Genomic DNA, 56,010 nt, shown 5'->3' with positions numbered 1-56,010 from the left:
CCCTGGTTGTCGGCACGCATGACGAAGGTGATGTACTTGAGGGTCACCACCCAGATCAGCGACCAGAAGATCAACGACAGGATGCCCAGCACGCTGTCGTGGTTCAGCGGCAGGCCATAGTGGGGCGAAAAGACTTCCTTGAGCGTATAGAGCGGGCTGGTACCGATGTCACCGTACACCACGCCGGTGGCGAGAACGATCATTCCCAAGGCCGAAGGGGCTTTACCACCGTGCTCGTGTTCCGGACGGCTCATGCAGGGCTCCTAGAGTCGAAAATCGGCGCATCCTGCGCCGAAGCGGCGCCGGGATCAAGTCGAAAGACCGGCACGGCAGGGAGGACAACCCCTCAGCGCAGCGCCTTCCGCAACATAGACTCTTCTGTCGGCAAAAAGCTCTGCGCTATCGATGCGCCGTCCTTTCCTCTTCCAAGCACGGGCAGAGATGGCTAGAATCGCGCGTTTTTTGATCAAGGCGCCTCCTGAGCGCCCGCCGAGGTTAGCCCATGTCCATCCAAACGTCCGCCCCCAAGGTCGGTTTCGTCAGCCTCGGCTGTCCCAAGGCCACCGTCGACTCCGAACGCATCCTCACCCAGCTGCGCATGGAAGGCTACGAGATCGTGCCGACCTATGAAGATGCCGACGTGGTGGTGGTCAACACCTGCGGCTTCATCGACAGTGCCAAGGCCGAGTCCCTGGACGCCATCGGCGAGGCCATCGCCGAGAACGGCAAGGTGATCGTCACCGGTTGCATGGGCGTCGACGAGGGCAACATCCGCGGCGTGCATCCCAGCGTCCTGGCGGTGACCGGCCCGCAGCAATACGAGCAGGTGGTCAGTGCCGTCCATGAGGTGGTCCCGCCGCAGCTCGAGCACAATCCGCTGATCGACCTGGTGCCGCCCCAGGGCATCAAGCTGACCCCGCGCCACTATGCCTATCTGAAGATTTCCGAGGGCTGCAACCACAGCTGCAGCTTCTGCATCATCCCCTCCATGCGCGGCAAGCTGGTCAGCCGGCCCGTGGGCGACGTGCTGTCCGAGGCCGAGCGCCTGGTCAAGGCGGGCGTCAAGGAGCTGCTGGTGATCTCCCAGGACACCAGTGCCTATGGCGTGGACCTCAAGTACAAGCTGGACTTCTGGAACGGCCAGCCGGTCAAGACGCGCATGCTGGAACTGTGCGAGGCGCTGTCGGGCATGGGCGTCTGGGTGCGGCTGCACTACGTCTACCCCTACCCCAACGTCGATGACGTCATTCCGCTGATGGCCGCCGGCAAGCTGCTGCCCTATCTGGACATCCCCTTCCAGCACGCCAGCCCCAAGGTGCTCAAGTCCATGAAGCGCCCGGCGTTCGAGGACAAGACCCTGGCGCGCATCAAGCGCTGGCGCGAGATCTGCCCGGAACTGACCATCCGCTCCACCTTCATCGTCGGCTTCCCCGGCGAGACCGAGGAAGACTTCCAGTACCTGCTGGACTGGCTCACCGAGGCCCAGCTGGATCGTGTCGGCTGCTTCCAGTATTCACCGGTTGACGGCGCCCCGGCCAACGACCTGGGGCTGGAGCCGGTCGCGGATGACGTCAAGCAAGACCGCTGGGAACGCTTCATGGCCCACCAGCAGGCCATCTCCGCCGCGCGCCTGCAGCTCAAGATCGGGCGGGAGATCGAGGTACTGATCGACGAGGTGGACGACCAGGGCGCCATCGGCCGCTCCTTCGCCGATGCCCCGGAAATCGACGGCAACGTCTATGTTGACAGCGCCACTCCGCTCAAGGCCGGAGACAAGGTCTGGGTACGGGTGACCGACGCCGACGAATACGATCTCTGGGCCGAAGCGCGCTAATCGTGGAGGCGGTGCGTGCCGGGCACATGGGCGTGTCCGGCCGCGCTGCAGTGCGCCTGGGTCGGTGACGGCGCGGCCGGCTGGCCGAGTTCCCGCAGGATGCCGCAACGGGCGCCGTCGCCCTCTCCCTGGCATTGGTGACGCAAGCTCACTAGTTGTTCCCGTAGTTGGCTGAGTTCGCGGATGCGCACTTCCACGTGGTGCAGATGGGCACCGATCAGGGCATCCACCTGAGCGCAACCGGGTTCGCTGGTATCGCGCAGCGCCAGTAGCGCGCGGATTTCCTCCAGCGTCATGTCGAGGGAGCGGCAGTGCCGGACGAACACCAGCCGTTCGACGTGGCTCTCTTCATAGCTGCGGTAGTTGCTGCTGCTGCGGGCCGCCGGACTGAGCAACCCTTCTCGCTCGTAGTAGCGGATGGTCTCCACCGCGCAGTCGGTACGCCTGGCCAGTTCGCCGATCTTCATTGCCCACCTCGGACTCTGCTATCCGCCCAGCGTGCAACGTCGAACGCTCTGGGGCAAGGGTTATCGGCGCCCAGGGGCCCATACCCAGAGGTCAAGCCGGCACGCCCACGGCGCGCTTGAGGATAGCCAGACAAGACGACGCCCCGGCGATGAGTGGGTCGCCGGGGCGTCGGGACAGCACCAACCTCAGTTGGCGTTGTTCTGGTACAGCGCGGAAGTCCGGGCCGGATGCTCCGACTGGAACTGCGCTTGGGCGTTGGCCCGGATGGACTTGTTGGATACATCGCGGCTGGCGGCGGAGGCGGTACCGGACAACAGGCCCACGAACAGGACGGCGACCAGCGCTTGCATACCCAGGACTTTCATAGCGAATACCTCTTGGTTGTGCTGCTTCGATAGACACAGCGTACTCCCAGTACTAATTCGCCAAAAAGTCGCATTTTGTAGAGTGATATTTACCTAAAGGGCAAATATCCTAAGGGAACTCCTGGCACCTTCCTGCCAAGGTAAATTCCCTGGGACCGCTCTGGCGCGGGCTATCGCAACTCGCTCAGGTGCTTGTCCAGACCCATGGCTTGCCCGGCGCCCACGCGGGTCATGTGGAAGAAGCCGTAGTCCTCCAGGTAGGTCCAGCGGCTGGTCGGGCCACTACCGGACTCACCATGCCGGCATTCCAGCGTCTTGGCGCGGCCCTTCAGGGAAGCCAGCACCTGACGTGCCTCCGCCTCGCCCACCACCTTGCAGGACACCCGGATCTCGCGCTGCTCGGCACCCTTGAGATTGCCGGTGAGGGTCTGCTGCGCCTGGTAGCCGACCTGGCTGCCGATGGCCAGGGTACGCCAGTCGCCACTGAAGCTCAGCTGGCTCAGGCTGGCCAGCTCTTCCATGGGCGGGTTGGCGCTGTCGATGCGAGTGCTGCGCACCAGGTCGATCAGGCCACGCCAGTTGAGCGTCTCCACCCGCGCGGCCTTGCCCAGCGCACTGAACCTCAACAGGCCCGGCAGGGCTCCGGCACTGACCTGGACCTCCTCGCGGTAGGGACGGACCTGGCCGTCGTAGCGGCTCTCACCCTCTTCGACGAAGCGCTGCACGGCCAGGCGCGGCGCCGGCAGTGCCAAGGCCTGGAGCGCCTGCAACGGCTGCGCCTGGGCCGCCGGCAAGTCATTGGTCGTCGGCGCGGCGGCAGGTGCCTTGGCAACGGGCGTTAGCCTACCCAGGCGCGGCGCCGCCAGCAGGGCATCGCGACGGTCACAGGCGGCTTCGAGCAGGGTACGCCGCTCGACCGGGGCGGCCGCGAAGGCTTCCTGGCTCAGGTTGCCCGGCTGACCGTCGGTGATCCGCCCGCTGTCATCGAGCCCGTAGCGCGCCAACAGCACGTAACGGCGCGCCGTGCAGTCGGCGGCCAGGGATTCGCGCCACTGCCGCACCGGGGCGCCATAACGCGGCGTCAGCAGCTGGGCGGCCAGCTGCTGACCGCCCCAGAAGCGGCGCACGCCAGCACTGTCCACCAGGCTGTTGCGATCGATCGCCAGGCTGTCGCCCCCCGGGGCACTGGCCAGCACGCGCCAATCCGCCGCGGCCGGTTGCGCGCAGAGCGCGGCCAGCTCGGGTCGCTGCTTCAACACGGCGACCTTGGGCGCGCTCAAGGAGAGCGGTGCGGCGTAGCCATTCACCCGGCCGGGGTAGACCCGCTGGGCGCCGTCCAGGTAGAGCAGTTCCGCCTGGTCCCGGGCGCAGTCCAGGGCCACCAGGGCAGAGCCGCCATCCGCCAGGGCCAAGGCCAGCTGCAGGCGGGAATCGTCGCGCAGCACGCTGCCGGGGACGAGGGGGCGAGCGAAGAGATCTTCGGCGTCGGTGGCCGGCGCGGGGGACTGCTGCTGGGAGGCACAGCCCGCCAGCAGCGACAACAGGCAGAAGGCGGAAAGACGGCTGGAAATCATGGATCCTCTCGGCAGGGAATCGCGATAGATGTCGCGAGAAACGAATTGCACCTGAACGAAATACGTCTGGCGCGGATCAATACAGGAAGCATGCCGCTTGGCATGACCTCCCCCGTTTCCACAACACGAGGTGCATTTATGAATACCGATCAGATCATAGGCAATGCCAAGGACGCCACCGGCAAGGTCCAGGATAGCTTCGGCGCGGCGACCGGCAATGCCGACTGGCAAGCCGAGGGCAAGGCCCGTCAGCTCGAAGGCAAGCTGCAGGAGCAGTATGGCCAGGCCATCGATTGCGCTCGTAACGTGACCGCCGACAAGCCCTTCACCGCCCTGGCCGTCGCCGGTGGTATCGGCTTCGTCCTTGGCGTACTGCTTTCGCGCTCCTGATAGGGAGGCGCGGGGCTGGCGCAGACGCCAGCCCCAAAACAAAAAGGCCTGCTCAGACAGGCCTTTTTGTTTTGGGGCCGATCACTGTTCCAGGGCGACGAGGTGCTTGCGCACCGTGTCCACGATATCGCCGATGTTGAAGGGCTTCTGGAACACGGCGTCGAACAGCTCGGCGCTTTCCTGGGCCAGATGGGCCTGGGCCCCGCTCATCAGGATGATGGGCAGATGTTGCAGGCCCTGGCGTTCGCGCAGGGCTTCGGCCAGCTCGCGGCCATTCATGATAGGCATCATGAAATCGGTGATGACCAGCGACGGTAGTTCTCTATCGAAGACGTCAAGCGCACGGCGGCCATTGCTCGCCTTGACCACCATGTAGCCTTCGTCCTCAAGGGCGAAGGCCAGGATGTCCGCTATCAGGAATTCGTCATCGACTACCAGTATCGTCGTCATGTGGAAACTCTCCCAGCCGACGCGATCATGGTTGTGTGGAGGGCATGGCTGAACCTGACAGTACCTTCACCATGTCTTTGAATGCCTTTTTCAGTTCGATTCCCGAGTGGCCTATGATCAGTTCGCACAACGAGGGGTCATAAACGCTGTCTCGTACCTTGAGGATGGACAGCACCCGCTTGATTTCCGCCTCGGCCTCGACGAATCGCAGCAAAACCAGATTGTCCACCATGCTGGAAAGTTCCGGGGCTGGCGCCGCGATATCGGCACCGAACACGTCACGCAATTCCCAGGTGGCTATCACTGTGACGCCGCGGGCACGTAGCTCGTTCAGTAGGGCGCTGAAGTATTCGATGAGCCGTCCTTGTGGCTGGACGAAGCGCGCGATGGCGCCCAGGCTGTCGATCACCAGCCGCTTGATGCCGTGCTGTTCGATCAGCGCCAGCAGGTGCAACCCGACCTCGTCGATGCGCAATTCGGTGGTGGGCTGCCAGTGCAGATGCAGGGCGCCCTTGTCCACCTGCCCGGCCAGATCGATACCCAGGGAGGCCGCCTTCAGGTACAGCCGCTCGGGCGGCTCGTAGAAGCTGAACATCAGCCCCGGTGCCTCCGGGGTGCAGGCTGACAGGAAGTTCAGGCTGATGGAGGTCTTGCCGGCGCCGGAAGGCCCGACGATCAGGGTCGCCGAACTTTCCGGCAGACCCGATCCGACCATGGCGTCCAGCGAGGGGATGCCGCTGCTCACCCGCTCATGGCCGACCCGGTAGGTCGAGGCGCCGGAGGGATCGCGGTAGAGCGTCTCCAGGCGCGGGAACACGGTGATGCCGGCATCGGAGATGGTGAATTCGTGGAACCCCGGCAGCGCACCGCTGCCCCGGGTCTTGCGCAGGGCCAGGCGGCGGATGCTGCGACTACCGATCTCTTCCTCGTGCAGATCCAGGACGCCGTCGACCATGGTGTGCTCGGGGCTGCCATCTTCCAGGCGCGCGCTGGTGAGGAAGATCACCGTGCAGCCGGCGAAGGCCGCATGCCCCTGCAACTCGGCGATGAACTTCTTGGTATCTATGGGGGTTTCCGCACGCGAACGGGCATTGAGCAGCCCATCGACCACCAGCAGGCTGGCCTTCTGCCGACTGATCTCCCGGCGCAGCAGGCGGACCACCTCATCCAGCCCCTCGCCTTCCATGGTGTCGAAGGCACTGAGGTACTGGACCTGGTCACCGATGCAGGAGCGATCGAAGAAATCCAGGGTGGAGAAGAATTGGAACATCCGCTCGTGGGTTTCCGAGAGCATGGTCGCGAAGAGCACCCGACCACCACCGCGCACGTGGTTGAAGGCGATCTGATTGGCCATGATCGATTTACCGGAGCCCGGCCGTCCCTGGATGACATAGGACGCACCTGCCACCAGGCCTCCCTTCAAGATCTCATCCAGCCCCTGGATACCGGTTACGACGCGCTCGAGTCGATTCAAGAACGATGCCTCAAACTGATGGTGTGTCCGGAACGACCGCTGGGGTACGTCCGCTTCTTCGCAGGCATGAGCCTATAAAACTACTGCGTAAATAGCCAGCTAGAGCGGCCTGGCTTCAGCCGCGCTTGCGGATCAGGCCTTCCTGGGCGACCGACGCCACCAGCTGGCCGGCACGGTTGTAGATGCTGCCACGGCAAAGCCCACGGGCACCACCGGCCCAGGGGCTGTCGATGGCGTACAGCAGCCAGTCGTCCAGGCGGAAATCGCGATGGAACCAGACCGCATGGTCGAGGCTGGCGATCTGCAGCGAGCGATCCCAGAAGCTGGTGCCATGGGGTAGCAGGGAGCTGGGCAACAGATTGAAGTCAGAGGCGTAGGCCAGCAGGTAGCGATGCAGGGCCGGCTGGTCGGGCAGGTCCCCGGTGGCGCGGAACCAGACGTGGCGGACCGCCGCGGTGGGCTCCGGCTGGAAGGGATCGGTGAAGACCACCGGCCGCATCTCGATCGGCCGCGGCCCCAGCAGCTTGTCGCGCAGCGGCGCCGGTATCAGCTCGGCGTAGCGCTGCGCATGGGCGATTTCCGATTGCAGCGTCTCGGGCGCGGGGACCTCGGGCATGGTGGTCTGGTGCTCGAAGCCCGGTTCCTCTATATGGAAGGACGCGCTGCAGAAGAAGATCGGCTGGTCGCCCTGGAAGGCCGTGACGCGGCGGGTCGAGAAACTGCCGCCGTCGCGGATTCGATCCACCTGGTAGGTGACGGCCTCCACGGCGGAGCCGGCGCGCAGGAAATAGCCATGCAGGGAGTGCACGCGGCGTGCCTCGGGAACCGTCTGGCTGGCCGCCGACAGGGCCTGACCGAGCACCTGTCCACCGAAGAGCTGGGGAAAGCCGAGATCCTGGCTGCCACCCCGATACAGATCGGGAGCCAGGGATTCGAGGGTCAGGAGATCGACCAGGTTGTCCAGCACCTTGCTCATGGGGAGGGTTCCTTGACAGAGAGCGGTCATCATACGCAAAACCGGTCAAATTCTGCGCGTTCGCCTCGCAACTGGACAGATTACTCATCCTATAACGATAACTGGTGGAGCTTGTCGGCGCATTAGCGGTCACAATGCAGGTACCGCTGTCCGCTCGCAGGCTTGCTTTCCATGACCGACACCTCAACCGCTTCGTCTCCCGCAGCGTCCGCCGCGCAGCTCGCCGAGCTGGGCAAAGGTCTCGGGCACAACGATATCTTCTTCGCCGCGGTGAAGAAGACGCGGATGCCGATGATCGTCACCGATCCTCACCAGCCGGACAATCCGATCATCTTCGCCAACGGCGCCTTCCTGCGCACCACCGGCTACGAGCTGGACGAGGTGCTGGGCCGCAACTGCCGCTTCCTGCAGGGTCCCGACACCCGGCCGGAGCACATCGCCGAAATCCGCGATGCCGTGCGCGAGCAGCGTGACTGCGACATCGAATTGCTCAACTATCGCAAGGACGGCACGACCTTCTGGAATGCGCTGTTCATTTCCCCGGTCCTCGACGCCGAAGGCGAACTGATCTATTACTTCGCCTCGCAACTGGACGTGTCGCGCCGCCGCGATGCCGAGGACGCCCTACGCCAGGCGCAGAAGATGGAAGCCCTGGGCCAGCTGACCGGTGGTATCGCCCACGACTTCAACAACCTGCTGCAGGTGATGGTCGGCTACCTGGACATTCTCAGGATCAACCTGGATCGCCCCGAGCTGGATCGCGACAAGGCCAAGCGGCATGTCGACAATACCCGCGACGCGGTGAATCGCGCGGCCACGCTCACCCAGCAGTTGCTGGCCTTCGCCCGCAAGCAGCGCCTGACCGGCCGCGCCGTGGATCTCAACCAGCTCATCACGGCTCGCCAGGCGCGCCTGTCCCAGGTGCTGGGAGCCCCCTTCCGCTTCATCTTCCGGCCAGCCCCCGGGCTGTGGCCTTGCCGCCTCGACCCGATCCAGCTGGAGACGGCGCTGGTCAACATCGTCGATAACGCGCGGCTAGCCATGCAGGAGCGCGGTACCGGCACCCTGACCCTGGAAACCCTCAATGTGGAGGTGACCGGGCAAGACCTGGCCCACGGCGGGCTGTCCCAGGGGCACTACGTCTGTATCGCCCTCACCGACACCGGCTGCGGCATGCCCACCGACATCCTCGGCCGGGCGCTTGATCCCTTCTTCACCACCCGCGACGAAGGGCAAGGCAGCGGCCTCGGCCTGTCGATGGTCTATGGCTTCCTCAAGCAGTCGGGCGGGCTGGTCAAGCTCTATTCCGAAGTCGGCATAGGCACCTCGGTGCGACTCTACTTCCCGGTTTCCGAGGAAGAGGCGCGCGAACATCCGGTGCCGCTGCCGACCCCGCACGAAGACGGCGGGGGCTCGGAGACCATCCTGGTGGTGGATGACCGTCCGGACGTGGCGGCCCTGGCCCAGGCCATCCTCGAGGAGACCGGCTACCAGGTACTGGTGGCCTACAATGGCCAGCAGGCCCTTGATGTGCTGGCTCGTGAGCCCGCCATCGACCTGCTGTTCAGCGACCTGATCATGCCCGGAGGGATGAATGGAGTGATGCTCGCCAAGGAGGCCCAACGGCGCCGGCCCGAGCTGCGCATCCTGCTCACCACCGGTTATGCGAACAACGCCCTGGAGCTCGAGGAAGGCAGCAGCGAGCGCTTCCCCATCCTCAACAAACCCTATGGCCGCCAGGATCTGACGCGCTGGATCCGCCGCATGCTGGACGCCGGCCAGCCATGAAGGAGGAGGCCCTGGAGCGTGAACCGACCCACTGCGATACCGGGCAGGAGGGTCCGGTGGATCTCCAGAGCTTCCTCGCCTGCCTGGAACGGGTCGGCAACAGCCCCGAGCTGGTCTCGGTCCGGCACCTGATCGACGCCATCGGCAGCCGCTCCTTCGGCCCCATGATCCTGCTGCCCGGGGTGCTGGCGATCTCGCCCCTGACCGGTATTCCCGGCATCGCCACCGCCATCGCCGTCTTCGTCATGCTGGTGAGTGCCCAACTGCTGATCGGCCGTGACCATTTCTGGCTGCCGCACTGGGTGCTGGAACGCACTGTCTCGCGGCGCAAGCTGCGCAAATCGCTCCGCTTGCTGCAGAAGCCTGCCCGCTGGGTGGACAAGGTGGTCAAGCCGCGCCTACGGGTACTGACCTCGCGCCCTGCGCACTTCGTCACCGCCCTGCTCTGCATCCTGATCGCCGCGACCATGCCGGTGCTGGACCTGGTGCCCTTCGCCAATACCACGGCCGGCCTCGCCCTGACCTCCTTCGCGCTGTCGCTGATTGCCCGCGATGGCCTGCTGTTCCTCCTGGCGCTGGGCTTCTGCACCGGTATCGTCTGGTTCGTGCTGGAGCTGGTGGTGTTTTGAGCGCCCGCCTGCCCCTGGTCTACCACGAGGACTACAGTCCGCCCTTCCCCGCCGGCCATCGCTTCCCCATGGAGAAATTCCGGCTGCTGCACGAGCACCTGACCGCCACCGGTGTGCTGGGCCCGGACAACTGGCAGCGTCCCGCACTCTGCCCGGACGAATTGCTCGCCCTGGCGCATGCCCCTGCCTACATCCAGGCCTTCCAGGCCGGCGACTTGCCGCCGCCGCTGCAACGCCAGCTGGGGCTACCCTGGAGCGAGCCCCTGGTCCGCCGCACCATCCGCGCCGTGGGTGGCTCCCTGCTCACCCTCGACCTAGCCCTGAGGCACGGTCTGGCCTGCCATCTCGCCGGCGGCACCCACCATGCCCACCATGACTACCCGGCTGGCTTCTGCATCTTCAACGACCTGGCCATCCTGGCGCTGTCGCTGCTGGAAAGCGGGCGCGCCGGGCGGGTACTGATCCTGGATTGCGACGTCCACCAGGGTGACGGCACGGCCCGGATCCTCGCCGAAGTACCCGACGCCATCACCGTGTCCTTGCACTGTGCGACCAATTATCCGGCGCGCAAGGCCCAGAGCGACTGGGACATTCCCCTGCCGCGCGGGCTGGACGACGCCGGCTACCTGCAGGTCCTGGAAGAGGCCCTGGACTACCTGCTGCCGCTCTACCAACCCGATGTGGTGCTCTACGACGCCGGGGTGGACGTGCACCGCGACGACGCCCTGGGTTATCTGGCGCTGACCGATGCCGGGCTCGCCGCCCGTGATGGCTTCGTCTTGCGACGCTGCCTGGCGGCGGATATACCGGTGGTAGGGGTGATCGGCGGTGGCTATTCGGCCGACCGCAGTGCCCTGGCCCGCCGGCACGGCATCCTGCACCACACGGCGACCCAGGTCTGGCACGAGCTGGGCCTGAACTGAACAGGAGTTTCCATGAGCAAGACCGCCAAGACACCCGAATCGAGCCAGGCGCGCCTGGCCGTGCTGATCGACGCCGACAACGCCCCGGCCGCCATCGTCGACGGCCTCATGGCCGAGATCGCCCGCTTCGGCGTGGCCAGCGTCAAGCGCATCTATGGCGACTGGACCCAACCCCAGCTGAACAGCTGGAAGAAGGTGCTGCTCGACCACTCCATTCAACCGGTGCAGCAATTCGGCTACACCAAGGGCAAGAACGCCACTGACAGCGCCCTGATCATCGACGCCATGGACCTGCTCTACACCCGTCGCTTCGACGGCTTCTGCCTGGTCTCCAGCGACAGCGACTTCACCCGCCTGGCCGCGCGGCTGCGCGAGGAGGGGCTGACGGTCTACGGCTTCGGCGAGGAAAAGACCCCGGATCCCTTCGTCTCGGCCTGCGACAGATTCATCTATACCGAGATCCTCAGGTCCAAGCCGCGCGAAGAAACGCGCGAGACCGCGAGCACCTCGGACAAGCCGGCTACCACCAACCGTGGCAAGCCCAAGCTGAGCACCATCCTCAAGCTGATCGAGCAGGCCGTGGAAGACGCCTCCGACGAGGGCGGCTGGGCCAACCTGGGCATGGTCGGCGCCAACCTGGGCAAGGTGCGGCCCGACTTCGATGCCCGCCTCTACGGGCATCGCAAGTTCAGCGGCCTGGTGAAGGCCCATGGCGATCGCTTCGAGGTCCAGGAACGGGATCCGGCCGATGGCAGTGCCGGCAAGGCGGTGTATATCCGCAATCGTTGAAGCCGCTGCGCTTGCCCGGCTCTGGCCCGCACGACAGCGCCAAAAAGCCGCGAACAGTAGCCATCAAGGTGCCATACCATCGGTCCGACGTCGCGGAACCGCTCGGCTGGCGACGGCCTCCACCCTAGGTGAACGCTACCTAACGGAGACCGCCATGCGAGCCTTGACCTACCACGGTGCCCACGATGTCCGCGTCGATACCGTACCCGATCCGACTATCCAGGACGCCGACGACATCGTCCTGCGGGTGACCGCCACGGCCATCTGCGGCTCGGACCTGCACCTCTATCGCGGCAAGATTCCCACCGTGGAGCACGGCGACATCTTCGGTCACGAATTCATGGGCATCGTCGAGGAAACCGGACCGGGGGTCACCGCCGTACAAAAGGGTGACAGGGTGGTGATTCCTTTCGTCATCGCCTGCGGCAGCTGCTTCTTCTGCAACCAGGACCTCTACGCCGCCTGCGAGACCACCAATACCGGGCGTGGCGCCATCCTCAACAAGAAGCAGATTCCGCCGGGCGCTGCGCTGTTCGGCTTCAGCCATCTCTATGGCGGCGTGCCGGGCGGCCAGGCCGAATACGTGCGGGTGCCCAAGGCCAACACCGGTCCCTTCAAGGTGCCGGGTACCTTGGCCGACGAGAAGGTGCTGTTCCTCTCCGATATCCTGCCCACTGCCTGGCAGGCCGTGCTCAATGCCGGCATCGGCCAGGGATCGAGCATCGCCATCTACGGCGCCGGACCGGTGGGCCTGCTGTCGGCGGCCTGCGCTAAGATGCTCGGCGCCGAGCGCATCTTCATGGTCGATCACCACCCCTATCGCCTGGCCTACGCGCAGCGGACCTATGGCGTCATCCCGATCAATTTCGACGAGGACGACGACCCGGCCGCCACCATCATCGAGCAGACGCCAGGCAAGCGCGGGGTGGACGGTGTGGTGGATGCCGTGGGCTTCGAGGCCAAGGGCAGCACCACCGAGACCATTCTCGCCAACCTGAAGCTGGAAGGCAGCAGCGGCAAGGCCCTGCGCCAGTGCATCGCCGCGGTCCGCCGCGGGGGTAGCGTCAGCGTGCCAGGCGTCTATGCCGGCTTCATCCACGGCTTCCTGTTCGGCGATGCCTTCGACAAGGGCCTGACCTTCAAGATGGGCCAGACTCACGTGCAGCGCTACCTGCCGGAGCTACTGGAGCACATTGAGCGCGGTGACCTGGCGCCGGAGGCCATCATCACTCACCGGTTGTCCCTGGAGCAGGCGGTCGACGGCTACAAGATCTTCGACAAGAAGCAGGAGGACTGCCGCAAGGTGATCCTCACGCCTGGGCGGACCGAGCCGATCATTCCCGAACGGCTAGAAGAACCGCTGGCAGCGCCTCTGGGTCAGGCCGGCGTGGTCTAAGAGCCTGTTCATGACCTTCTGCGCGTCGGCCAAACGGTGTTGAAAAGACCTTGTTTGTCTCTAGCTCACTAGGTCATGAACAACAGGCTCTGATAGCCTCGCGTACAATGGCGGTTTTCCGTTGTCGCTGGATGCCGCCATGCCTTTCTCTTCCTCCGCCCCTGTCGTCGTCATCGGGGGTGGCCCCGCCGGCCTGATGGCGGCCGAGACCCTGGCGGCCGCAGGCCTGGCAGTGGAGCTCTTCGACGCCATGCCCTCCGTGGGGCGCAAGTTCCTGCTGGCAGGCGTCGGTGGCATGAACATTACCCATGCCGAAGATCAGCCCGCCTTTCGTCAGCGCTATCGCGAGCGCGAAACGGGCGTCGGCCAGTGGCTCGATGGGTTCGACAGCCAGGCCCTGCGCGGCTGGATTCATGAGCTGGGCATCGACACCTTCGTCGGCACCTCAGGACGGGTCTTCCCCACCGACATGAAGGCCGCGCCCCTCCTGCGTGCCTGGCTGCATCGGCTGCGCGATCAGGGTGTGCGCATCCATACCCGCAGTCGCTGGCTCGGCTGGGACGCCGAGGGCCGGCTGCGCCTGGCCACGCCCGACGGCGAGCGTAGCGTCCAGGCCCAGGCCTGCGTGCTGGCGCTCGGCGGCGGCAGTTGGCCGCGCCTGGGGTCGGACGGCGCCTGGCAGGCCCTGCTGGCCGAGCGAGGCATCGCGCTACGAGCCCTGGAACCGGCCAATTGCGGTTTCGAGGTGGCGGGCTGGAGCGACCTGCTCAAGACCCGTCATGCCGGCGCCCCCATCAAGCCCGCCGCCCTGGCCCTGTCCGGCCAGCCGCCGCGTCAGGGGGAATTCGTGCTGACCGAGAGCGGGATCGAAGGCAGCCTCGTCTATGCCCTGTCGGCGGAGATTCGGGCGGCCATCGCCCGGGACGGCCAGGCCACCCTGATGCTGGACCTCGCGCCGCAACGGGATGTCGTCGAACTCAGCCGCGCCCTGGCCAGACCCAGGGGCAGTCAATCCCTGGCCAACCATCTGCGCCGCCAGGCCGGGATCGATGGTGCCAAGGCCGCCCTGCTCCGCGAACTGGCACCGGCGGAGGCCTTCCAGGACATGAACCGGCTGGCCCAGGCCTGCAAGGCCGCGCATCTTACCGTAGTAAAACCGCGTCCCTTGGCCGAGGCCATCAGCAGCGCCGGTGGTGTGCCTTTGGAGGCGCTGGATGAAGGCCTGATGCTCAAGCAACTACCCGGCGTCTTCTGCGCGGGCGAGATGCTCGACTGGGAGGCGCCCACCGGGGGCTATCTGCTCACCGCCTGCTTCGCCAGCGGGCGGGCGGCAGGCCAGGGCGTATTGCGCTGGCTGGCGCAGCGCTAGGAACGCTCGACGAACTCCGTCGCCGGCGAGCCATCGGCATTGTGTTGCCGGATCACCGCCGGCCGCCCTTCCGCGTCCAGCAGCACCTGGCCGATGCCGGCACCGTTCCACAGCCGTTCACCGGCATCGCGTCGATCCGGCAGCCGCGGCTGCAGCTCCCAGCGACGCCGCTTGGTGAAGCCATTGAGCGGCGACCAGGGGGCATAGAGCCAACGGTTGAGCCGGTCCAGCGTCGCCAGCAGGCGCGGCGGGAATTCGTTCTTGATGCCACTGCTGGTGATCTGCCAGAGCCGCGGCTCGCCGCGTCTATCGCGGATGCGGATGTCGTAAACGAAGGAATAGTGGACGTCACCGGACAGCACCACGTAGTTGCCCGGGGTACGGCGGTGGCGAAAGATGTTGAGCATGGTCTTGGCCGCACCGGGATGGGCCATCCAGTTCTCGGCGTCCACCATCAGTGGCTGGCCGAACCAGGTGAAGATGCGCTGCACCGCCTCGATCAGCTTGACGCCGAACATGGGCGCCGCCGATACGATCACTGCCGAGGGATGGTCCAGCAAATCCTGCTGCAGCTCGCAGAGGGCTTCCCAGTCCATCAGCCCCGAGGGATGCTCCAGGCGTCGCTCACTGCGCCAGCGCCGGGTGCGGGTATCCAGCACGATCAAGGGCGGTTCGGTCTTGAGGACGTAGTGCCAACCCTGGAAAGCCAGGAGGTCGTCGATACAGGCGTTCTGCGCCGGGCAATCCAGCTTGCCGTCGTCTCCCGCCGTGGCCAGTAATCGCTCCGTGGCCGCCAGGGGTTCGGTCACCGACTCGGGTGAGTTGCCCCAAGCCTGGCACAGCAGATAGGCCAGTAGCGCATTACCGATGATCCGCCGCGAGAAGGGATGGCCGTAGGCGGTTTCCTCCCAGCGCGCGGACAGGTTCCAGTCGTCGGTGACATCGTGGTCGTCGAAGATCATCAGCGTCGGCACGCTGGCCAGGGCGCGCGCCGCCTGGGGCAGCGTCGCCACGAAGGCCTCGATGCAGCGCGACTCCCGGGCATAGCGTTCGCGGTCCTGGTCGTCCAGCATCGGCGATTCGACCTCGATCAGGGTCCAGGGCGTCGGCGACCAGCAGAGCAGGTACAGGGCCAGGACCTCGCTCAGGGTCACCAGGTGATTGTGCGCATTGGTAGAGGTGAAAATAGGTTTCTCCACCCCGCCGAAAAAGCGCTCGCGCAGCGCCCGGTTGGACTTGAAGGCCGGCAGCAGGTCTTCGCGATGGTAGAGGTTGGCCGCATGGGCCATCAGCGCCTCGCTGTCCGCCACCACGGCGCCTTCTAGCAACTCGCCATACAGGCCGAGACGACGGATCAGCGCCTGCACGGCCAGCAGCATGGGCCCGGCCACGTCGTCGGCATAGACCTGGTCACCGGTAAGCAGCAGCGCCGCCGGCCGATCCCGGGCGGTGTCGCTGCCCTGCAGCAGGCGATCGACCGCGACCAGGCCATCGGCCGAGGCATGGTGGGGCTTGCGGCAGGAGCCGTGCAGCAGATGATCGAAGCGGGCGCGCAGGACGAAACGTGGCAGTTCGCCCTGGATGTCGAGCAGCTGCGGCGCCCAGTCGCGGATCCCGCCCACCGGCAGCTGCAGGTCATAGGCGATGAAGGCATCCGTCGGCAACGCCGCCTGCGGCCAGACCTCGATCAGCTGCAGATAGGCCTGTTCGCCCAGGCGCAGGCAACGCACCTTGCTATGCAGCGCCAGCTCGACGCCGTCCTGCCACAGCTGCGGACCTGGCGGCTCGGCACCAGTGGTCACCAGCCAGAGCAACAGCCGCGACGACTCGACCCGCCGCAGCAGCGGACCAGCCAATACCGGGGGTAAGGCACTCGCGTCGATCATGGGGTCTCCTGTGGCCGCAGAACTGACCACTATGCCGCGCCGGGATTCAGCGTGCAGCCGCCGCCTGGCTACAAAGTTTGAGCGCGCATCACAGTCGGCCTAGAATTCGCTCCCTTTTCGTCGCCATCCAGGCCTGTCATGACCTTTGCCGACCTCGGCCTCATCGAGCCGCTGCTGAGCGCCCTTACCGCACTGGAGCACAGCTCCCCTACTCCCATTCAGCGCCAGGCGATCCCGGCGGTACTGGCCGGTCGCGACCTGCTGGCCGCGGCCCAGACCGGTACCGGCAAGACCGGCGCCTTCGGCCTGCCGCTGCTGCAGCGGCTGGTGCAGGAAGGTCCCGCAGTGGCGCCCAACCACATCCGCGCCCTGATCCTCACCCCCACCCGCGAACTGGCCGAACAGGTCCACGCCAGCCTGCGTGACTATGCCCAGCACCTGCCGCTGCGTACCGCCGTGGCCTATGGTGGCGTCAGCATCAATCCGCAGATGATGAAGCTACGCAAGGGTGTGGACGTGCTGGTGGCGACCCCGGGCCGGCTGCTCGACCTGTTCAACCAGAACGCCGTGCGCTTCGACCAGGTGCAGCTGCTGGTGCTGGACGAAGCCGATCGCATGCTCGACCTGGGCTTTTCCCGGCAGTTGGGCGAGTTGTTCGTCATGCTGCCGCGCAAGCGCCAGACCCTGCTGTTCTCGGCGACCTTCTCCGATGCCGTACGCCAGCTGGCCGCCCCGGTGCTGCGCGATCCACAGACCATCGACGTCAGTCCACGCAACACCGCTGCCGTCACCGTCAAGCAGTGGGTGATACCGGTCGACAAGAAGCGCAAGACCGAGCTGTTCCTGCACCTCTACCGCAGCGGACGCCGCCAGCAGGTGCTGGTATTCGCCAAGACCCGCAAAGGCGTGGAGCAACTAGTGGAAGCCCTGCAGGCCGAAGGCCTGGCGGCGGAGTCCATCCATGGCGACAAGCCCCAGCCCGCGCGGCTGCGTTCCCTCGCCCGCTTCAAGGCCGGCGAGGCCGACATCCTGGTGGCCACCGACGTGGCCGCTCGTGGCCTGGATATCCAGGACCTGCCGCTGGTGGTCAACCTGGACCTGCCCATCGTGGCGGAAGACTATGTCCACCGCATCGGCCGGACCGGCCGCGCGGGCAACCAGGGCCAGGCGGTGTCGCTGGTCTGCGCCGATGAAGTCGAACAGTTGGCGGCCATCGAGACCCTGATTGGCCAGATCCTCATGCGCCGCGACGAGCCGGATTTTATCCCCGACCACCGCGTCCCCCAGACCGGCCCGGGCGGACTGGTCATGAAGAAACCCAAGAAGCCGAAGAAACCCAAGGTCGGCGCACCGGTGTCCGACAAGCCGCTGGGCCGCTGGGTGGAAGACGGCAAGCCGAAGGTCAAGTCGGTGCGCAAGGCACCTGGCTTTGGCAAGCCGCGCAAGAAGCCGTAAGGATTGGGGTGGTGGACAAGGCTGCGCCGTCATCCACCCTACGATGCTGTTGTAGGAGCAGCTGTCTTATCGCAGCCATGGCCGCGATAGACCGTAGGTTGGGTTGAGCGCAGCGAAGCCCAACATGACCTCGTGGCGCAGGCCATGTTGGGCTTCGACGATAGAGCCGTCTCAACCCAACCTACGGCGGCACGTAGTCCCGTAGCCTGGAAAACCGCGGAGCGTTTTCCAGGGAGGTGGAACAGGCGAGACCAGGCGGATGACGCAGAACCGTCATCCACCCGATCGCAGGCCTACTCCGCCAGGCGCCAGGTGGTGCCGCCCTTGCCGTCTTCCAGCACTACGCCCAGGGCGGTGAGCTGGTCACGGATACGGTCGGACTCTGCCCAGTTCTTCTCGGCACGTGCGGTCAGCCGGGACTGGATAAGCGCCTCGACCTCGGCCGCGTCCACCCGGCCCGTCGCATCGGCGCGCAGGAAGGCTTCCGGCTCCAGTTGCAGCACGCCCAGCACCTCGCCCAGCTCGCGCAGACGCCCGGCCAGGCCGGCGGCCGCGGCGGGATCGCTGTCGCGCAGGCGATTGACCTCGCGGGCCAGCTCAAACAGCACGCCACAGGCACCGGCGGTGTTGAAGTCGTCGTCCATGCACTGGGCAAAGCGCTCGGCGTAGCTTTCGCCACCTTGGGCCGGTGCCTGGGGCAGGCCCTTGAGCGAGTGGTAGAAGCGCTCCAGGGCACCCTTGGCTTCGCGCAGGTTGTCTTCCGAGTAGTTGATCGGGCTGCGGTAGTGGCTGGCGATCAGCAGGTAGCGCACCACCTCCGGGTGGTACTTCTCCAGCACCTCGCGCAGGGTGAAGAAGTTACCCAGGGACTTGGACATCTTCTCGCCGTTGATGGTGATCATCCCGCAATGCAGCCAGGCGTTGGCGTAGGTCTTGCCGGTGGCCGCCTCGCTCTGGGCGATCTCGTTCTCGTGGTGCGGGAATTCCAGGTCGTTGCCGCCGCCGTGGATGTCGAAGGTCTCGCCCAGGCAGCAGGTGGACATCACCGAGCACTCGATGTGCCAGCCCGGCCGCCCCTCGCCCCAGGGCGACGGCCAGCTCGGCTCGCCCGGCTTGGCGCCTTTCCACAGGACGAAGTCCAGCGGATCTTCCTTGGCCTCGCCCGGCTCGATGCGGGCACCGATGCGCAGGTCCTCGATCCGCCGCCGCGACAGCTTGCCGTAGCCGGCGAAACGGTTGACCCGGTAGTAGACGTCGCCATTGCCCGGGGCATAGGCGTAGCCTTTGTCGATCAGGGTCTGGATCATGGCGTGCATGCCGCCGATATGGTCGGTGGCGCGCGGCTCCTGGTCGGGCTTGCAGATATTCAGCCGCGCCTCGTCCTCGTGCATGGCGTCGATCATCCGGCCCACCAGGTCGGTGAAGGGCTCACCGTTGGCATTGGCGCGGTTGATGATCTTGTCGTCGATGTCGGTGATGTTGCGCACGTAGGTGAGGTCGTAGCCGCTATGGCGCAACCAGCGGGTGATGACGTCGAAGGCCACCATGCTGCGACCGTGGCCCAGGTGGCAGTAATCGTAGACGGTCATGCCGCAGACGTACATGCGGACCTGGCCCGGCACTAGCGGCGTGAAAGCTTCCTTGGTCTTGGTCAGGGTGTTGTAGAGGTGCAGCGCCATCATTGCCCCCAGGAGTCGCGCAGGGTCACGGTGCGGTTGAACACCGGCTTGCCGGGCGCCGAATCCTTGAGATCGACGCAGAAGTAGCCTTCGCGCTCGAATTGGAAGCGGTCTTCCGGCTGGGCCTGGGCCAGCGACGGCTCGGCGCGGCAGCCCTGGAGCACCACCAGGGACTCGGGATTGATGTTGTCGAGGAAGCTGCCGCCCTCCTCGCTCTTCTCCGGCTGCGGCGAACGGAACAGGCGATCGTAGAGGCGCACTTCGCATTCCACGCTGCCTTCAGCCGGCACCCAGTGGATCACGCCCTTGACCTTGCGGCCCTCGGGATTCTTGCCCAGGGTGTCCGGGTCGTAGCTGCAGCGCAGTTCGATGACCTTGCCGTCGGCATCCTTGATCGCCTCGTCGGCGCGGATCACGTAGCTGCCGCGCAGGCGTACCTCGCCACCCGGCTCCAGGCGCTTGTAGCCCTTGGGCGGATTCTCTTCGTAGTCACCCTGGTCGATGTACAGCTCGCGGGTGAAGGGCAGCTGCCGCACGCCCAGGTCCTGCTTGGGATGCCGCGCCAGCTCCAGGTTTTCCACCTGACCCTCGGGGTAGTTAGTGATCACCACCTTGAGCGGCTTGAGCACGCACATGGCGCGCGGGGCGTTCTGGTCCAGGTCCTCGCGGATGGCGAATTCCAGCATGGCCACGTCGACCACGCCGTTGGAGCGGGTCACACCGATCATCTCGCAGAAATTGCGGATGGCAGCCGGGGTGTAGCCGCGACGGCGATAGCCCGACAGCGTCGACATGCGCGGGTCGTCCCAGCCGTTCACGTGGTTTTCATCCACCAGCTGCTTGAGCTTGCGCTTGCTGGTGACGGTGTAGTTCAGGTTGAGGCGGGCGAATTCGTACTGGCGCGGCTGGGCCGGCACCGGCAGCTGGGCCAGGAACCACTCGTACAGCGGCCGATGATCCTCGAACTCCAGGGTGCAGATGGAGTGGGTCACGCCTTCGATGGCATCGGATTGGCCATGGGTGAAGTCGTAGCTCGGGTAGATGCACCAGGCGTCACCGGTCTGGTGGTGATGGGCGTGACGGATGCGATAGAGGATGGGATCGCGCAGGTTCATGTTGGGCGAGGCCATGTCGATCTTGGCCCGCAGCACCTTCTCGCCATCCTTGAATTCGCCGGCCTTCATGCGGGCGAGGAGGTCGAGGTTCTCGGCCACGGAGCGGTCGCGGAAGGGGCTGTTGCGACCCGGCTCGGTGAGGCTGCCACGGTATTCGCGGGCCTGCTCGGGGGTCAGGTCGCAGACGTAGGCCAGACCCTGCTCGATCAGGTGGACGGCCCAGGCATAGAGCTGGTCGAAGTAGCCGGAGGCGTAGCGCACCTCGCCGGCCCAGTCGAAGCCCAGCCAGTGCACGTCGCTCTTGATGGCGTCGATGTACTCCTGGTCTTCCTTGGCCGGATTGGTGTCGTCGAAGCGCAGATGGCAGTCGCCGCCGAATTCCTTGGCCAGGCCAAAGTTGACGCAGATCGACTTGGCGTGGCCGATGTGCAGGTAGCCGTTGGGCTCCGGGGGGAAACGAGTGACGATCTTGGCCTGCTTGCCGGCGTCCAGGTCGGCCTGGACGATCTGCCGCAGGAAATGCGCGGGGGCGGCTTTGGCGGCGGTGGACGAGTCGGAAGTCGGCTTGCTCATGGGATCCTTAACTGGGCAGACGCACGGCCAGGGTAGGCCGGGCAAAGGTAAACCCGTATCATAGCCCAACCCGTCAAGTCCCGGCGAAACCCTTGTGGCTTCACCGGGTCTGGATGCTGTCCCCCTTAGCTACGGATTCGCTGCCATGATCAAGCTGCACACCAACCACGGCGTCATCACCCTGGAACTCTTCGAGGACAAGGCGCCGGAAACCGCGGCCAACTTCAAGGAATACGTCAAGAGCGGTCACTACGACGGCACCATCTTCCACCGTGTGATCAGCAACTTCATGGTCCAGGGCGGTGGTTTCGAGCCGGGCATGAAGCAGAAGCCGACCCGCGCGCCGATCAAGAACGAAGCCAACAATGGCGTCTCCAACGCGATCGGTACCGTCGCCATGGCCCGCACCATGGACCCGCACTCCGCCTCGGCGCAATTCTTCATCAACGTGTCCGACAACACCTTCCTCAACCACACCGCGCCCACCAGCCAGGGCTGGGGCTATGCGGTGTTCGGCAAGGTCGTCGAAGGCATGGACGTGGTCAACGCCATCAAGGGCGTCGCCACCACCAGCAAGGCCGGTCACCAGGACGTGCCGAGCGAAGACGTGATCATCGAGAAGGCCGAGATCGTCGAGTGATCCTACTGGTCTCCGACCTGCATCTCGAACCGCAACGCCCGGACATCGTCCGGGCGTTTTTGCATCTTCTCGAGACGCGGGCCCGCGGTGCCGAGGCGCTCTATATTCTCGGCGACCTGTTCGAAGCCTGGATCGGCGACGATGCCATGGGCGCCTTCGAGATCGAGATTGCCAGCGCCCTGCGCCGCCTGGCCGACAGCGGCACGGCGATCTACCTGATGCACGGCAATCGCGACTTCCTCATCGGCAAGGGCTTCTGCCGCCAGGCGGGCTGCCGACTGCTGGCGGAGCGGCATATCGCCGACTTCCAGGGGCGCCGCGTGCTGCTCATGCACGGCGACACCCTCTGCACCCGTGACGAGGGCTACCAGAAGCTGCGCCGCATCCTGCGCAACCCCCTCACCCTCTTCATCCTGCGCCACCTGCCACTGGCCACCCGCCAGAAGCTGGCACGCAAGCTGCGCAGCGAAAGCCGCCAGCAGACCCGGGCCAAGGCCTTGGAGATCACCGACGTGACCGAGGCGGAGGTGGAACGGGAGATGCGCGCCGCCCGGGTGACGACCCTGATCCATGGCCATACCCACCGACCCGCCCGCCATGAGCTGCGGCTGGATGGCCAGCCGGCCGAGCGTATCGTACTCGGTGACTGGGACCGCCGTGGCTGGGTACTGGAAGCCAGCGCCGCCGGCCTGAGCCAGGTGGACTTCGCCCTCGACGAACGGTAAGCGGACGTCCAGCCGAAGTCCGCCCCGCGAACCCAAGGCCTTGGCGAGCAAGGATTTTCCACGGGCGACGGAAAGGCGACCGGACGCCCCTGCGACCGATCGTCACATGCCTGCTACAGAAATCCACCCAGGCGACCGATGACGAGGGTGTAAGGAGATGTAACCCTCTCGCGGAGACCACCCATGCAACTCGACACCCTCTTTGCCCAACTGCACAACCTGCCCAACGTTCCCGAAGTGGCGCAGGCGCTGATCCAGCAATTCGACGACCCTAACACCAGCATCGAAACCCTGTCGCGCACCGTGGCCCGGGATCCGGTCATCGCCGCCAAGGTCCTGCGTCTGGCCAACTCGGCGCGCTTTCGCGGTGCCCGCGAATCCACCAGCATCGAAGACGCCGCCCTGCGCCTGGGCTTCAACACCCTGCGCACCCTGGTCCTGGCCTCGGCCTTCGCCAGCGGCTTCAAGGCCGCGCCCGGCTTCGACCTGCAGGCCTTCTGGTACAACAGTTTCCTGGTCGCCAGCCTGTGCAAGCCGCTGGCCAAGCAGGCCGGCCTGGACCAGGAAACCGCCTTCACCTGCGGCATGCTCCACGACATCGGCGAATTGCTGATCCAGAGCGGCGCCCCCGAACTGGCACCGAGCCTGGCCGGGCGTGCCACCGCTAGCAGCCATCGCGCCGCCGACGAAACCCTGCAACTGGGCTTCGGCTATCCGGAAGTGGGCGCCGAACTGGCCCGCCGCTGGCAACTGCCCCAGGTGCTGCGCGACGCCATCGCCTTCCAGGCCCGCCCGCTACAGGCGCCCGAGGACGGTCGCTATGCCTTGATCGTGGCCCAGGCGGTCGCCGTGGCCGAAGTACTGCTGGAAAACGCCGGAGACAGCAAGGTGCTGGACCTGAGCGGGCCGCTGTTCGCCAGCATCGATCTCGAGCAGCTGACGTCGGTACTGCCCAATGCCCGGGACACGGCGGCGACGTTCAGCCAGGCCGCCTGAGCGCCGCCAAACGGCGGGCAAGAAAAAACCCCTGGAGCTAGGCTCTCAGGGGTTCTCTCAGATCTGGCGGTGAGGGAGGGATTCGAACCCTCGATAAGATTTCTCCTATACACACTTTCCAGGCGTGCTCCTTCAACCGCTCGGACACCTCACCAGATTTTGCTCGGCATCTGCGTCTGCATCACCGAGGCGCGCAACTATAGGCAAAGGCGTTTTCGATGGCAAGCTTTTTCTTCAATCGATTCATACATTTGCACGAGGACCTTGGCCAAGGCGCCGCCAGCCGGTGTTCACGGGATGACCGGTCGGTCGCCGGACTCCTCGCACTAACCGGCGGGACGTCCGACCAACGGTAGCGTCGCAAGCGAAATCCTAATGGACTGAAAGCAAAGGAAAAATCAGTCGGAGCGACACTTCTGATAACCACTTGGTCAGTCAGCGCCACAAAACTGAAATTTATGTTCTATAGCTACTGGATAGTGCTCAAGCCTGCGGGTATCACTAGCTACAGGCCACGGTCGCGCGCGTGCATCCCGCCCAAGACGTAAAGGCTTCAAACAGCTAACAATAAAGGCCCCGAGTCATGTTCAAGAATCCCGTCCCCAAGTGGCGCCAGGCGAGCTTCGTGCTCATTGTCACCACCGTAGTACTGGTCATCCCCAACCTGTCCCGCTTCTTCGGCTGAGCCTAGTGCCAGTAATCGGCAGGGGGTGCCGGCAAGGCCCCCAGCAGGTCACGCAGCCCCTCCCCCCAGCCCCGCCGCAGGTTCTGGAAGTATTCGTCCTGCTCATCGATGCGGTGGCTGCGCACCTGGTCAAGACGATCTCGGGGATAGACCACCAGATCCAGGGGCAAGCCGACGGACAGGTTGCTGCGGATCGTCGAATCGAAGGACAGCAACGCGCAGCGCAGGGCCTCCTCGAGCGGCGTATCGAAGGTCAGGGCGCGGTCGAGGATGGGCTTGCCGTACTTGCTCTCGCCGATCTGGAAGAACGGCGTGTCCTCGGTGGCGCTGATGAAGTTGCCATGCGGATAGAGGTTGAACAGCTCCGGCTCGGCGCCCTTGATCTGGCCGCCCAGGAGAAAGGAACAGCTCAGGTCGAGGCCGTGGCCATTGGGGGCATCCTCGGCATCGCGCTGCATGACTTCCCGCAGGGTCTGGCCGAGCAGCCGGGCGGCATCGTTGAGGGTCGGTACCCCGTGCAGGTTCTCCCCTTCGCTGTCCAGCCGCTGCCGTAGCAGGCTGATGACCGCCTGGGAGGTCGCCAGGTTGCCCGCCGACTGGATGGCGATCAGGCGTTCACCCGGCACCCTGAACAGGTGCAGCTTGCGGAAGATGGCGATGTTGTCGACCCCGGCGTTGGTGCGGGAGTCGGCGACGAACACCAGGCCGTCGTGCAGCTTCATGGCGACACAGTAGGTCATGCGAACCTCGGGTGATGAATCGGACGTGGCCGCGACGACTGACCGCGGCCGGCAGGGACGCAAAAAGAAAAGACGGCCACTGGCCGCCTCTCCCTCCGCTTCCGGCTTCACTCATTGTTGCTGTTGCTGGACCTGCTGCAAAGGCTCGACCAGCACCTTGGCCTCCATCTGCTCCACTCCGCCTCCGCGACGCATGCCGCGTACCGGGCAGGCATCGAGGTAGTCGAGGCCGATCGCCAGGCGTAGGTGGCGTTCTGGCCGGGCCAGGCGGTTGGTCACGTCGTAGCTGTACCAGGCGCCGTCGTGCCAGGCTTCGGCCCAGGCATGGCTGGACAGGTGCGCGCTGTCGTCGGTACACAGATAGCCGGACACGTAGCGGGCCGGAATGCCCAGGCTGCGGGCGCAGGCCAGGAAGGCATGGGCATGGTCCTGGCAGACCCCGGCACCCTTGGCGAAGGCCTGGGCGGCGTTGCCGTCGACCTCGGTGGATCCGGGGATATAGGCCATCCGCTCGTGCAGGCGCTCCATGAGCTGGATCAGCGTGGCCCGGTCCCGCCGACCGTCGCAGACATCGCGGGCGAAGTCCGCCAGGGCCGCGTCGGCCTCGGTCAGCCGGGTCTGGCGCAGGAAGGGAAAGGCCGAGGCCTGGCAGGGCTCGGCCTCGAAGTCCTCGTCGATCTCCACCTGGCCGCTGGCGGTGATGGTGATGGCGTCATGCGGGGTGTCCAGGGTCAGGACATGCAGGATGTTGCCGAAGGGATCGCGCTGGGCACGCGCCGGTCGCGGCAGCGAAAGGTCCCAGTCCAGGATCGTCTGGCGCGCGTCGCCCTGGGGAGTGAGCCGCAGGTACTGGATGCTGGCCCGGACCTGGTCGGCGTAGCGATACAGGGTTTCATGATGGATGGCGAGTCTCATACGGTCTCCAGGTACGCGGTATTGATGGCACTGCCGAGCTGGCGGATATGGACGATGAAATCGCCGATCCAGGGATGCAGGCCTTCGCCCAGCACCTCATCGATGCTGGTATAGCGCAGCCGGGCTTCGAGGCCGGCCGCCAGGCGCTTGGCCTCGCGACCGTTCTCGCCCGGCAGGCCGGCCAGCACCCGGTGCAATTCGATCACACAGGACAGTAGCGAGCGCGGCAGGTCTTCCTTGAGCAACAGCAATTCGGCGCCGTTGCGCACGTTCAAGGCATCGCGATAGAGCTCGGTGTAGGCTTCGAAGGCACTCAGAGCGCGCAGCAGGGCACTCCACTGGTAGAAGCCGCGCGCGGAGGAATCGCTGATGGCCTCGGCCTCCTCCTCGCCCAGCACCTGGTAGCGGGCATCCAGCATGCGCAGGGTGTTGTCGGCGCGCTCGACGAAGGTGCCCAGGCGGATGAAGCGGTAGGCGTCGTTCCTCATGATGGTGCCGACGGTGGCCCCGCGGAACAGGTGGGACCTTTCCTTGACCCATTCGCAGAAGCGGCTGATGCCGAAGCGAATCAGCCCGGTCACGGCGATCTCGCGCATCTCCAGCCAGGTGGAGTTGACGTTTTCCCACATGTCGGCGGTGATGCGCCCCCGCACGGCGTGGGCGTTGGAGCGGGCGGCCTGCAGGCAGCAATAGATGCTGCCGGGGTTGCGCTCGTCCAGGGCGAAGAAATGCAGCAGGCGCTCGGGATGCAGGGCGCCGTGCTGCTCACGGTAATCGTCCAGGGTGCCGGTGATGAGCAGGGGCATGGCCAGCTCATCCAGCCCACCGCCCTGCCCGCTTTGCGGCATCATCGACAGGGAATAGCTGACGTCCAGCATCCGCGCGAGGTTTTCGGCGCGCTCCAGGTTGCGGGACATCCAGTACAGATCGGCAGCGGTACGACTCAACATGGTGGGGTCGCCTTTCAAAAGTCCTTGCGGGGCCGCCGGGGCGGCCGCTGTGTCGTGGCGGTCTAGTCCTGGACCACCCAGGTGTCCTTGGTGCCGCCGCCCTGGGACGAGTTCACCACCAGCGAGCCTTCGCGCAGGGCGACCCGGGTCAGGCCGCCGGGCACCAGGCGCGTCTTGCGGCCGGACAGCACGAAGGGTCGCAGGTCGATGTGCCGGGGCGCGATGCCATTCTCGACGAAGGTCGGGCAGGTGGACAGCGACAGCGTCGGCTGGGCGATGTAGGCGCTGGGATTGGCCTTGAGCCGCGCGCGGAAGGCTTCGATCTCGGCGCTGCTGGCAGTGGGGCCGACCAGCATGCCGTAGCCACCGGAGCCATGAACCTCCTTGACCACCAGCTCGGGCAGGTTGGCCAGCACGTGGGAGAGTTCGTCCGGCTTGCGGCATTGCCAGGTGGGCACGTTGTAGAGGATCGGCTCCTCGCTGAGATAGAAGCGGATCATTTCCGGTACATAGGGGTAGATGGACTTGTCGTCGGCGACCCCGGTGCCGATGGCGTTGGCCAGGATGACGTTGCCGGCGCGATAGGCCGCCAGCAGGCCAGGCACGCCCAGCAGCGAATCCGGATTGAAGGCCAGCGGGTCGAGGAAGGCGTCGTCGAGCCGGCGGTAGATGACGTCGACCTTCTGGAAGCCCGAGGTGGTACGCATGAACACCTGCTCGTCGCGGACCAGCAGGTCGGCCCCCTCAACCAATTCCACGCCCATCTCCCGGGCGAGGAAGGCATGCTCGAAGTAGGCACTGTTGAAGCGGCCGGGGGTGAGCACGGCGACGGTGGGATTGTTGACCGGCGTGGAGCTGCGCAGGGTATCGAGCAGCAGGTTCGGGTAGTGGTCGATGGGGGCGATGCGCTCGAGGGTGAACAGCTCGGGGAACAGCCGCATCATCATCTTGCGGTTCTCGAGCATGTAGGACACCCCGCTCGGGGTGCGCAGGTTGTCCTCGAGCACGTAGTAGGCACCGTCGCCGTCCCGCACCAGGTCGACCCCGGCGATGTGGGCATAGATGCCGTTGGGCAGGTCCAGCCCCTGCATCGCCAGCTGGTACTGGTCGTTGGCCAGCACCTGCTCGGCCGGAATGACCCCGGCCTTGATGATGCGCTGGTCGTGGTAGAGGTCGTCGAGAAAGAGGTTCAGCGCCTGGACGCGCTGGATGCAGCCACGCTCGATGATCTGCCATTCGCTGGCGGGAATCGCCCGCGGCAAGGCGTCGAAGGGAATCAGGCGCTCCGTGCCCTGCTCGTCCCCGTAGAGGGTGAAGGTGATGCCGGCGCGGTGGAACAACAGGTCGGCTTCGCGCCGCCGCTGGGCCAGGAGTTCAGGGGGTGTTTCACTCAGCCATTGGGCATAGCGACCATAATGCGGTCGGCATTGCGCCTGGACGTCATACATCTCGTTATACAGTTGGCGGCTCATGCCGATCTCCTTGTCACCCACGGTGCACCATCGCAAGCCTCGTGCCAGCGCCAGAGTCTTGAGAATCAAGCTCTTGCGCGAAGGCGAGGCACAGGATGCACCAAAGCCAGGCACCTCGACGTGCGCGTGCACCGCAACGTCTCCGTCATGAGGCTAAGACGGTGCGCTGCGCCGAAAGTGCGATGGTTGAGGGGGAGAGCCGTTAGCGAAGGTGAAAGCCGGTATTCCACTGGAATACCGGCCTGGGGATCATGCCGTCAGGCGGAACTGCGATTGACTTCCTGGGTGACGCCCCAGCCGTCCAGCTGGCCGCCGAGCGGGACCACCACGGCCTCGAGATCGCTCTCGAAGTCGTCGATGGTGGCGTGGGTGGCGAACATCACCTTGCTGACCTGCAGGTGCCAACCGCCCTCCTCGTGGGGGATCACCTGGGTATTCAGGGATTCGCCGTGAAACTGGTCCGCGGCGATGCGGGCCTTGCCTTCATCGGCGAAGATGGCGAAGAAATCGATCGGATGGAAGCGGGCGAAATCGAAGCCGCCCTCTTTCATCCGCTGCAGCAGGTTCAAGCTCACATCATCGGCAAACGACAAGGACATAGGACTTCCCTCCTCTGGTTCGGATGACTCGCTCGCTGGGCTGTCGCTACCGACGCCCAGCGAGTCGCGGCTGAAGACTCGAACGGTGCCGCGACCGCCAGGGCTTACGCCTTGCCGATGGCCTCCAGCACGTATCGAGGTAGAGCAAAGGCAGCGGCATGCAGCTCCGGGGTGTAGTAACGGGTCTGGATGCCTGTTTCACTGTAGCGCTTCGCCAGGGTTTCGGCACTCAGCCGACGCAAGGTAGTGTCCTTGCTGCCCCAGGCGAGGGTCATGACGCCCCCTATGTAGGTAGGCACCGCCGACAGGTAAAAGTGCCAGTCGGCGAACAGGCCCGCCATGCGGCTTGCGGTGGTCTTGAGCTCTTCCAGTTGCAGGAAGGGGGTACCGTTCTGCGCCACCATCAGGCCGCCGTCGTTCAGGCAGCGGTGGCAGGCCTGGTAGAAGTTCTCCGAGAAGAGCACCTCGGCGGGCCCGATGGGATCGGTGGAATCGGAGATGATGACGTCGTAGCGCTCGCTCGTGTTGGCGACGAAGTTCATACCGTCGTCGATCACCAGGTTCAGGCGCGGGTCGTCGAAGGCGCCAGCGGAGTGGCCGGGGAAGAATTGCTTGCACATCTCCACCACCGAGCCGTCGATCTCGACCATGGTGATGTGTTCGACCCCCTGGTGCTTGGCCACCTCGCGGAGGATGCCGCCGTCGCCGCCGCCGATGATCAGCACCCGCTTGGGCGCCGGATGGGCCAGCAGGGGTACGTGGGTGAGCATCTCATGATAGATGAATTCATCGGCCTCGGTGGTCTGGATGACGCCATCCAGGGCCATGACCTTGCCTAGCACGGGATTTTCGAAGATCACCAGATGCTGATGCGCGGTGCGCACCTCATGGAGCATGCGCGCGACGGCGAAGCTCTGGCCGTAGCCAGTGTAGAGGGTTTCCAGGTAGTCGCTCATGTCGATCTCCGCAGGTGGCAGGCCGAGACAAGCAATGCCCGGCCAAAAGCCGGGCATTGTAAGAGCTGGATGTGACAGGCTCCAGTGTTGTGCTGGCTAACCCTTGTGGGTGGGCGCGGTGGCCGAGCGATTGCCGCGCGGGCCGGCGGCCGCCCAGGCGATCAGGCCGATCACCGGCAGCACGATGATGAGCACGGTCCAGCCGATCTTGGCGTTGCTGGTGCTGTCACTGCGGATGACGTTGACGATGGCCCAGATGTCGAGCAGGAAGACGATGAAGCCCAGTACACCGCCAATGGTGGAATTGATCATGTCGCGACTCCCGTTGCGAGGACACAGGTCTCGTCAATTGGGACTGGCAAGAGCGGCGTCGAGTTCGGCCGGCTCGCTTGGCAGCGGCGCCGGCCGAGGGCTCACGCGAAGGCGGCCAGATCGATTTCGGCGAAGGACGCGACGCAGGGATGATCGCCCAGCTGGCCGCCGGCGCGGACCAGGCCACAGGTCGGCAGACCCGCCTGACGTGCGGCATCCAGCTCTTCCACCACGTCGGAAAGGAACAGCAGCTCCGCCGGTACGTGGGTGGTGGCCAAGGCGATGCGCGCATAGGACTCCGCCTCGCGCTTGCCGCCGGTCAGGGTATCGAAATACCCGGAAAACAACGCGGTGAGATCGCCGTGCTCGGAGCAGCCGAAGATCAGCTTCTGCGCCTGTATCGAACCGGAGGAATAGACGTACAGCGGCAGCCCGGCCGCATGCCATTGGCGCAGCGCCTGGACCGCATCGGGATAGACGTGCCCCTTGAGGGTGCCCGCACGATAGCCCTCTTCCCACACCTGCCCCTGCAGGGCCTTAAGCGGGGTGGCCTTGCGGTCGGCGGCGATCCACTCCAGCAGGATGGCGATCACCCGCTCTACCTCGGCGTCCAATTCGCCCGCCTCGGCGCGCACCGCGTCGAGCTGCTCGGCCACCGCCGGCTCCCCGGCATGGGCGCGGACATAGGCCGGCAGGTGCTCGCGGGCGTAGGGAAAGAGCACGTCGAAGACGAAACTCACGGCGCTGGTGGTGCCCTCGATATCGGTGAGGATGCCCTTGATCGTCACGCCTCGACCTCCAGCCGCGGGAACCGCTGGGCGATGTCGACACCGGTGAAGTGGGCCACCCAGCCTTCGGGATTGTCGAACAGGCGGATGGCGACGAAGGACGGCGACTCGCTCATGTCGAACCAGTGCGGCGTACCGGCCGGCACCGAGATGAGATCGTTCTTCTCGCACAGCACCGCATAGACGTGGTCGGCGATGTGCAGGGTGAAGAGGCCCTGGCCGGCGACGAAGAAGCGCACCTCGTCCTCGTTGTGGCGATGCTCTTCAAGGAACTTGGCGCGCAGCGCCTCCTTCTGCGGATGCTCCGGACTCATGCTGATGACGTCCACGGTCTGGTAGCCACGCTCTTCGATCAGGCGATTGATCTCGGGCCGGTAGGCGGCGATCACCTCCTCCTGGCTGGCACCGGGCGCCACCGGGGCGGTGGCCTGCCAGCGCTCGAAACGCACCCCGACCTCGGCCAGGGTGGCGGCGATGTGTTCGCCGTCGCTGATCACCTTCAGCGGCTGGCGGGGTTCGGCATCGTGGTAGACGGTCAGGCGGCTCATGGGCGCAGGCTCCGGGTCTTGAGTTCGCATTCGAAGAGGAATTCGAAGGCTTCCACGTGACGCAGGGCGTCAGCCATGCGTGGCCCCCAAGTATAGAGGCCGTGGCCGCGGATCAGGTACCCCACGCAGTCGGGATGGACGTCGAGCCAGGCCTGTACCTGTTCGGCCAGACGCGGGATGTCCTGGTCGTTGGCGAACACCGGGATCTCCACCCGGACCTCGTGGGTGGTGACGCCGTGCAGGGCCTTCTGCAACTCGTAGCCTTCCAGCAGCAGGCGATCGCCTTGCAGCTCGCGGGACAGCACCGTGGAATTCACCGAATGGGTGTGCAGCACCGCGCCGATCTCCGGCTGCCAGCGATAGAGCTGGGTGTGCAGCGCCGTCTCGGCGGAGGGCTTCTTCGGCTCCAGCGGGGTGCCGTCGAGATCGGTGGCGAGGATATCGTCCAGTTCGAGCTGGCCCTTGTGCTTGCCGGAGACGGTCAGCAGCAGGCGGCTGTCGGACAGGCGCACCGAATAGTTGCTGCTGGTGGCCGGCGACCAGCCACGGCCGTAGAGGAAGCGACCGGCGTCGATTATTTCCCGGGCCAGTTGCTCACGCTGCTGGATCATGGAGGGTTCTCCTTAGGGACAAGAGGATGAGGAAGGCGCCGGCCAGCGCCGCCAGGCTGGCACCGACGAAGGCGGCGAAGGCGCCGGATACCTGCCAGGCATAGCCAGCATACAGGGCACCGAGCGCCCCGCCAGCCCCGGATAGCGCGGCATAGAGGGCCTGCGCCTGGCCTTGGCGACGGCGGTCGAACTGCGCCTGGATGAGCTGGATGGCCGAGGCGTGGAAACAGCCGAAGGTGGCGGCATGCAGCAGCTGGGCGAACAGCAGCACCGGCAGTTGATCGGCCAGGGCGCCCAGCAGCAGCCAGCGTCCGGCGGCGATCAGGAAGGCGGCCACCAGCAACCGGGACAGGGCGATGCGCGCCAGCAGCTGCGGCATCGCCAGGAAGATCAGCACCTCGGCGATCACGCCCAGCGACCACAGCTGGCCGATGATGCCGCGGCTGTAGCCCAGCTCTTCCAGGTGCAGGGTGAAGACCGTGTAGTAGGGCCCATGGGACAGCTGCATCAGCGCCGCGGCAGCGAAGAAAGCCAGTACCCGCGGCTGGCGCAGGGTGGTCAGGAAGGGCTCCGCCGGCGCCTCGGGGCGTTGCCCGGGGTCCACCTTCACCCCGGGGACCGCCAGCGAGGAGAGCAGGATGATGGCCATCACCAGCAGCAGGTAGGCCGGATAGAGATCCAGGCTGACGTATTCGAAGGCCCAGCCGAGGCCCGCCACCGCGGCGATGAAGCCGATGGAGCCCCAGAGGCGAATACGGGCGTAACGCTGCGGCTGGTCGCGCAGATGGGCCAGGGTGATGGCCTCGAATTGCGGCAGCACGGCGTGCCAGAAGAAGGCATGCCCAGCCATGATCAGCGCCAGCCAGGCGAAGCCCTGGCCCAGGTAGATGCCGGAAAAGCACAGCAGGGTGCAGGCGGCGCCCAGACGGACGATGCTCAGGCGGCGACCGGTGCGATCGGCCAGCCAGCCCCAGAGGTTGGGCGCCAGCACCCGCATCACCATGGGAATGGCCACCAGTTGGCCGATGGCGGTGCCGGAGAAGCCGAGGTGGTGGAAGTACAGCCCCAGGTAGGGCGCCGTGGCGCCCAGCAGCGCGAAGTAGGCGAAATAGAAGCCCGACAGGCGCCAATAGGGAACCGGCAGCGTCCGCTCGGCGCTGGGCACCCGTGCCGGCTCCTGCGGGCTAGCGCCGGACAAGGCGACCAGGCCCGCGAGACGGATCGGACTCACGCTCGGCTGCACGGGGCGCAGACGAGCGGTTCGACGGCCCTTTCAACGCAGTTCGGTCGCTACGCCGCTGGTCATGCCCAGGGGCTCAGAGCTGCGGCAGGACGGGCGTGGCAACCCGCACCTCGGCGTTCTGCGCGCGCTGGCGCAGCAGGTGATCCATCAGCACCAGCGCCATCATGGCCTCGGCGATGGGCGTGGCACGGATGCCCACGCAGGGATCGTGACGGCCCTTGGTGATGACGTCGACCGGCTGGCCGTGCACGTCGATGGAGCGGCCCGGGGTGGTGATGCTCGAGGTGGGCTTGAGCGCCAGGTGGGCGACGATGGGCTGGCCGGAGGAGATGCCGCCCAGCACGCCACCGGCGTTGTTGGTCAGGAAACCTGCTGGGGTCAGCTCGTCGCGGTGCTCGGTGCCACGCTGGGCGACGCTGGCGAAACCGGCGCCGATCTCGACGCCCTTCACCGCGTTGATGCTCATCAGCGCATAGGCCAGCTCGGCGTCGAGACGGTCGAAGATCGGCTCGCCCAGGCCCGGCGGCACCCCTTCGGCGACCACGCTGATCCGCGCGCCCACCGAATCCTGATCACGACGCAGCTGGTCCATGTAGGCCTCTAGCTCCGGGACCTTGCTCGGATCGGGGCTGAAGAAGGCGTTCTCTTCGACGCTGTCCCAGGTCTTGAAGGGGATCTCGATGGGCCCCAGCTGGCTCATGTAGCCGCGCACCCGGATGCCCTGGGTGGCCAGGTACTTCTTGGCGATGGCGCCGGCCGCCACGCGCATGGCGGTCTCTCGCGCCGAACTGCGGCCACCACCGCGGTAGTCGCGCAGGCCGTACTTGTGGTGATAGGCGTAGTCGGCATGGGCCGGGCGGAACAGGTCCTTGATCGCCGAGTAGTCCTTGGACTTCTGGTCGGTGTTGCGGATCAGCAGGCCGATGGGCGTGCCGGTGGTGACCCCTTCGAAGACCCCGGAGAGGATCTCCACCTCGTCCGCTTCCTGGCGCTGGGTGGTGTGGCGGCTGGTACCGGGCTTGCGGCGATCCAGGTCGCGCTGCAGGTCGGCGGTGTCCAGCGGCAGTCCGGGAGGGCACCCGTCGACGATGGCGACCAGCGCCGGACCATGGCTTTCGCCAGCGGTGGTGACGGTGAACAGCGTGCCGAGGGTATTGCCGGACATGCGAGGGCTCCGCGCTACGGGTGAAAGGTGTAGATTCAACTGGAAGTGGGCGATTTTACACGCGCCGTGGTCTTTTACACGGATTGTGTGCGGGATAGGCCCCACACCCCAGGTCTTCGGTGTCCGTTTCCCCATGCGTCTGTTGCTTTCCCTGCTGCTGTGCCTAGTCCTCCCCTCCCTCGCCCAGGCGGCCGCTCCCGTGTTCTATCGTCCGATCCAGCTCGACACCGGCAGCGGCGTGCTCAAGGGCAGCCTGATCCTGCCCCGTAGCGACCATCCGCAGCCGGTGGTGCTCTTCGTTTCCGGCTCCGGGCCCACCGATCGCGATGGCAACGGTCCGGGTGCGCGCAACGCCGCCCTCCAGCGCCTGGCCGAGGCCCTGGCCCGGCAGCGGATCGCCAGCGTGCGCTTCGACAAGCGTGGCGTGGCCGACAGCCGCAGTGCCGAACCGGACGAGAGCCACCTCAGCGTGGAGCGCTACGTCGACGACCTGGTCGGCTGGATCCGGCTGCTGGAGGCGGATCCGCGCTTTTCCCGGGTGATCCTGCTCGGCCACAGCGAAGGCGCCCTGATCGCCAGCCTGGCCGCCGACCGGGTGCCGGTCGGCGGCGTGGTGACCCTGGCCGGCAGCGGCCGGCCGATCGACGTGGTGTTGCGCGAACAACTGGCGGGCAAGCTGTCGCCCGCCGCCCTGGCCAGCGCCCAGTGGATCATCGACCAGTTGCTGCGGGGTACGCCGGTGCCCGAGGTACCCCGCGAGCTGCTGGTGCTGCTGCGCCCCAGCGTCCAGCCCTATCTGATCTCGCTGTTCCGCCAGGACCCGGCCAGGGCCTTCGCCGGCATCCGGGCACCGGCGCTGATCATCCAGGGCACCCACGACGTCCAGGTGGACGTCGCCGACGCCCGGGCGCTGCACCGCGCCAAGCCGGAGGCCGAGCTGGCCATCATCCCCGGCATGAACCACGTGCTGCGCATCGCTCCGGCGAGCTTGCCGGCGCAGCTGCCCACCTACGACGATCCCAAGCTGCCGCTGGCCCGCGAGGTGGTGCAGCGTGTCGCCGCCTTCGTCGAGCACTCAGGTTCCCCAGGCGCCGGCCGATAAGCCAGCAAAGGCGCCCAGGAGGCGCCGCGCCTGGAGCCTGTCCGTGGAAGCCCCCGATCAAGAATCTCCGGCCGTCGAGGCCGCCCCCAACGAGCCCCATCCCTGGGCTAGCCTGGCGCCCGAGCGCTTCCAGCTGTTGCGGCTGATGCCCCAGCCGGCGGATCGCCGGGTCGGGGCACGGCCCTTGCGCTTCGTGCAACTCGGCCTGGTCGAGCGACACGCCGACGAGGAGAGCCTGTTGCGGCTGACGGTGCAGATTCCCGGGCAGCTGTTGCACCGCGAGGTCAATGTGCTGGAGGTCTGGGCCGACCATCGCCGTGGCGAGATCCGCCTGGGCCCCGAGCGCGGCCTGCAGATCGAGCCGGAAGAACGTGGCCTCGGCCGTTTCCTGCTGGCCCGCGCCGCCGCCTGGGCGCGGCTGCGCTGGAGCCACTACCAGGTTCAGGACCTGCCCCTGGCGCGGCGTGACGCCCTCGACGAGGACAGTCGTAGCCGTCGCGAACACCTGCTCAATGCCCAGGGCTTCACCGTGGAGACGACCGCGGACGACGAGCGACAGCAGGTCTGCCGGGCCGCGCGGGTCAGCCAGTTGCGCGAGGACTGGAACGCCGACAAGGTGCAGCTGCTGTCGCTGCTGGACGGCGCCACCCTGCTGGAACAGTGCGACCGGGTGATCGACGAACGCGATGCCAGCCTGCGCCAGCTCGAAGACCGCCTCGCCCTCTATCGCCGCGACGACGTCTCCATGCGCTTCGCCATCGGCTGCCTGGCGGTGTTCTGCCTGTTCCAGGCCGCCCTGCTGATCTGGATGGCGTTGCGCTAGGCGCGGCCTGCCGTTCACGACACAGCTCGTACCCGCGATCGGCACCGCCCGACCGCCACCGCGTGCCCGAGGCTTGCTCCCCGGACGGACCCTGCTAACGTAGCGCCCCGTTCGCATCCATCCGCTCGGAGTGCCCGCTCTTCATGGTCTCGCCTCTTTCGCTTCGCCGGCGCCTGCCGCTGCGCCTCGCCACCCTCGGCCTGCTGACCGCCGCCCTCGCCGGCTGCCAGTACTTCGCCGAGGAGCAGCCGACCCGCAGCCAACCGCAACTCAAGGGCAGCCTGCCCCTGCGCGGCCTGGCGCAGACCGCCTCGGTGCGCCGCAACGCCGAAGGCCAGCCACTGATCGAGACGACCACCTTCCACGACGCCCTGTTCACCCTCGGCTACGTCCACGCCAGCGAACGCCTGGCACAGATGGTCGAGCTGCGCCTATTGGCCCAGGGCCGCCTGGCCGAGGCCTACGGCGAAAGCCGCCTGGACAGCGACAGGTTCATGCGCGCCGTGGACCTGCGCAAGGCGGCCCAGGTGGCCTACGCCAGCGCCTCGCCGCGGCTGAAGACCTTCTTCGAAGTCTATGCCCGCGGCGTCAACGCTTACCTCTACCGCGCCGGCGAGCGCATCGAGCTGGATGGCCACGACTACCGCGTCGACTACTGGAAGCCGGAAGACAGTGCCCTGCTCTTCGAACTGCTGAACTTCGCCCAGGCGGTGGATCTGCGCAAGGAGACCGCGGCACTGGTCCTGGCCACCCAGGTCAGCCCCGAGCGCCTGGCCTGGCTGCTACCCACCTATCCCGACGAACCCCTACCCGAGGAGGAGACGGCCAAGCTGCGCGGCCTCACGCTGCGCGGCCAGCTACCCGGCCTCGACGCCCTGCTGGAGGTGCAACGCCAGCTGGCGCAGCGCGCCCCCTTCGGCGGCCCCACCGGCACCGCCTGGGCGGCCACCCCCGGCCATACCCGCAGTGGTCGCAGCCTGCTCGGCGTGGACAAGGTCAGCGCCTTCCAGGGTCAGTCGCCCTTCACCCTGGTGACCATCAGGGCCCCGCGCTTCGAGGCCGTGGGCACCACCCTGCCCGGCCTGCCGCTGCTGCTCGACGGCTACAACGGCAAGCTGGCCTGGGGCGCCGCCACCCTGATGGGCGACAGCCAGGACCTCTACCTGGAGCGCCTGCAACGCCAGGGCGGCCGCCTGCAGGTGCAGAGTGGCGGCCAATGGCAGCCCGCCGGCGAGCGGGTGGAGACCTTCCTCGTGCGTGGCGAAAAACCGCGCCGCGAGACCTTCTACACCAGTCCGCGCGGCCCCCTGCTGAACCTGGCGCTGGCCCCGGAAGCCTCCGGCTATGGCCTGGCGCTGCGCAGCAGCCGCCTGGAAGCCGACAAGAGCCTGGACGCCCTCTTCGATCTCTCCCGGGCCAAGGACGTGGAGCGTGCCTTCGAGCTGGCGCGGGACATTCGCGCCAGCGACTGGAACCTGGTGTTCGCCGATGCCGAGCATGTCGGCTGGCAGGTGACCGGGCGCTACCCCAACCGTCGCAGTGGCCTGGGCCTGCTGCCGGCGCCGGGCTGGGACGAGCGCTTTGCCTGGGACGGCTATGCCGATCCCATGCTGCACCCCTACGACCAGGATCCGGCCCAGGGCTGGCTCGGCGCGGCCAACCAGCGCGTGGTACCCCGCGGCTACGGCATGCAACTGTCCAGCAGCTGGTCCGGTCCGGAGCGGCAGGAGCGCCTGGCGCAACTGGCCGGCCGTGCGGCGCGACTGGACACCCGCGATGCCATCGCCCTGCAACAGGACCAGACCACCACCCTGGCCGCCAAGCTGAAGACCCAGCTCGAGGCGCCCGGCTTCGCCGCGCCCCTGCGCCAGGCCATCGCCGCCCTGCCCGCCGCCCAGCGTGGCGCCGCGGACGAGGCCCTGGGGCGCCTGCGGACCTTCGATGGCCGGCTGGCCGCCGGCTCCGCCGACGCGGCGATCTACGAGGCCTTCCTCGCGACCCTGGCCGAGCAGACCTTCGCCGATGAACTGGGCGGCACCGGCAGCCCGGCCTGGCGGGCCTTCACCACCCTTAGCGATACCGGTTACAACCCCGTCGTCGACCACCTGCTGGCCCGCGACGACAGTCCCTACTGGAAGGATTCCGGCGCTGCTGGCCGGGAAGACAAGCCGGCCGTCTTCGCCCGCGCTTTGGCGGGCGCCATCGACGCCTGCGAGAAGCGCCTGGGCAGCGACCGCGCCCGTTGGCAGTGGGGACGCCTGCATCGGCTGGGCGACGTCGCCAGCGGTGGCGATGCCTCTACCCTGAACCTGACCGCCAGCCACTGGGGTGGCGATGACCAGGTCTGGCTGGCCCCGTCCCTGCGCCTGTTGGTGGACTTCGGCCTGGCCGAACCCCTGCAAGCCAGCCAGGCGGGTACGCCGGCGGGGGGCTGGGCCAAGGGGCAATACCAGAGCCTGCCGCTGCAGCCGCAGAATCTGGAGCGTGTCTACGGCCGCGACCGCTTGCTGCTGCTGCCGCAGAAGTGATCCGGCGGAGGGCGACCCGCGACTTGGCGCGGGTTTTGCCCCTCCCCCCTTACCCTTGCCTGGCGTCGCCCGGACTCGCCCCCTCGCTGAACGGCGGCAACCCCGCCCCACACGGCGACCGCTCCGCGCGACGGCCGCAAGCGTGCCGTGCCTGTCACCCTAATGGTGCAGGCTGTATTCAGAAACGCCCATGGATGGTGCACGCAGAGGCGCCCTGGCGTTTTCCTGCGACCGGAGAATTCATGCCTGCTTCCCTTGCCCCTGCTGCCGCGCACCTCTGGGTGACGGGTTCGGACGCCCCGGAAAAACCCGAGCTCAACCTCGGCTTCCTGCCCCTCAGCGATGCCGCCTCGCTGATCGTGGCCGCGACCCAGGGCTTCGGCGAGCCCCATGGCCTGACCCTCAATCTGCACCGCCAGCCCTCCTGGTCGGCGCTACGGGACAACCTGCTCGGCGGCCGGCTCGATGCCGCCCACTGCCTCTACGGCCTGGTCTATGGCAGCCAGCTGGGCCTCGGGGGCGCGCCGGCCACCGACATGGCGGTGCTCATGGGCCTCGCGCAGAACGGCCAGAGCATCAACCTGGCGCGCAGCCTGGCCCTGGCAGGCGTGCACGATACCGCCTCCTTCGTCGCCCGGGTCCGCCAGGCGGGTGCCCAACCGCTGACCCTGGCGCATACCTTTCCCACCGGCACCCATATCTTCTGGCTCTACTACTGGCTGGCCGCCCAGGGCATCCATCCCCTGGAGGACGTGCGTACCGTGCTGGTCCCGCCGCCGCAGATGCCCGAGCACCTGGCCGCCGGCCGGGTGGACGGCTATTGCGTGGGCGAACCCTGGGGCGCCGCCGCCGTGGCCCGCGGCCAGGGCTTCACCCTGACCACCACCCAGGCCATCTGGCCGGACCATCCGGAGAAGGTACTGACCTGCACCCGCGCCTTCGCCGAGCGCTATCCCAATACCGCCCGGGCGCTGATCCGCACCCTGCTCGACGCCAGTCGTTTCATCGAGGAAAGCCAGGAGAATCGCCTGGGCACCGCCCAGCTGATCAGCGATCCCGCCTACGTGAACGCCGATCCGGCCCTGCTCGCCGACCGCTTCCTCGGTCGCTACGAAGACGGGCTCGATCACCGCTGGGACGATGCCCATCCCCTGGCCTTCCATCGCCAGGGCGCGGTCAACCCGCCCTATCTTTCCGATGGGCTCTGGTTCCTCACCCAGTTCCGTCGCTGGGGCCTGCTGCGCGAGGACCCCGACTACCTGGCCATCGCCCACGCCGTGCAGTGCACCGAGCTGTACCAGGAGGCCGCCACCGGCCTGGGCCTGGAGGTCCCCGCCCGCTACCGCAGCAGCACCCTGCTCGACGGCCGTACCTGGGACGGCAGCGATCCGGCCGGCTACGCCTGCAGCTTCGCCCTTCACGCACTCAGCGACCGCTAGGGAGCACGACCTTGCGCATTCTGCTCATCGACGATACCCCCAAGAAGGTCGGCAGACTCAAGGCCGCCCTGATCGAGGCCGGCTTCGAGGTCATCGAGGAATCCGGCCTGACCATCGACCTGCCGGCCCGCATCGAGGCCTTGCGGCCCGATGTCATCCTGTTCGACACCCAGTCACCCGGGCGCGACGTGATGGAGCAGGTCTGCCTGGTCACCCGCGACCTGCCCCGTCCCATCGTCATGTTCACCGACGAACACGACCCGGCGGTGATGCGCCGGGCCATCCAGTCCGGAGTGAGCGCCTACATCGTCGAGGGCATCCAGACCAGCCGCCTGCAAGCCATCATCGATGTCGCCCGGGCGCGCTTCGAGACCGACCAGGCCCTGCGCGCCGAACTCCAGGCCCGCGAACAGCAGCTCCTGGAGCGCAAGAAGATCGACCAGGCCAAGGGCCTGCTGATGAAGATGCGCGGGTGCAGCGAGGACGAGGCCTACACCCTGATGCGCCGCCAGGCCATGAGCAAGCAGCAGAAGCTGATCCAGGTGGCCGACCAGATCATCGCCATGAGCGAACTGCTAGGCTGAAACACATTGTAACAATCTCGCAATCCTGGGCTTGGATACTGGCGACCTACTCAGCCAAGAGGTCTCCCATGCGTCCTGCTCCTGCCGGTATCGCCCTCGCGTTCCTGCTGCTCACGCCGCTGGCCCAGGCGACCAGCGCCGAACCCCGGGCCTTTCTCGCCCGCCTGGAACAGGCCGGCCAGCAACCGGCCTTCGCCCAGCTGGAGCAGCACCAGCGCGAGCTGCTGGTGCAGCGGCTGCGCCAGGGCGCCCAGCCGTTCGACCAGAACGGTGTCGATCACGTCCGCCAGGGCGCGCCCCTGGCCGACGACGCCTGGCTCGCCGCTGCCCGCTACGACTTCGCCAAGGAGCGGCTGCAGCAGGACGACATCCAGTTGCTCGAAGGCTTCCGCCAGCTGCCGGCCAGCCTGCTGACGGCCAGCACGGCCACCGTCGCCCGGATCAACCGGCAGGCCTCCCCGGCGCTGCAGGACCGCGCCCTGCTCGATGCCGATGGCATCGCCTTCCTCTACTTCACCGCCGATGCCCTGGGACCGCGCCTGGGCCAGGCTTTTCTCGCCGCCTACGAAGGCGGCGAACTGGGCAAGGCCGCCGCCCTGATCAAGGCCTCGGAAGTGAGCACGGCCCCGGCGAAGAAATACTTCGACTACCCGCGTCCCTTCCTGCGCCCGGAAAAGCCGGTGACCCTGGTGACGGACCGCGTGGTCCTGGGCAATGGCCAGCCCTACACCGCCGCGGCCGGCGCATTCCCCAGTGGCCATAGCACCGTCGGCTACACGGATACCCTGCTGCTGGCCGCCATGCTGCCGGAACGGGCCCGGGCGCTGCTCGCTCGCGGCGCCGGCTACGGCTATTCGCGTCAGGTGCTGGGGGTGCATTATCCGCTGGACGTCATCGGCGGCCGGATGATCGCCCAGTACAACGTCGCCCACTACCTGGCCGATCCGGCCTATCGCCGCCTGTTCGACGAGGCGCGCGAACAGTTGCGCAGCGCGCTGACCAAGGCCTGCGGTGTGGCCCTGGCCCAATGTGCCGCGGGCACCACTGCCAGCGACCCCTGGAACAGTGCCGACGCCCGCGCCTTCGTCCGCTATACCCTGAGCTACGGCCTTCCCGCCGCCCACCCGGGTGGCCGGCCGGTGAAGGTGCCCGAGCGCGCCCTGGCCCTGGCCGAACCACTGCTGCCGCAACTGTCCGAGCGGCAACGCCAGGAGCGCCTGAGTCGCGCCGACAGCGCCGCCGAACTGGGGCTGGACACCGGCACCGACGGCCAATGGCAGCGCCTCGATCTGCTCGGCGCCCTCACTCACCCCTGAGCCGAGCTGCCGCCCGGCTGGGCAGCGAAAGTCCTCGACAAACGCAGCGGCCTGCGGCTACTGTCCGCCGCAGGTCACCTCCCGTGACCCACGTCGCTCGGACGGTTCCGGGCGCTTACGTACTTCGAGGAACGCATGACTGACTCCAGTCCCGTGCGCCGCTTTGCGCGCATCGATCGCCTGCCCCCCTACGTCTTCAACATCACCGCCGAACTCAAGATGGCCGCGCGCCGTCGGGGCGAGGACATCATCGACCTGTCCATGGGCAACCCCGACGGGCCGACCCCGCCGCACATCGTCGAGAAGCTCTGCCAGGTCGCCCAGCGCGAAGACACCCACGGCTATTCCACCTCCAAGGGCATTCCCCGGCTGCGGCGCGCCATCTCCCACTGGTACCGCGACCGCTACCAGGTGGAGATCGATGCCGACAGCGAAGCCATCGTCACCATCGGCTCCAAGGAAGGCCTGGCGCACCTGATGCTGGCTACCCTGGATGCCGGCGACACCGTGCTGGTGCCCAACCCGAGCTACCCGATCCACATCTACGGCGCGGTGATCGCCGGCGCCCAGGTACGGTCGGTGCCCCTGGTGCAGGGCATGGACTTCTTCGCCGAACTGGAGCGGGCGATCCGCGAGAGCATTCCCAAGCCGAAGATGATGATCCTCGGCTTCCCCTCCAACCCCACCGCCCAATGCGTGGAGCTGGACTTCTTCGAACGCGTGGTGGAGCTGGCCAAGCGCTACAACGTGCTGGTGGTGCATGACCTGGCCTATGCCGACATCGTCTTCGACGGCTGGCAGGCGCCTTCCATCATGCAGGTGCCCGGCGCCAAGGACATCGCGGTGGAATTCTTCACCCTGTCCAAGAGCTACAACATGGCCGGTTGGCGGATCGGCTTCATGGTCGGCAATCCCGAACTGGTCGCCGCCCTGGCTCGGATCAAGAGCTATCACGACTACGGCACCTTCACCCCGCTGCAGGTGGCGGCCATCGCCGCCCTCGAAGGCGACCAGCAGTGCGTGCGCGACATCGCCCAGCAGTACCAGCAGCGCCGCGACGTCCTGGTGCGCGGCCTGCACGAGGCCGGCTGGATGGTGGAGAACCCCAAGGCCTCCATGTACGTCTGGGCCAAGATCCCCGAGCCCTATGCTCACCTGGGTTCGCTGGAATTCGCCAAGAAGCTCCTGGCCGAGGCCAAGGTCTGCGTCTCGCCCGGACTGGGCTTCGGTGACTATGGCGATGACCACGTCAGATTCGCCCTGATCGAGAACCAGGACCGCATTCGCCAGGCGGTACGCGGCATCAAGCAGATGTTCCGCGCCGACGGCCTGCTGCCACGGGTCAGCACGCGCAAGTCCGGGGTCGAACCGGCCTGAGCCTTCGCCGCGCCGTCGACCGGCGGCGCGGCGAATCCTTGTCAGTCCTGGTGTTCCAAGCTATAAGCGCCTAGTCACCCTTCAGGACATCGCCATGCTGAAAGGCCTGTTCAACCTGCTCAAATCGCCCTCCGTGGACGAGCTCAAGCTGGCCGCGAGCATCAACAACTCCTATAAGTCCATGCGTGTGGTCGGTCGCGGCACGGTACGCATCGATCCGGCGGAGGTCTTCGATTCCCCGGAATTCAAGGAAGACCTGGACCGCGCCCGGCGGCTCATCGAACTCTGATGTTCCTGCTGCTGCTCCTGCCGATCCTGGTCAGCGGTTTTCTCGTCTGCCACAAGCACCCGCTGTACTTCTATCGCCTGCACCGCTACGAGGGCCAGTACCTCTATCTGCAGAGCGCCCGCTTCGGACTGTTCTGCACCCTGCTCGCCGTGATCCTGCACCTGGGCCTCGCCCAGCTCGTCCAGGAGCGTGCCTGGTCGCTTGGGGGCAGGACCTTCTCGCTGGACTATTTCGCCGGCCTCGCCGAGCTGCTGCGCCGGACCGGCACCCTGGAAGATCCGTTGCAGGCCGCCTGGATCTTGCTGGTCACGGTGACCGCCCTCTTGATCCCCACCGCCTGGGCGGCCCTGGCGCGCGGCACCATCAAGCGCAAATACGGCCTCACCGAGGACAACTACCGCACCTTCATCCTCGCCGGCATCCTCAAGGACAGCCCGCTGGACGACCTGCTGATGACCGCCTCCATCAACAAGGAGACGTTGATGCTCACCCTGGAGGAGCGCAAGGTCTACGTCGGCCGCATCACCACCCTCGGCGAGCCGAGCGAGACCCAGGGCGCGGACCAGGACGTCTGCATCAAGCCGATCATGAGCGGCTACCGTGACAAGGACAAACTCTGGGTGACCTTTACCACCCACTACGCGGACAAGGGCAAGGACATCTACCTCACCCTGAAACAGAGCCAGATCGTCTCGGCGACGCGCTTCGATTTCGATGCCTACGAGGCGTTTCGCTTAAGCGTAAGCCGCAGCTGACGTGGCCTCCAGGGTTTCCCGTAGGGAACGTATGACTTTTTAGGCAGGTCCCATTTGCAGGGCGGTTACCTCTGAGGCGCCGCCTTTTCACTCTGCCTAGGAAATCAGGAGCACCCTCATGACGCCCATGCTGAAGAAAGCTTCCAGCCTGTCCCTCGCCATCCTCTTCGCTGCCGGTGTCGGTCTGGCGCAGGCCGCCGACAAGCTGTCTCCGGCCGAATTCGTCGACGACGCCTCGGCCAAGGGCATCGCCGAGATCGAAGCAGGCAAGCTGGCGCTGGAAAAGAGCCAGTCCCAGGACATCAAGACCTTTGCCCAGCAGATGATCGATGACCACACCAAGGCCAACGAGCAACTCAAGGCTCTGGCCCAGCAGAAGAAGCTGGAAGTCTCCAGCGACGCCGAGCTGATGGACAAGGCCAAGGCCATGATCCTGCAGGTCCGGGACGACTCCTTTGACCGCTCCTACGCCAACAACCAGGTGGTGGCTCATGAGCAGACCATCGCGATCTTCCGTACCGAAGCCGAGACCAGCAAGGACGCCGAGCTGAAGGCCTTCGCCCAGAAGACCCTGCCGGCGCTGGAGCACCACCTCCAGGAAGCCAAGGCGCTGCAGAGCAAGTACGCCAAGTAGCACGCCGGACCGCACCGGGAACTCCCTGTCGCGGCCCTGGCTGCGATAGTCTGTAGGTTGGGTTGAGACGGCTTGGTCGTCGACGCCCAACATTGCCGGTCCGCAAAGGCGATGTCGGGCTTCGCTGCGCTCGACTCAACCTACGGTGTCCCCTAGGAGCGGCCGCATCGGCGAACCGCCCTGTCTGCGATTGGTACTTTTTTCCTACCGCTCCAGCAAGCGCCAATAAGGGGCGAATTCCCAGGAGGGCGCCCGATCATTGTGCAGCCCTCTCGCCTATTTGGGCGCCACCAACGCCATCGAGGCCGGTGAATCGCGGCGTCGATTAACTTGGCGCCGCTCTTGCAAAGCTTCAGGCAGCGGTGGCCAACGGCGGTCACCCCAACCGACAAAGGCGTCAGTTCACCTCCCGGCAACGGGGAGGGTGGCTGGCGCTTTTTTTATGTCCGTGACCTGCCCGAGGTGCTCCATGAGTCCCAGTTTCTGGAAAGCCGGCCATGCGCCGACCCTGTTCGCCGCCTTCCTCTACTTCGATCTGAGCTTCATGGTCTGGTACGTGCTCGGCCCCATGGCGGTGCAGATCGCCACTGATCTGCAACTGACCACCCAGCAACGCAGCATGATGGTCGCCACGCCCATCCTGGCTGGTGCGGTACTGCGCCTGGTGCTGGGTTTCGTTGCCGATCGGCTATCGCCCAAGACCGCCGGCATCATCGGGCAGGTGGTGGTGATCCTGGCCCTGCTGGTGGCCTGGCAGGTCGGTGTGCACAGCTACGAGCAATCCCTGCTGCTGGGCCTGTTCCTCGGTTTCGCGGGAGCGTCCTTCGCCGTAGCCCTGCCGCTGGCCTCGCAGTGGTATCCGCCGCAGCACCAGGGCAAGGCCCTGGGCATCGCCGGTGCCGGCAACTCCGGGACGGTGTTCGCCGCCCTCTTCGCCCCGGCCTTGGCCAAGGCTTTCGGCTGGACCAACGTGTTCGGCTTCGCGCTGATCCCGCTGATCCTGACCCTGGCGGTCTTCGTGCTCTGCGCCCGCAATGCGCCGGAGCGTCCGGCGTCGAAGAAGCTGGCGGACTACGCCCGCGCCCTGGGCGACCGTGACAGCTGGTGGTTCATGTTCTTCTACAGCGTGACCTTCGGCGGCTTCCTCGGCCTGGCCAGTACCCTGCCCGGCTATTTCCACGACCAGTACGGCCTCGACCCGGTCACCGCTGGCTACTACACCGCCGCCTGCGTCTTCGGCGGTAGCCTGATGCGCCCGCTGGGCGGTGCCCTGGCCGACCGTATCGGTGGTATCCGCGCCCTGCTCGGCATGTACACCGTGGCCTCGATCTGCATCGCCGCCGTGGGCTTCCACCTGCCCAGCGCCATGGCCGCCCTGGCGCTGTTCGTGGTCGCCATGCTCAGCCTCGGCGCCGGCAACGGCTCGGTGTTCCAGCTGGTACCCCAGCGCTTTCGCAAGGAGATCGGCGTCATGACCGGCCTGATCGGTATGGCCGGCGGCATCGGCGGCTTCGCCCTTACCGCGGGGCTCGGCGCAGTCAAGCAGGCCACCGGCGACTACCAGCTCGGTCTCTGGCTGTTCGCCGCCCTGGGCGTGCTCGCCTGGTTCGGCCTGCTCAGCGTCAAGCGCCGCTGGCGCACCACCTGGGGCTCGGCTGCCGTTACCGCAGCCCGGGTGTGAAGCGAACCCGGCGGAGGCGCTCCGCCGGGTTTCTTCGTTCAAGGGGCGGGCCGCACGTAGCTGGTGAGCACGTGATCCCGCCAGACGCCATCGATTTCCAGGTAGCGCCGGGCCAGGCCCTCGCGTTCGAAACCCAGGCTGTGCAGCAGTCTCGCGCTGCGGGCGTTCTCCGGCAGATGGTTGGCCATGATGCGATTCAGGCCCAGCTCTTGGATGACGAAATCCCGCGCCAGCCGCACCGCCTGGCGCATCAGTCCCTGGCCCTGCCAGTCCGCGTCCAGACCGTAACCCAGGTAGCAGGCCTGGAAGCCCCCGCGAAAGATCTGGCTGACATTCACCGTCCCTATCACCAGGGGCCCCGTCTTGAGCACCAGCCGCAGCTCCGTCAGCCCGGGCCCGCCGGCGCGGTAGGCGGCCGCCTGCCCCTGCCATTGCGCCAGGGTATAGAAGGCGTCGGAGCGCCGTGGCATCGATAGCGCCAGGTGCTGGCGATTGCGTCGGTAGTAGTCGGCCACGGCGGCAGGATCGGCCAGGGTCAGGTCGATCAGTTCCACCGCCTCGCTCACGGCGAAGCGTGGCGGATATTGCAGGGGTACGCTCGGGCGGGTCATCCAGTGGCATCCGGTGGAAGTTCGTAGACCCAGGTCGCGCAGCGCTCGCCCCCGGGTCCTGCGCGATCGTCGTCCAGCACCCGGATACGGCGGAAGCCGACCCGCTCGGCCAGCCGCTGGCTGGGACCGTTGGCGGCGGAGGTTGTCAGATAGAGACCGGCCTTGCCGCGTTGCTCGACGAAATGGCGCAACGCGGTGCTCATGAGGCCCTGCCCGGCATGCAGGCTGTGCATCCAGTAGCCGACCTCGTAGCGCCGGCCGCCATCCAGTGGCGTGAGCCCCAGGCAGCCGAGCAATTCGTCACCGCGCACCAGGAAATAGCGCTTCTCCCCCAGGGCCAGGGTGAAGGTGCCCCGGGCGGCGAGCAGGCTGTCGCGCGCCTGGGCCACCGTGGTGTGCTCCCGCGCCCAGCCGAGGAAACGCCGATGCTCGGCGTAGCTAACGTTCAGCGCCTCGGCGAAGGCCGCGGCCAGGCGCGGTTGCGGCCAGACCAGCGCGAAGTCGGCCAGGGCGATGCGTGGCGGAAAATTCATGGCGCGGTCCCGACGTCCAGCCGCGGCACGGCGGCCAGCAGGCGCTGGGTCATGGCGTGGCGAGGGGTACGCAGGACCTGCTCGGCACTGCCCTGCTCGACGATACGCCCGCCCTCCATCACCGCGATGCGATCGGCCAGGTACTCGACCACGCCGAAGTTGTGGGTGATGAACAGATAGGCCAGGCCCCGCTCGGCCTGCAGTTCGCGCAGCAGGTCGAGGATCTGCGCCTGCACCGAGACGTCCAGCGCCGAGGTGGGTTCGTCGCAGACCAGCACCTGAGGTTCGACGATCAGCGCCCGGGCGATGGCGATGCGCTGGCGCTGGCCGCCGGAAAATTCGTGGGGGAAGCGTTGCAGGGTGTCACCGGGCAGGCCGACCCGCTCCAGCAGGGCGGCGGCACGTTTCTGCCGCTCGGCGGTGGCCAGCTCCGGACGCAGGGCCAACAGCCCCTGCTCCAGGGTGGCGCCGATGCGCATGCGTGGGTCCAGGGAGGCGAAGGGATCCTGGAAGACGATCTGGACCTGGCCGCGCAGTCGCTGCAGGGTACGGCGATCGGCGCCGAGCAGGTCTTCACCGCCGAGGCGGGCACTACCCTGGATGCGCGGACCGTCCAGCAGGCGCAGCAGCGCCTTGCCGGTGGTGGTCTTGCCGCAACCGGATTCGCCCAGCAGCGCCAGGGTCTCGCCGGCGTGCAGGTCGAAGTCCACCCCGTCCACCGCCTTGACCCAGTCGCGGGTCCGGCCCCAGGCGCCGCGGCGGATCGGATAATGCACGGCCAGGTCGCGCACCTCCAGCAGCCGCTCGCCCGGCATGCGGGCGGGCAACGCGCGGGGCTGGCCCGCGAGGGTCTGGCCCCGCTTGGCGAAGGTGGGGATGGCGGCGAACAGCTCCTGGGCATAGGGATGCCGGGCGGCACGGAAGAACTCCGCCGCCGGGGCGCTTTCGACGATCTCGCCATGGCGCATCAGGGCCACGTGATGGGCCACCTGGCGCACCACCGCCAGGTCATGGGTAATCAACAGGATGGCCATGCCCAGTTCGCGCTGGATGTCGGCCAGCAGGCTCAGGATCTGCGCCTGGACGGTGACGTCCAGCGCCGTGGTGGGCTCGTCGGCGATCAGCAGGTCGGGCTCGGCGGCCAGCGCCAGGGCGATCATGATGCGTTGCTTCTGGCCGCCGGAGAACTGGAAGGGATAGTCGTCGATCCGCCGTTCCGGCTCGGGAATGCCGACCCGGCGCAGCCACTCCACCACCTTGGCGCGGGCCGCGGCGCCGCGCAGCGGGGTGTGGGCCCTCAAGGTTTCCTCGATCTGCTCGCCGATGCGCATCACCGGATTCAGGCTGGTGGCGGGCTCCTGGAAGATGGTGCCGATGCGCCCGCCGCGCAGTTCGCGCAGGCGCCGCTCCGGCAGCCGGTGCAGATCGGTGCCGGCCAGCAGGGCCACGCCGCGGGCGATGCCCAGCGAAGGGGGCAGCAGGCGCAGCAGCGAGAGCGCGGTGACGCTCTTGCCGCTGCCGGATTCTCCCACCAGGGCGAAGGTCTCGCCGCGCGCCAGGGTCAGGGCCAGGCCCTTGACCGCCTGGCGTGTGCCCTCCTCGCCCTCGACCAGGATGTCCAGGTCACGAATGTCCAGGACGGTGCTCATGGCTGCACCTCGCCCTGGCCGGGACGGCGTCTGAGCCACGCGGATCTCAGGCGGCGACTGCGTGGATCGAAGGCGTCACGCACGGCATCGGCGAACAGGTTGGCGGCCAGCACCAGGGCCAGCATGAAGGCGAAGGCGCTCAGCAGATTCCACCAGATCATGGGGGTGCGGGACATCTCGGTACGGGCATCGTTGATCATGGAGCCGAAGGAATTCATGGTCGGATCCACGCCGATGCCCAGGTAGGACAGCACCGCCTCATAGAGGACCAGGCTGGAGAATTCCAGGGTCAGGGTGATGAGTACCAGGTAGAAGACATTGGGCAGCAGGTGCCGGCGGAGGATGGTGAAGTGGGAAACACCGAAGGCCCGCGCCGCCTGCACGTATTCCAGCTCGCGTAGCTTGAGCGCCTCGGCGCGTAGCAGGCGACACAACCCGGCCCACCCGGTGAGGCCGAGGATCAGGCAGAGCATGAACAGCCGCAGGTCGGCCCGTGCCGCGCCGGTGTCGAACAACTCCGGATGGCGGTCGATGAACACCTGCATCATCAGCACGCAGGCCGCCACCAGCAAAACGCCGGGAATGGACGTCAGGGTGGTGTAGAGATAGGTGATGACGTCGTCCACCCGTCCCTTGAAGTAGCCGGCGGCCAGGCCGAAGCCGATGGCCGGCGGCAGCATGGCCAGGGTGGTCAGGCTGCCGATGACGAAGGCGGTGCGGATACTCTTGAGCGACTGGTAGAGGACATCGTTGCCGGTGCTGTCAGTGCCCAGCACGTGGTAGCCGCTGGCCAGGCCGATCACGCTGCCGGCCACCAGGCAGACGCCCAGCCAGGTCAGCAGGATGGCGCGCCAAGGCGTGGCCGTATGGCCACGGACGATGAGCCCGCAACTGGCGGCGAAACCGCCCGCCTCGCGCACCCTTGCCGTCGCCAGGGCGGCGGTGGCCAGGGCCAACGCCAGGCCGCCGAGCGAGCCGAGGGCCAGTCGACCGAGCACGTCGCCGCGCCACTGCAAGGCGGGATCGCGCAACGTCGTGCCGGCATGCTTGAGCCGCGGAAAGTCGCGCAGCGGCTTGCCGTCTGCCGTAGTGCCCAGGGTTTCCTTGGTGAACTGGTGGGTGGCCAGAGGCGCGGAGTAGGTCTTCTCGCGCTCGGTGAGCGAGGTCCCGGCTAGCAGGCCATCCAGGGCCGAGAGCACCGTGGGCGCATAGATCGGCGCCTGGGCCCCGGGTGCGGCCGGCAGTTGCGGTCGGTAATGCACGGAATCCAGCAGGGCGATGGCGACGAAGCTGGCCAGCACCACGGCGGCGCTCATCGCCGGGGCATCCTGCAGCACCCGCCGCCAGCTCGCGCGCAAGGCCGGTTGGCGGCGCGCACGCCAGGCATAGAACAGGCTACCGGCCACCAGCAGGTAGAGGGCGAGATCGGTCCAGAGCAAGACGAATTTCGGCATGGCGGCTACTCGAAGCGAACGCGCGGATCGGCGAGGGTGTAGGACAGGTCCGCCAGGATCAGCCCGACGATGTAGAGCACCGAGCCCAGGAACACCATGGTCCGGACCACGGCGAAGTCCTGGCCGTTGATGGCGTCGATGGTATAGCTGCCCAGCCCGGGGATGCCGAAGAAGGACTCGGCGATCAGGCTGCCCATGATCAGCAGCGGGATGGCCGAGACGACCCCGGTGAGGATCGGCAGCGCCGCGTTGCGCAGCACATGGCGCAGCAGCACCTGGCGCTCGGCCAGACCCTTGGCACGGGCGGTACGCACATAGTCCTTGCCGATCTCCTCGAGGAACAGCGCGCGATAGAAGCGCGCCTGGCTGCCGAGGCCGGAAATCACCGCCACCACCACCGGCAACGCCAGGAAGCGCAACAGATTCCAACCCTCCTCGTAGCCCGAATAGGGCACCAGGCGCAGGATCTTCGCGAACAGCCACTGGCCGGCGATGATGTAGAACAGCGAGGAGATCGACAGCAGCAGCACACAGAGCACCACGCCCCAGAAATCCAGGCGGGTGGCGCGGAAGAATACCAGCAGCAGGGCGAAGCCGACGCTGGCGACCAGGCCCAGGACGAAGGTCGGTAGCGCCAGCGCCAGGCTCGGTCCGGCGCGCTCGGCGATCTCCCGGCCGATCTCCCGGCCACTGTCGGAGGTGCCGAAGTCGAAGACCAGCAGGCTGGCCGACCGTTCGAAGAAGAGCGTGTCGGTGAAACGCTGCATCCCTTCACGGGTGGTATTAATCAACAGAGGCTTGTCGTAGCCGTGCTCGGCCTTCCAGTCCGCGACGGCTTCGGCGGTGACGTACTTGCCGCCAATGGCCAGGCGCGCCATGTCGTCCGGGGTGTTGACGGTGAAGAACAGCACGAAGGTCAGCAGGTTCACGCCGATCAGGATCAACACACCATAGGCCAGGCGCCGCAGCAGATAGCCGATCATGGCCGCTCCTCCCGTGCCCTATCGCCAAAGGCGGTCTGGCGCTCCCGGCGGCGGAGGATGAGCCAGGCCGGCCAGACCAGCAGCAGCGCCAGGCCCACGAGCAGCCATAGCGGCCAGAGCAGCGGCCGATTCCACTCCAGCACCTTGCGCTCGCGCAGGGCCGGGTCCAGGCGCAAATAGCGCAACTGGTCGCGCACCATCTGGGTCGGCTTGGCGTTGTAGACCCACTGCTGGTAGGCGCCGCCCGACAGCGGATTCCAGCCGAACAGCCAGGGCGCGTCCTGCTGCACGATGGCGACCATGCGCCGGATCAGCGCGACCTTCTGCGGCCCGTCGTCGAGGCTTTTCATCTGCTCGAACAGCCGATCGAACTCGGGATTGCTGTAGTTCCCGGCATTCTCGCCACCATGCTTGGCCTTGCCCTGGGGGCCGTAGAAGAGGAAGAGGAAGTTCTCGGCATCGGGGTAGTCGGCGTTCCAGCCCCAGAAGAAGATCTGCGCCGCGCCCTTGCGCATCTTGTCCTGGAACCTGTTGTAGTCGGAGCCGCGCAACTCCAGTTGGATGCCCAGCTTGGCGGTCTGCTGGCGCATCCAGTCGAACATGGCGCTGTCGCCACTGCTCTGGGCATCGTATTGCAGAATCAGCGGCCGCCCGCTCTGGGCGTCGCGACCATCGGGATAGCCGGCTTCGGCCAACAGCCGCTGCGCCTCCTCGATCGGTCGTCGCTCGGGCTGGCCATTCACCAGGCGGTAGACCACCGGATTGCTGCCCGCCGGCGGCGCCTCGTAGCCCAGCACTCCGGGCGGCAGCGGGCCGTTGGCGACCAGGCCGTTGCCATTGAGGAAGACGGTGATGTAGCTCTCCCAGTCGAAGGCGATGGACAGCGCCTGGCGCAACTTGCGATTGCGCACCTGCTGCTCGGGCGTGGCGCCCTGCCCCACCACCGGATCCAGCCAGTTGAAGCCCAGGTACCAGTTGGAGGCCTCCACCGCGGTCGGCAGCTTGAGGCCGCGCTCGCGATAGAGCTCGGCGGAATCGGTCGAATCCCCGGCACGGGTACGCAGGGCCACGCCGTATTCGCCCCGCTCGATCTGCGGCGCGTCGTAGTAACCCTGGATGAATTTGCCCATCAGCGGCACGCCTTCCTTTTCCAGGCTGAAGACCGCCCGGTCGATCAGCGGCATGGGCTTGCCACAGTCGTCCAGGCGGCCCTGTTCGCGATCCTCGGGTTCGCCCTCGCAGGGATAGGGATCGGCGTGATACGCGGGATTGCGCTCCAGCACGTGCCGGCGGTTGGGGATGGATTCGGCCAGGCGATAGGGCCCGGTCCCCACCGGCCAGCTGTTGAAGCCGAGGTTGTGCTCGGTCATGCCCGGCTGGCTGTAGAAGCGATCCGCCTCCCAGGGGATGGGCGCGGCGAAGGTCATGGCCAGCCAATAGTTGAACTGGGGGTACTTGCCCTTCACCCGCAGGCGCAGGGTGTGATCGTCCAGCACCTGCACCCCGGGCAGGTCGCCCTGGCGCAGGTCCAGCCAGGGCAGCGGCGCGCCCTTGGGCAAGCCGGCACGCAGGGCCTTGTCCTGGGCGCGCAGCCGGTCGCCGAAGGCCTGCATGCCGACCAGGTGCTCGGCGAAGATGCCGTAGCTGGGCGAGACCAGCCGCGGACTGGCCAGGCGGCGCAGGCCATAGGCGTAGTCGGCGGCGGTCAGGGCGCGGGTAGCGGTCTCGGGGAAATCGGGGATCTGGTAGCGGTCGGCCAGGTCTTCCGGCTTGATCGGGAAATAGCGGTAGTTGCCCTGGGCGTCGCGGGCGAAGGCCGGATGGGGGGCGTAGCGGGCATCGCGCCGGATGGGAATGTCGTAGACGCTCTCGGCGATCTGCGCCGCGGGCGCCTCGTCCGGCAGGCGTTGGCCCTGGGCGTCCAGGTAATAGGGCGCCACCACCCGCTCCGCGCCCCGCGGGATCAGCTCGTAGGGCCGCTTGAAATAGTGATAGCCATACAGCGGTTCATAGATGTTGTAGGTGAAATTGGTCTCGTCACCGGAATAGGAACTGGCCGGATCCAGGTATTTCGGCGAGCGGGTGGTGAAGGCGGTATAGAGGGTATTCTGCCCCTCGGCCCCGGCGCGGTAGGGGCTGTTGATCGGCGTGTCGCTCGGCGAGCAGCCCAAGAGCGAAGAGAAGGTCGCCAGCAAGGCGGCTCGTCTGAAGAATCTGGGCATCTCGTTCCTGCGCAAGAGGGCCTGATGGCATTTCCGCCACAACGGCTAAGCTTGAGCTATTTTCCCGCGAGGCGCAGCACCCCATGCAATCCCGGAAAGATTTCGACAAGATCATCCACTGGTCCAGCCTGCAGTCCCCCGACGGCCCCGGCTATGCGGACAGTGACGAGCGCTTCTCCCTGGGCGCCGCCTTCGGCCGCCACTTCGGCTTCGCCCGCCTGGGGATCCACCATGAGCTGCTGCCCCCCGGCCGACGCACCTCGCGCCCCCATGCCGAAGCCACCGAGGACGAATTCATCTATGTGATCGCAGGCCACCCCACCGCCTGGATCGACGGCCACGCTCATCGGCTGAAACCCGGGGACGGCGTCGGCTTCAAGGCCGGCGATGGCGTCACCCATACCTTCCTCAACGAGACCACGGAGCCGGTGGAATTGCTGGTGGTCGGCGATACCAACCGCGCGGACAATCGGCTGCACTATCCACTGCATCCGGCATTCACCGCCAGCCTGGGCGACAAGCAGTGGCGGGATTATCCACAGCGAGCGCTGGGGCCGCATCCGGGAGTGGCGACGTCACCTGCAGAGGACGCTGGCTGCCCGTGAATTGGCCAAGACTCCCCGCCTCCATTCGGGCCAATGCCGGCCTGCTCACCCAACTGCAGCTGGCGCCCGATACCTGCCTTACCTATGGCGAACACTGGGTGGGCATTCGCACGCCGGATTGTCCCGACTACTACTTCGGCAACTACCTGCTGCTGGACCGGCGCCCCACCGCCGAGCAGGTAGCCGATTGGTCAGCCCATTTCGAAGGTCTGTTAGGCAGCCCGGAATCCCTGGCTCACCGCGCCTTCGTCTGGCCAGAGTCCTCGGCGGAAGTACCACCCGCGGACCTGCCTGGCGGCTACGACTATCTACGCCTGGTCTCGATGCACCTGCCAGCCGATGCCGTACCCCAAGCTCCGGCGTTACCTGAGGGTCTGCACATCCGCCGCTTCGAACGCGCCGCCGATTGGCAGCAGTGGCAGGTGCTGCAAGCCGACGTCACCCCAGGCGCCGAACACCCAGAGGCCCACCGGCGCTATCTGGACTACCAGGCCCGGCGCTACCGCTCGCTGTGTGACAGCGGTCTGGGCGACTGGTGGGGTGTCTTCGCTGGCGAGGAGCTCCTGGCCTATCTCGGCCTCTATCGCCTCGGTCGACTGGGTCGCTTCCAGGCCGTCACCACCCGCCCGGACTGGCGCCGCCACGGCCTCTGCCAGGCGCTGCTCGGCACGGTGCTCTGGCAACAGCGCCAGGCGGTGGAGGCCTTCGTGATCGTCGCCGAGGATGGACATCAGGCTCAGCGGCTCTATGCCAAGGCGGGTTTCGTCGTGGCGGGTGGGATAGGTACGTTGCTGCGGACGGGTGCGGGTGGTTAGGCAGGTAGCTCTTTCGCTCCAGATGACCGCGGGAATCGCTGCCATGGCGGCGATAGAGCGTAGGTTGGGTTGAGACGGCGTTATCGTCGAAGCCCAACATGGCCGGCCCCCGAGGCAATGTTGGGCTTCGCT

The 56,010-nt window shown here is 66.7% G+C and carries 53 protein-coding genes and 1 tRNA gene (1 of these 54 only partly in view); 25 read left to right on the top strand and 29 right to left on the bottom strand.

Annotated elements, in window-relative coordinates; all coding sequences use genetic code 11:
* On the bottom strand, positions 1-203 hold the beginning of the coding sequence (locus ACYJP6_RS19545) for a potassium transporter Kup (protein WP_459477507.1). It extends 1,639 nt beyond the left edge of the window; the window shows 203 of its 1,842 coding nt (coding positions 1-203); its start codon is at positions 201-203; the stop codon falls past the left edge of the window.
* Between the two features lie 305 nt (positions 204-508).
* On the opposite strand from ACYJP6_RS19545, the gene rimO reads away from it, so the two are divergent.
* Positions 509-1,834 (top strand): 30S ribosomal protein S12 methylthiotransferase RimO, encoded by a 1,326-nt coding sequence (rimO, locus tag ACYJP6_RS19540; protein ID WP_459477505.1) that lies wholly within the window; start codon positions 509-511, stop codon positions 1,832-1,834.
* On the opposite strand, the gene cadR is transcribed toward rimO, so the two are convergent.
* The 3 genes from cadR to ACYJP6_RS19525 form a co-directional block, all read right to left on the bottom strand.
* A complete protein-coding gene (gene cadR / locus ACYJP6_RS19535; RefSeq protein WP_459476994.1) occupies positions 1,831-2,301 on the bottom strand; it encodes a Cd(II)/Pb(II)-responsive transcriptional regulator in 471 nt (156 codons plus the stop codon). The two genes, rimO and cadR, sit on opposite strands and share 4 nt — an antisense overlap.
* A 186-nt stretch (positions 2,302-2,487) precedes the next feature.
* Complete coding sequence (locus ACYJP6_RS19530; protein WP_459476991.1) at positions 2,488-2,667, bottom strand: hypothetical protein; 180 nt, start codon at positions 2,665-2,667, stop codon at positions 2,488-2,490.
* 170 nt (positions 2,668-2,837) lie between these two features.
* Complete coding sequence (locus tag ACYJP6_RS19525; protein WP_459476989.1) at positions 2,838-4,241, bottom strand: hypothetical protein; 1,404 nt, start codon at positions 4,239-4,241, stop codon at positions 2,838-2,840.
* A gap of 138 nt (positions 4,242-4,379) precedes the next feature.
* Here ACYJP6_RS19525 and ACYJP6_RS19520 point away from each other — a divergent pair, with 138 nt between their 5' ends.
* Entirely contained in the window at positions 4,380-4,631 is a 252-nt protein-coding gene (locus tag ACYJP6_RS19520) for a CsbD family protein (RefSeq protein ID WP_459476987.1), read from the top strand.
* Positions 4,632-4,712: 81 nt separating this feature from the next.
* On the opposite strand, the gene ACYJP6_RS19515 is transcribed toward ACYJP6_RS19520, so the two are convergent.
* From ACYJP6_RS19515 to tesB, 3 genes are all read right to left on the bottom strand, one after another.
* Entirely contained in the window at positions 4,713-5,081 is a 369-nt protein-coding gene (locus ACYJP6_RS19515) for a response regulator (protein WP_459476985.1), read from the bottom strand.
* A 25-nt stretch (positions 5,082-5,106) separates the two neighbouring features.
* Positions 5,107-6,555: an ATPase domain-containing protein gene (locus tag ACYJP6_RS19510; protein WP_459476983.1), complete on the bottom strand. Its 1,449-nt coding sequence runs from the start codon at positions 6,553-6,555 to the stop codon at positions 5,107-5,109.
* Positions 6,556-6,670: 115 nt separating this feature from the next.
* Entirely contained in the window at positions 6,671-7,531 is an 861-nt protein-coding gene (gene tesB, locus ACYJP6_RS19505) for an acyl-CoA thioesterase II (RefSeq protein WP_459476981.1), read from the bottom strand.
* Between the two features lie 171 nt (positions 7,532-7,702).
* Between tesB and ACYJP6_RS19500 the strand changes: the two genes are divergently transcribed.
* The 6 genes from ACYJP6_RS19500 to ACYJP6_RS19475 all read left to right on the top strand — a co-directional run bounded on the left by ACYJP6_RS19500 (position 7,703) and on the right by ACYJP6_RS19475 (position 14,425).
* Positions 7,703-9,319, top strand: coding sequence for a histidine kinase famiy protein (locus ACYJP6_RS19500; RefSeq protein ID WP_459476979.1), 1,617 nt, complete (start codon positions 7,703-7,705; stop codon positions 9,317-9,319).
* Positions 9,316-9,948, top strand: coding sequence for an exopolysaccharide biosynthesis protein (locus ACYJP6_RS19495; RefSeq protein ID WP_459476977.1), 633 nt, complete (start codon positions 9,316-9,318; stop codon positions 9,946-9,948). The genes ACYJP6_RS19500 and ACYJP6_RS19495 overlap by 4 nt, the downstream gene beginning before the upstream one ends.
* Entirely contained in the window at positions 9,945-10,871 is a 927-nt protein-coding gene (locus tag ACYJP6_RS19490; RefSeq protein WP_459476975.1) for a histone deacetylase family protein, read from the top strand. The genes ACYJP6_RS19495 and ACYJP6_RS19490 overlap by 4 nt, the downstream gene beginning before the upstream one ends.
* Before the next feature lie 12 nt (positions 10,872-10,883).
* Entirely contained in the window at positions 10,884-11,660 is a 777-nt protein-coding gene (locus ACYJP6_RS19485; protein WP_459476973.1) for an NYN domain-containing protein, read from the top strand.
* A 154-nt stretch (positions 11,661-11,814) separates the two neighbouring features.
* Positions 11,815-13,056 (top strand): zinc-dependent alcohol dehydrogenase, encoded by a 1,242-nt coding sequence (locus ACYJP6_RS19480; RefSeq protein WP_140217173.1) that lies wholly within the window; start codon positions 11,815-11,817, stop codon positions 13,054-13,056.
* A gap of 139 nt (positions 13,057-13,195) precedes the next feature.
* Positions 13,196-14,425 (top strand): TIGR03862 family flavoprotein, encoded by a 1,230-nt coding sequence (locus ACYJP6_RS19475; protein ID WP_459476971.1) that lies wholly within the window; start codon positions 13,196-13,198, stop codon positions 14,423-14,425.
* Here the strand turns inward: ACYJP6_RS19475 and ACYJP6_RS19470 are convergent.
* Entirely contained in the window at positions 14,422-16,311 is a 1,890-nt protein-coding gene (locus tag ACYJP6_RS19470; protein ID WP_459476969.1) for a metallophosphoesterase family protein, read from the bottom strand. The genes ACYJP6_RS19475 and ACYJP6_RS19470 overlap by 4 nt on opposite strands.
* 138 nt (positions 16,312-16,449) lie before the next feature.
* On the opposite strand from ACYJP6_RS19470, the gene ACYJP6_RS19465 reads away from it, so the two are divergent.
* Complete coding sequence (locus ACYJP6_RS19465) at positions 16,450-17,766, top strand: DEAD/DEAH box helicase (RefSeq protein WP_459476966.1); 1,317 nt, start codon at positions 16,450-16,452, stop codon at positions 17,764-17,766.
* 293 nt (positions 17,767-18,059) lie between these two features.
* Here ACYJP6_RS19465 and cysS read toward each other — a convergent pair whose 3' ends face one another.
* Together cysS and ACYJP6_RS19455 are read right to left on the bottom strand one after the other, a co-directional pair.
* Complete coding sequence (gene cysS, locus ACYJP6_RS19460; protein WP_459476963.1) at positions 18,060-19,445, bottom strand: cysteine--tRNA ligase; 1,386 nt, start codon at positions 19,443-19,445, stop codon at positions 18,060-18,062.
* Positions 19,445-21,133, bottom strand: a complete 1,689-nt coding sequence (locus ACYJP6_RS19455; RefSeq protein ID WP_459476961.1) for a glutamine--tRNA ligase/YqeY domain fusion protein — start codon at positions 21,131-21,133, stop codon at positions 19,445-19,447. Before ACYJP6_RS19455 ends, cysS begins: the two co-directional genes overlap by 1 nt.
* A 145-nt stretch (positions 21,134-21,278) precedes the next feature.
* Here ACYJP6_RS19455 and ACYJP6_RS19450 point away from each other — a divergent pair, with 145 nt between their 5' ends.
* The 3 genes from ACYJP6_RS19450 (at position 21,279) to ACYJP6_RS19440 (ending at position 23,494) form a co-directional block, all read left to right on the top strand.
* Positions 21,279-21,773, top strand: coding sequence for a peptidylprolyl isomerase (locus ACYJP6_RS19450; protein ID WP_007158996.1), 495 nt, complete (start codon positions 21,279-21,281; stop codon positions 21,771-21,773).
* Entirely contained in the window at positions 21,770-22,498 is a 729-nt protein-coding gene (lpxH, locus tag ACYJP6_RS19445) for a UDP-2,3-diacylglucosamine diphosphatase (protein WP_459476957.1), read from the top strand. Before ACYJP6_RS19450 ends, lpxH begins: the two co-directional genes overlap by 4 nt.
* A gap of 183 nt (positions 22,499-22,681) precedes the next feature.
* A complete protein-coding gene (locus tag ACYJP6_RS19440) occupies positions 22,682-23,494 on the top strand; it encodes an HDOD domain-containing protein (RefSeq protein ID WP_145009086.1) in 813 nt (270 codons plus the stop codon).
* A 64-nt stretch (positions 23,495-23,558) separates the two neighbouring features.
* On the opposite strand, the gene ACYJP6_RS19435 is transcribed toward ACYJP6_RS19440, so the two are convergent.
* From ACYJP6_RS19435 to aroC, 13 genes are all read right to left on the bottom strand, one after another.
* Positions 23,559-23,648 (bottom strand) — tRNA-Ser (locus ACYJP6_RS19435).
* A 533-nt stretch (positions 23,649-24,181) separates the two neighbouring features.
* Positions 24,182-24,919 (bottom strand): peptidase, encoded by a 738-nt coding sequence (locus ACYJP6_RS19430; protein ID WP_459476955.1) that lies wholly within the window; start codon positions 24,917-24,919, stop codon positions 24,182-24,184.
* A gap of 111 nt (positions 24,920-25,030) precedes the next feature.
* Positions 25,031-25,834 (bottom strand): transglutaminase family protein, encoded by an 804-nt coding sequence (locus tag ACYJP6_RS19425; protein WP_459476952.1) that lies wholly within the window; start codon positions 25,832-25,834, stop codon positions 25,031-25,033.
* Positions 25,831-26,784, bottom strand: coding sequence for an alpha-E domain-containing protein (locus ACYJP6_RS19420; RefSeq protein ID WP_145009089.1), 954 nt, complete (start codon positions 26,782-26,784; stop codon positions 25,831-25,833). The genes ACYJP6_RS19425 and ACYJP6_RS19420 overlap by 4 nt, the downstream gene beginning before the upstream one ends.
* 62 nt (positions 26,785-26,846) lie before the next feature.
* The gene (locus tag ACYJP6_RS19415; protein ID WP_145009090.1) at positions 26,847-28,256 is read right to left on the bottom strand and encodes a circularly permuted type 2 ATP-grasp protein; all 1,410 of its coding nucleotides are present in this window, start codon (positions 28,254-28,256) and stop codon (positions 26,847-26,849) included.
* A 257-nt stretch (positions 28,257-28,513) separates the two neighbouring features.
* Positions 28,514-28,855: a ribonuclease E inhibitor RraB gene (locus ACYJP6_RS19410; protein WP_145009091.1), complete on the bottom strand. Its 342-nt coding sequence runs from the start codon at positions 28,853-28,855 to the stop codon at positions 28,514-28,516.
* 104 nt (positions 28,856-28,959) lie between these two features.
* Positions 28,960-29,811 carry a polyamine aminopropyltransferase gene (speE, locus tag ACYJP6_RS19405; protein WP_459476948.1) on the bottom strand — a complete coding sequence of 284 codons (852 nt, stop codon included), beginning with the start codon at positions 29,809-29,811 and terminating at the stop codon, positions 28,960-28,962.
* A gap of 96 nt (positions 29,812-29,907) precedes the next feature.
* On the bottom strand, positions 29,908-30,120 hold the full coding sequence (locus tag ACYJP6_RS19400; RefSeq protein ID WP_026083979.1) for a PLD nuclease N-terminal domain-containing protein: 213 nt from the start codon (positions 30,118-30,120) through the stop codon (positions 29,908-29,910).
* A gap of 104 nt (positions 30,121-30,224) precedes the next feature.
* Positions 30,225-30,911 (bottom strand): acireductone synthase, encoded by a 687-nt coding sequence (gene mtnC, locus ACYJP6_RS19395; protein WP_459476946.1) that lies wholly within the window; start codon positions 30,909-30,911, stop codon positions 30,225-30,227.
* Positions 30,908-31,459, bottom strand: coding sequence for a 1,2-dihydroxy-3-keto-5-methylthiopentene dioxygenase (locus ACYJP6_RS19390; RefSeq protein WP_459476944.1), 552 nt, complete (start codon positions 31,457-31,459; stop codon positions 30,908-30,910). Before ACYJP6_RS19390 ends, mtnC begins: the two co-directional genes overlap by 4 nt.
* The gene (locus ACYJP6_RS19385) at positions 31,456-32,070 is read right to left on the bottom strand and encodes a methylthioribulose 1-phosphate dehydratase (RefSeq protein ID WP_459476942.1); all 615 of its coding nucleotides are present in this window, start codon (positions 32,068-32,070) and stop codon (positions 31,456-31,458) included. Before ACYJP6_RS19385 ends, ACYJP6_RS19390 begins: the two co-directional genes overlap by 4 nt.
* Entirely contained in the window at positions 32,054-33,214 is a 1,161-nt protein-coding gene (locus ACYJP6_RS19380) for an MFS transporter (protein WP_459477503.1), read from the bottom strand. Before ACYJP6_RS19380 ends, ACYJP6_RS19385 begins: the two co-directional genes overlap by 17 nt.
* 172 nt (positions 33,215-33,386) lie before the next feature.
* Entirely contained in the window at positions 33,387-34,478 is a 1,092-nt protein-coding gene (gene aroC / locus ACYJP6_RS19375; protein ID WP_459476940.1) for a chorismate synthase, read from the bottom strand.
* A 133-nt stretch (positions 34,479-34,611) separates the two neighbouring features.
* Between aroC and ACYJP6_RS19370 the strand changes: the two genes are divergently transcribed.
* The 11 genes from ACYJP6_RS19370 (at position 34,612) to ACYJP6_RS19320 (ending at position 47,006) form a co-directional block, all read left to right on the top strand.
* A complete protein-coding gene (locus ACYJP6_RS19370) occupies positions 34,612-35,580 on the top strand; it encodes an alpha/beta hydrolase (RefSeq protein ID WP_459476938.1) in 969 nt (322 codons plus the stop codon).
* A gap of 43 nt (positions 35,581-35,623) precedes the next feature.
* On the top strand, positions 35,624-36,403 hold the full coding sequence (locus ACYJP6_RS19365; protein ID WP_459476935.1) for a hypothetical protein: 780 nt from the start codon (positions 35,624-35,626) through the stop codon (positions 36,401-36,403).
* 143 nt (positions 36,404-36,546) lie between these two features.
* Positions 36,547-38,931 carry a penicillin acylase family protein gene (locus ACYJP6_RS19360; RefSeq protein WP_459476933.1) on the top strand — a complete coding sequence of 795 codons (2,385 nt, stop codon included), beginning with the start codon at positions 36,547-36,549 and terminating at the stop codon, positions 38,929-38,931.
* Positions 38,932-39,173: 242 nt separating this feature from the next.
* The gene (locus tag ACYJP6_RS19355) at positions 39,174-40,370 is read left to right on the top strand and encodes a CmpA/NrtA family ABC transporter substrate-binding protein (RefSeq protein WP_459476931.1); all 1,197 of its coding nucleotides are present in this window, start codon (positions 39,174-39,176) and stop codon (positions 40,368-40,370) included.
* A gap of 11 nt (positions 40,371-40,381) precedes the next feature.
* Positions 40,382-40,954 (top strand): ANTAR domain-containing response regulator, encoded by a 573-nt coding sequence (locus ACYJP6_RS19350; protein ID WP_459476929.1) that lies wholly within the window; start codon positions 40,382-40,384, stop codon positions 40,952-40,954.
* A gap of 68 nt (positions 40,955-41,022) precedes the next feature.
* Positions 41,023-42,270 (top strand): acid phosphatase, encoded by a 1,248-nt coding sequence (locus tag ACYJP6_RS19345; protein WP_459476927.1) that lies wholly within the window; start codon positions 41,023-41,025, stop codon positions 42,268-42,270.
* 135 nt (positions 42,271-42,405) lie between these two features.
* A complete protein-coding gene (gene alaC / locus ACYJP6_RS19340; protein WP_459476925.1) occupies positions 42,406-43,647 on the top strand; it encodes an alanine transaminase in 1,242 nt (413 codons plus the stop codon).
* Positions 43,648-43,741: 94 nt separating this feature from the next.
* The gene (locus ACYJP6_RS19335; protein WP_459476923.1) at positions 43,742-43,936 is read left to right on the top strand and encodes a hypothetical protein; all 195 of its coding nucleotides are present in this window, start codon (positions 43,742-43,744) and stop codon (positions 43,934-43,936) included.
* Positions 43,936-44,691 (top strand): hypothetical protein, encoded by a 756-nt coding sequence (locus ACYJP6_RS19330; protein WP_459476921.1) that lies wholly within the window; start codon positions 43,936-43,938, stop codon positions 44,689-44,691. Before ACYJP6_RS19335 ends, ACYJP6_RS19330 begins: the two co-directional genes overlap by 1 nt.
* 118 nt (positions 44,692-44,809) lie before the next feature.
* Positions 44,810-45,325: a DUF4142 domain-containing protein gene (locus ACYJP6_RS19325; protein ID WP_459476919.1), complete on the top strand. Its 516-nt coding sequence runs from the start codon at positions 44,810-44,812 to the stop codon at positions 45,323-45,325.
* 469 nt (positions 45,326-45,794) lie between these two features.
* Positions 45,795-47,006 carry a nitrate/nitrite transporter gene (locus ACYJP6_RS19320; protein WP_459476915.1) on the top strand — a complete coding sequence of 404 codons (1,212 nt, stop codon included), beginning with the start codon at positions 45,795-45,797 and terminating at the stop codon, positions 47,004-47,006.
* Between the two features lie 38 nt (positions 47,007-47,044).
* Here the strand turns inward: ACYJP6_RS19320 and ACYJP6_RS19315 are convergent, their stop codons facing one another.
* The 6 genes from ACYJP6_RS19315 to ACYJP6_RS19290 are packed head-to-tail and all read right to left on the bottom strand — an operon-like array spanning position 47,045 to position 54,458.
* Positions 47,045-47,617 (bottom strand): GNAT family N-acetyltransferase, encoded by a 573-nt coding sequence (locus ACYJP6_RS19315; RefSeq protein ID WP_459476912.1) that lies wholly within the window; start codon positions 47,615-47,617, stop codon positions 47,045-47,047.
* A complete protein-coding gene (locus ACYJP6_RS19310) occupies positions 47,614-48,150 on the bottom strand; it encodes a GNAT family N-acetyltransferase (RefSeq protein WP_459476910.1) in 537 nt (178 codons plus the stop codon). The genes ACYJP6_RS19315 and ACYJP6_RS19310 overlap by 4 nt, the downstream gene beginning before the upstream one ends.
* Positions 48,147-49,799: an ABC transporter ATP-binding protein gene (locus tag ACYJP6_RS19305; protein ID WP_459476908.1), complete on the bottom strand. Its 1,653-nt coding sequence runs from the start codon at positions 49,797-49,799 to the stop codon at positions 48,147-48,149. Before ACYJP6_RS19305 ends, ACYJP6_RS19310 begins: the two co-directional genes overlap by 4 nt.
* Positions 49,796-51,253 (bottom strand): ABC transporter permease, encoded by a 1,458-nt coding sequence (locus tag ACYJP6_RS19300; protein WP_459476906.1) that lies wholly within the window; start codon positions 51,251-51,253, stop codon positions 49,796-49,798. The genes ACYJP6_RS19305 and ACYJP6_RS19300 overlap by 4 nt, the downstream gene beginning before the upstream one ends.
* 5 nt (positions 51,254-51,258) lie before the next feature.
* A complete protein-coding gene (locus tag ACYJP6_RS19295; RefSeq protein ID WP_459476904.1) occupies positions 51,259-52,236 on the bottom strand; it encodes an ABC transporter permease in 978 nt (325 codons plus the stop codon).
* Positions 52,233-54,458 (bottom strand): ABC transporter substrate-binding protein, encoded by a 2,226-nt coding sequence (locus ACYJP6_RS19290; RefSeq protein ID WP_459476902.1) that lies wholly within the window; start codon positions 54,456-54,458, stop codon positions 52,233-52,235. The genes ACYJP6_RS19295 and ACYJP6_RS19290 overlap by 4 nt, the downstream gene beginning before the upstream one ends.
* 83 nt (positions 54,459-54,541) lie before the next feature.
* On the opposite strand from ACYJP6_RS19290, the gene ACYJP6_RS19285 reads away from it, so the two are divergent.
* Positions 54,542-55,063, top strand: coding sequence for a cupin domain-containing protein (locus tag ACYJP6_RS19285; protein ID WP_459476900.1), 522 nt, complete (start codon positions 54,542-54,544; stop codon positions 55,061-55,063).
* Positions 55,060-55,878 (top strand): GNAT family N-acetyltransferase, encoded by an 819-nt coding sequence (locus ACYJP6_RS19280; protein WP_459476898.1) that lies wholly within the window; start codon positions 55,060-55,062, stop codon positions 55,876-55,878. Before ACYJP6_RS19285 ends, ACYJP6_RS19280 begins: the two co-directional genes overlap by 4 nt.
* The last annotated feature ends 132 nt before the right edge of the window (positions 55,879-56,010 follow it).

The sequence above is a fragment of the Pseudomonas sp. No.117 genome (genome assembly GCF_054558395.1).
Note: the sequence above shows the minus strand (reverse complement) of the source record. Positions and strands in the feature narration are given on the sequence as shown.

Excerpts from the sequence above, each read along its gene's own strand:
- cadR (WP_459476994.1), bottom strand. The coding sequence starts at position 2,301 with ATGAAGATCGGCGAACTGGCCAGGCGTACCGACTGCGCGGTGGAGACC.
- ACYJP6_RS19530 (WP_459476991.1), bottom strand. The coding sequence starts at position 2,667 with ATGAAAGTCCTGGGTATGCAAGCGCTGGTCGCCGTCCTGTTCGTGGGC.
- ACYJP6_RS19525 (WP_459476989.1), bottom strand. The coding sequence starts at position 4,241 with ATGATTTCCAGCCGTCTTTCCGCCTTCTGCCTGTTGTCGCTGCTGGCG.
- ACYJP6_RS19520 (WP_459476987.1), top strand. The coding sequence starts at position 4,380 with ATGAATACCGATCAGATCATAGGCAATGCCAAGGACGCCACCGGCAAG.
- ACYJP6_RS19515 (WP_459476985.1), bottom strand. The coding sequence starts at position 5,081 with ATGACGACGATACTGGTAGTCGATGACGAATTCCTGATAGCGGACATC.
- tesB (WP_459476981.1), bottom strand. The coding sequence starts at position 7,531 with ATGAGCAAGGTGCTGGACAACCTGGTCGATCTCCTGACCCTCGAATCC.
- ACYJP6_RS19500 (WP_459476979.1), top strand. The coding sequence starts at position 7,703 with ATGACCGACACCTCAACCGCTTCGTCTCCCGCAGCGTCCGCCGCGCAG.
- ACYJP6_RS19495 (WP_459476977.1), top strand. The coding sequence starts at position 9,316 with ATGAAGGAGGAGGCCCTGGAGCGTGAACCGACCCACTGCGATACCGGG.
- ACYJP6_RS19485 (WP_459476973.1), top strand. The coding sequence starts at position 10,884 with ATGAGCAAGACCGCCAAGACACCCGAATCGAGCCAGGCGCGCCTGGCC.
- ACYJP6_RS19480 (WP_140217173.1), top strand. The coding sequence starts at position 11,815 with ATGCGAGCCTTGACCTACCACGGTGCCCACGATGTCCGCGTCGATACC.
- ACYJP6_RS19475 (WP_459476971.1), top strand. The coding sequence starts at position 13,196 with ATGCCTTTCTCTTCCTCCGCCCCTGTCGTCGTCATCGGGGGTGGCCCC.
- ACYJP6_RS19470 (WP_459476969.1), bottom strand. The coding sequence starts at position 16,311 with ATGATCGACGCGAGTGCCTTACCCCCGGTATTGGCTGGTCCGCTGCTG.
- ACYJP6_RS19465 (WP_459476966.1), top strand. The coding sequence starts at position 16,450 with ATGACCTTTGCCGACCTCGGCCTCATCGAGCCGCTGCTGAGCGCCCTT.
- cysS (WP_459476963.1), bottom strand. The coding sequence starts at position 19,445 with ATGGCGCTGCACCTCTACAACACCCTGACCAAGACCAAGGAAGCTTTC.
- ACYJP6_RS19455 (WP_459476961.1), bottom strand. The coding sequence starts at position 21,133 with ATGAGCAAGCCGACTTCCGACTCGTCCACCGCCGCCAAAGCCGCCCCC.
- ACYJP6_RS19450 (WP_007158996.1), top strand. The coding sequence starts at position 21,279 with ATGATCAAGCTGCACACCAACCACGGCGTCATCACCCTGGAACTCTTC.
- ACYJP6_RS19440 (WP_145009086.1), top strand. The coding sequence starts at position 22,682 with ATGCAACTCGACACCCTCTTTGCCCAACTGCACAACCTGCCCAACGTT.
- ACYJP6_RS19430 (WP_459476955.1), bottom strand. The coding sequence starts at position 24,919 with ATGACCTACTGTGTCGCCATGAAGCTGCACGACGGCCTGGTGTTCGTC.
- ACYJP6_RS19425 (WP_459476952.1), bottom strand. The coding sequence starts at position 25,834 with ATGAGACTCGCCATCCATCATGAAACCCTGTATCGCTACGCCGACCAG.
- ACYJP6_RS19420 (WP_145009089.1), bottom strand. The coding sequence starts at position 26,784 with ATGTTGAGTCGTACCGCTGCCGATCTGTACTGGATGTCCCGCAACCTG.
- ACYJP6_RS19415 (WP_145009090.1), bottom strand. The coding sequence starts at position 28,256 with ATGAGCCGCCAACTGTATAACGAGATGTATGACGTCCAGGCGCAATGC.
- ACYJP6_RS19410 (WP_145009091.1), bottom strand. The coding sequence starts at position 28,855 with ATGTCCTTGTCGTTTGCCGATGATGTGAGCTTGAACCTGCTGCAGCGG.
- speE (WP_459476948.1), bottom strand. The coding sequence starts at position 29,811 with ATGAGCGACTACCTGGAAACCCTCTACACTGGCTACGGCCAGAGCTTC.
- ACYJP6_RS19390 (WP_459476944.1), bottom strand. The coding sequence starts at position 31,459 with ATGAGCCGCCTGACCGTCTACCACGATGCCGAACCCCGCCAGCCGCTG.
- ACYJP6_RS19385 (WP_459476942.1), bottom strand. The coding sequence starts at position 32,070 with ATGATCCAGCAGCGTGAGCAACTGGCCCGGGAAATAATCGACGCCGGT.
- aroC (WP_459476940.1), bottom strand. The coding sequence starts at position 34,478 with ATGTCCGGCAATACCCTCGGCACGCTGTTCACCGTCACCACCGCTGGC.
- ACYJP6_RS19370 (WP_459476938.1), top strand. The coding sequence starts at position 34,612 with ATGCGTCTGTTGCTTTCCCTGCTGCTGTGCCTAGTCCTCCCCTCCCTC.
- ACYJP6_RS19360 (WP_459476933.1), top strand. The coding sequence starts at position 36,547 with ATGGTCTCGCCTCTTTCGCTTCGCCGGCGCCTGCCGCTGCGCCTCGCC.
- ACYJP6_RS19355 (WP_459476931.1), top strand. The coding sequence starts at position 39,174 with ATGCCTGCTTCCCTTGCCCCTGCTGCCGCGCACCTCTGGGTGACGGGT.
- ACYJP6_RS19345 (WP_459476927.1), top strand. The coding sequence starts at position 41,023 with ATGCGTCCTGCTCCTGCCGGTATCGCCCTCGCGTTCCTGCTGCTCACG.
- alaC (WP_459476925.1), top strand. The coding sequence starts at position 42,406 with ATGACTGACTCCAGTCCCGTGCGCCGCTTTGCGCGCATCGATCGCCTG.
- ACYJP6_RS19335 (WP_459476923.1), top strand. The coding sequence starts at position 43,742 with ATGCTGAAAGGCCTGTTCAACCTGCTCAAATCGCCCTCCGTGGACGAG.
- ACYJP6_RS19330 (WP_459476921.1), top strand. The coding sequence starts at position 43,936 with ATGTTCCTGCTGCTGCTCCTGCCGATCCTGGTCAGCGGTTTTCTCGTC.
- ACYJP6_RS19325 (WP_459476919.1), top strand. The coding sequence starts at position 44,810 with ATGACGCCCATGCTGAAGAAAGCTTCCAGCCTGTCCCTCGCCATCCTC.
- ACYJP6_RS19320 (WP_459476915.1), top strand. The coding sequence starts at position 45,795 with ATGAGTCCCAGTTTCTGGAAAGCCGGCCATGCGCCGACCCTGTTCGCC.
- ACYJP6_RS19315 (WP_459476912.1), bottom strand. The coding sequence starts at position 47,617 with ATGACCCGCCCGAGCGTACCCCTGCAATATCCGCCACGCTTCGCCGTG.
- ACYJP6_RS19310 (WP_459476910.1), bottom strand. The coding sequence starts at position 48,150 with ATGAATTTTCCGCCACGCATCGCCCTGGCCGACTTCGCGCTGGTCTGG.
- ACYJP6_RS19305 (WP_459476908.1), bottom strand. The coding sequence starts at position 49,799 with ATGAGCACCGTCCTGGACATTCGTGACCTGGACATCCTGGTCGAGGGC.
- ACYJP6_RS19300 (WP_459476906.1), bottom strand. The coding sequence starts at position 51,253 with ATGCCGAAATTCGTCTTGCTCTGGACCGATCTCGCCCTCTACCTGCTG.
- ACYJP6_RS19295 (WP_459476904.1), bottom strand. The coding sequence starts at position 52,236 with ATGATCGGCTATCTGCTGCGGCGCCTGGCCTATGGTGTGTTGATCCTG.
- ACYJP6_RS19290 (WP_459476902.1), bottom strand. The coding sequence starts at position 54,458 with ATGCCCAGATTCTTCAGACGAGCCGCCTTGCTGGCGACCTTCTCTTCG.
- ACYJP6_RS19285 (WP_459476900.1), top strand. The coding sequence starts at position 54,542 with ATGCAATCCCGGAAAGATTTCGACAAGATCATCCACTGGTCCAGCCTG.